Origin of the sequence: Streptomyces sp. NPDC098101 (genome assembly GCF_044760185.1) — a bacterium.
GTDB lineage: Bacteria > Actinomycetota > Actinomycetes > Streptomycetales > Streptomycetaceae > Streptomyces.
This window is the reverse complement of sequence record NZ_JBIWAS010000002.1, coordinates 726,163-780,682: the sequence shown is the minus strand read 5'-3', so window position 1 is coordinate 780,682 and position 54,520 is coordinate 726,163. Positions and strand designations below refer to the sequence as shown.

At 74.7% G+C, this 54,520-nt stretch carries 53 protein-coding genes and 1 other RNA gene (1 of these 54 cut by a window edge); 29 read left to right on the top strand and 25 right to left on the bottom strand.

Annotated features, from left to right (window positions below; genetic code table 11):
• Positions 1-635, top strand: partial view of an ABC transporter permease gene (locus ACIQVI_RS10595; protein ID WP_121831432.1) — the 3' portion only. Its footprint begins 235 nt before the window's first position; only the last 635 of its 870 coding nucleotides appear in the window; the start codon falls outside the window, past its left edge; its stop codon occupies positions 633-635.
• Between the two features lie 22 nt (positions 636-657).
• Here ACIQVI_RS10595 and ACIQVI_RS10590 read toward each other — a convergent pair whose 3' ends face one another.
• Entirely contained in the window at positions 658-3,984 is a 3,327-nt protein-coding gene (locus tag ACIQVI_RS10590; RefSeq protein ID WP_403593660.1) for a BTAD domain-containing putative transcriptional regulator, read from the bottom strand.
• 145 nt (positions 3,985-4,129) lie between these two features.
• Between ACIQVI_RS10590 and ACIQVI_RS10585 the strand changes: the two genes are divergently transcribed.
• Entirely contained in the window at positions 4,130-4,924 is a 795-nt protein-coding gene (locus ACIQVI_RS10585; RefSeq protein ID WP_403593657.1) for a site-2 protease family protein, read from the top strand.
• A gap of 7 nt (positions 4,925-4,931) precedes the next feature.
• Here the strand turns inward: ACIQVI_RS10585 and ACIQVI_RS10580 are convergent, their stop codons facing one another.
• Both ACIQVI_RS10580 and npdG read right to left on the bottom strand, forming a co-directional pair.
• Positions 4,932-5,177: a hypothetical protein gene (locus ACIQVI_RS10580; protein WP_351970461.1), complete on the bottom strand. Its 246-nt coding sequence runs from the start codon at positions 5,175-5,177 to the stop codon at positions 4,932-4,934.
• 47 nt (positions 5,178-5,224) lie between these two features.
• The gene (npdG, locus tag ACIQVI_RS10575; protein ID WP_403593654.1) at positions 5,225-5,947 is read right to left on the bottom strand and encodes an NADPH-dependent F420 reductase; all 723 of its coding nucleotides are present in this window, start codon (positions 5,945-5,947) and stop codon (positions 5,225-5,227) included.
• Between the two features lie 105 nt (positions 5,948-6,052).
• Here npdG and ACIQVI_RS10570 point away from each other — a divergent pair, with 105 nt between their 5' ends.
• Positions 6,053-6,655: a hypothetical protein gene (locus ACIQVI_RS10570; RefSeq protein WP_403593651.1), complete on the top strand. Its 603-nt coding sequence runs from the start codon at positions 6,053-6,055 to the stop codon at positions 6,653-6,655.
• Between the two features lie 141 nt (positions 6,656-6,796).
• The gene (locus tag ACIQVI_RS10565) at positions 6,797-8,110 is read left to right on the top strand and encodes an MFS transporter (RefSeq protein ID WP_351970458.1); all 1,314 of its coding nucleotides are present in this window, start codon (positions 6,797-6,799) and stop codon (positions 8,108-8,110) included.
• A gap of 50 nt (positions 8,111-8,160) precedes the next feature.
• Here ACIQVI_RS10565 and ACIQVI_RS10560 read toward each other — a convergent pair whose 3' ends face one another.
• Positions 8,161-8,394: a hypothetical protein gene (locus ACIQVI_RS10560; protein WP_121832841.1), complete on the bottom strand. Its 234-nt coding sequence runs from the start codon at positions 8,392-8,394 to the stop codon at positions 8,161-8,163.
• 59 nt (positions 8,395-8,453) lie between these two features.
• Between ACIQVI_RS10560 and map the strand changes: the two genes are divergently transcribed.
• Together map and ACIQVI_RS10550 are read left to right on the top strand one after the other, a co-directional pair.
• A complete protein-coding gene (gene map / locus ACIQVI_RS10555) occupies positions 8,454-9,311 on the top strand; it encodes a type I methionyl aminopeptidase (protein ID WP_121832840.1) in 858 nt (285 codons plus the stop codon).
• 126 nt (positions 9,312-9,437) lie between these two features.
• The gene (locus ACIQVI_RS10550) at positions 9,438-10,088 is read left to right on the top strand and encodes a biliverdin-producing heme oxygenase (RefSeq protein ID WP_351970457.1); all 651 of its coding nucleotides are present in this window, start codon (positions 9,438-9,440) and stop codon (positions 10,086-10,088) included.
• A 31-nt stretch (positions 10,089-10,119) separates the two neighbouring features.
• Here the strand turns inward: ACIQVI_RS10550 and ACIQVI_RS10545 are convergent, their stop codons facing one another.
• From ACIQVI_RS10545 to ACIQVI_RS10535, 3 genes are all read right to left on the bottom strand, one after another.
• Positions 10,120-10,788, bottom strand: coding sequence for a PhzF family phenazine biosynthesis protein (locus tag ACIQVI_RS10545; protein ID WP_403593646.1), 669 nt, complete (start codon positions 10,786-10,788; stop codon positions 10,120-10,122).
• Positions 10,789-10,871: 83 nt separating this feature from the next.
• Positions 10,872-12,758: an HtaA domain-containing protein gene (locus tag ACIQVI_RS10540; RefSeq protein ID WP_403593644.1), complete on the bottom strand. Its 1,887-nt coding sequence runs from the start codon at positions 12,756-12,758 to the stop codon at positions 10,872-10,874.
• A 134-nt stretch (positions 12,759-12,892) separates the two neighbouring features.
• Entirely contained in the window at positions 12,893-14,350 is a 1,458-nt protein-coding gene (locus tag ACIQVI_RS10535) for an HtaA domain-containing protein (RefSeq protein WP_351970454.1), read from the bottom strand.
• Between the two features lie 145 nt (positions 14,351-14,495).
• Between ACIQVI_RS10535 and ACIQVI_RS10530 the strand changes: the two genes are divergently transcribed.
• The 7 genes from ACIQVI_RS10530 (at position 14,496) to ACIQVI_RS10500 (ending at position 21,930) form a co-directional block, all read left to right on the top strand.
• A complete protein-coding gene (locus tag ACIQVI_RS10530) occupies positions 14,496-15,497 on the top strand; it encodes an ABC transporter substrate-binding protein (protein ID WP_351970453.1) in 1,002 nt (333 codons plus the stop codon).
• Entirely contained in the window at positions 15,494-16,591 is a 1,098-nt protein-coding gene (locus ACIQVI_RS10525) for a FecCD family ABC transporter permease (protein WP_403593640.1), read from the top strand. The genes ACIQVI_RS10530 and ACIQVI_RS10525 overlap by 4 nt, the downstream gene beginning before the upstream one ends.
• Entirely contained in the window at positions 16,588-17,469 is an 882-nt protein-coding gene (locus ACIQVI_RS10520; RefSeq protein WP_403593638.1) for a heme ABC transporter ATP-binding protein, read from the top strand. The genes ACIQVI_RS10525 and ACIQVI_RS10520 overlap by 4 nt, the downstream gene beginning before the upstream one ends.
• 156 nt (positions 17,470-17,625) lie before the next feature.
• Positions 17,626-18,783: an iron uptake system protein EfeO gene (gene efeO / locus ACIQVI_RS10515; protein WP_403593635.1), complete on the top strand. Its 1,158-nt coding sequence runs from the start codon at positions 17,626-17,628 to the stop codon at positions 18,781-18,783.
• Positions 18,784-18,796: 13 nt separating this feature from the next.
• On the top strand, positions 18,797-20,035 hold the full coding sequence (gene efeB / locus ACIQVI_RS10510) for an iron uptake transporter deferrochelatase/peroxidase subunit (protein ID WP_403593632.1): 1,239 nt from the start codon (positions 18,797-18,799) through the stop codon (positions 20,033-20,035).
• Positions 20,036-20,054: 19 nt separating this feature from the next.
• Entirely contained in the window at positions 20,055-20,936 is an 882-nt protein-coding gene (gene efeU / locus ACIQVI_RS10505; protein ID WP_403593629.1) for an iron uptake transporter permease EfeU, read from the top strand.
• Complete coding sequence (locus ACIQVI_RS10500) at positions 20,893-21,930, top strand: hypothetical protein (RefSeq protein ID WP_403593626.1); 1,038 nt, start codon at positions 20,893-20,895, stop codon at positions 21,928-21,930. The genes efeU and ACIQVI_RS10500 overlap by 44 nt, the downstream gene beginning before the upstream one ends.
• A 48-nt stretch (positions 21,931-21,978) precedes the next feature.
• On the opposite strand, the gene ACIQVI_RS10495 is transcribed toward ACIQVI_RS10500, so the two are convergent.
• On the bottom strand, positions 21,979-22,758 hold the full coding sequence (locus ACIQVI_RS10495) for a bifunctional DNA primase/polymerase (RefSeq protein WP_351973915.1): 780 nt from the start codon (positions 22,756-22,758) through the stop codon (positions 21,979-21,981).
• A gap of 104 nt (positions 22,759-22,862) precedes the next feature.
• The gene (locus ACIQVI_RS10490; protein WP_351973914.1) at positions 22,863-23,528 is read right to left on the bottom strand and encodes a TetR/AcrR family transcriptional regulator; all 666 of its coding nucleotides are present in this window, start codon (positions 23,526-23,528) and stop codon (positions 22,863-22,865) included.
• A gap of 155 nt (positions 23,529-23,683) precedes the next feature.
• Between ACIQVI_RS10490 and ddaH the strand changes: the two genes are divergently transcribed.
• Positions 23,684-24,514, top strand: a complete 831-nt coding sequence (ddaH, locus tag ACIQVI_RS10485; RefSeq protein WP_403593621.1) for a dimethylargininase — start codon at positions 23,684-23,686, stop codon at positions 24,512-24,514.
• A 79-nt stretch (positions 24,515-24,593) separates the two neighbouring features.
• Here the strand turns inward: ddaH and ACIQVI_RS10480 are convergent, their stop codons facing one another.
• Positions 24,594-25,586, bottom strand: a complete 993-nt coding sequence (locus tag ACIQVI_RS10480) for a small ribosomal subunit Rsm22 family protein (RefSeq protein WP_403593618.1) — start codon at positions 25,584-25,586, stop codon at positions 24,594-24,596.
• A 9-nt stretch (positions 25,587-25,595) separates the two neighbouring features.
• Complete coding sequence (locus tag ACIQVI_RS10475; protein ID WP_403594515.1) at positions 25,596-27,029, bottom strand: Bcr/CflA family multidrug efflux MFS transporter; 1,434 nt, start codon at positions 27,027-27,029, stop codon at positions 25,596-25,598.
• An 83-nt stretch (positions 27,030-27,112) separates the two neighbouring features.
• Between ACIQVI_RS10475 and ACIQVI_RS10470 the strand changes: the two genes are divergently transcribed.
• Positions 27,113-28,099, top strand: a complete 987-nt coding sequence (locus ACIQVI_RS10470) for a Gfo/Idh/MocA family protein (protein WP_403593615.1) — start codon at positions 27,113-27,115, stop codon at positions 28,097-28,099.
• A gap of 15 nt (positions 28,100-28,114) precedes the next feature.
• On the opposite strand, the gene ACIQVI_RS10465 is transcribed toward ACIQVI_RS10470, so the two are convergent.
• Positions 28,115-29,746 (bottom strand): alkaline phosphatase D family protein, encoded by a 1,632-nt coding sequence (locus tag ACIQVI_RS10465; RefSeq protein WP_403593612.1) that lies wholly within the window; start codon positions 29,744-29,746, stop codon positions 28,115-28,117.
• A gap of 135 nt (positions 29,747-29,881) precedes the next feature.
• Between ACIQVI_RS10465 and ACIQVI_RS10460 the strand changes: the two genes are divergently transcribed.
• On the top strand, positions 29,882-30,625 hold the full coding sequence (locus ACIQVI_RS10460; RefSeq protein ID WP_351973783.1) for an SDR family oxidoreductase: 744 nt from the start codon (positions 29,882-29,884) through the stop codon (positions 30,623-30,625).
• 129 nt (positions 30,626-30,754) lie between these two features.
• On the opposite strand, the gene ACIQVI_RS10455 is transcribed toward ACIQVI_RS10460, so the two are convergent.
• From ACIQVI_RS10455 to rnpB, 4 genes are all read right to left on the bottom strand, one after another.
• On the bottom strand, positions 30,755-31,078 hold the full coding sequence (locus tag ACIQVI_RS10455; RefSeq protein ID WP_351973782.1) for a nuclear transport factor 2 family protein: 324 nt from the start codon (positions 31,076-31,078) through the stop codon (positions 30,755-30,757).
• Between the two features lie 62 nt (positions 31,079-31,140).
• Positions 31,141-32,154, bottom strand: a complete 1,014-nt coding sequence (locus ACIQVI_RS10450; protein ID WP_403593608.1) for a hypothetical protein — start codon at positions 32,152-32,154, stop codon at positions 31,141-31,143.
• 166 nt (positions 32,155-32,320) lie between these two features.
• A complete protein-coding gene (locus tag ACIQVI_RS10445; RefSeq protein ID WP_351974224.1) occupies positions 32,321-32,506 on the bottom strand; it encodes an antitoxin in 186 nt (61 codons plus the stop codon).
• A gap of 139 nt (positions 32,507-32,645) precedes the next feature.
• Positions 32,646-33,052, bottom strand: an RNA gene (gene rnpB, locus ACIQVI_RS10440) — RNase P RNA component class A.
• Positions 33,053-33,130: 78 nt separating this feature from the next.
• Between rnpB and ACIQVI_RS10435 the strand changes: the two genes are divergently transcribed.
• The gene (locus ACIQVI_RS10435) at positions 33,131-33,898 is read left to right on the top strand and encodes a MerR family transcriptional regulator (RefSeq protein WP_403593605.1); all 768 of its coding nucleotides are present in this window, start codon (positions 33,131-33,133) and stop codon (positions 33,896-33,898) included.
• A gap of 109 nt (positions 33,899-34,007) precedes the next feature.
• Positions 34,008-34,847, top strand: a complete 840-nt coding sequence (locus ACIQVI_RS10430; RefSeq protein ID WP_403593602.1) for a hypothetical protein — start codon at positions 34,008-34,010, stop codon at positions 34,845-34,847.
• Here ACIQVI_RS10430 and ACIQVI_RS10425 read toward each other — a convergent pair.
• Entirely contained in the window at positions 34,792-36,234 is a 1,443-nt protein-coding gene (locus tag ACIQVI_RS10425; RefSeq protein WP_403593599.1) for an RNB domain-containing ribonuclease, read from the bottom strand. The genes ACIQVI_RS10430 and ACIQVI_RS10425 overlap by 56 nt on opposite strands.
• Before the next feature lie 389 nt (positions 36,235-36,623).
• Here ACIQVI_RS10425 and yaaA point away from each other — a divergent pair, with 389 nt between their 5' ends.
• Together yaaA and eda are read left to right on the top strand one after the other, a co-directional pair.
• Positions 36,624-37,391, top strand: a complete 768-nt coding sequence (gene yaaA, locus ACIQVI_RS10420; RefSeq protein ID WP_351969214.1) for a peroxide stress protein YaaA — start codon at positions 36,624-36,626, stop codon at positions 37,389-37,391.
• Between the two features lie 63 nt (positions 37,392-37,454).
• Positions 37,455-38,096 carry a bifunctional 4-hydroxy-2-oxoglutarate aldolase/2-dehydro-3-deoxy-phosphogluconate aldolase gene (gene eda / locus ACIQVI_RS10415; protein ID WP_403593596.1) on the top strand — a complete coding sequence of 214 codons (642 nt, stop codon included), beginning with the start codon at positions 37,455-37,457 and terminating at the stop codon, positions 38,094-38,096.
• Here eda and ACIQVI_RS10410 read toward each other — a convergent pair.
• Genes ACIQVI_RS10410 through ACIQVI_RS10395 form a run of 4 tightly spaced genes read right to left on the bottom strand, consistent with a single transcriptional unit; the run spans position 38,083 to position 41,990 of the window.
• Positions 38,083-38,913: a GNAT family N-acetyltransferase gene (locus tag ACIQVI_RS10410; protein ID WP_403593593.1), complete on the bottom strand. Its 831-nt coding sequence runs from the start codon at positions 38,911-38,913 to the stop codon at positions 38,083-38,085. The two genes, eda and ACIQVI_RS10410, sit on opposite strands and share 14 nt — an antisense overlap.
• 55 nt (positions 38,914-38,968) lie before the next feature.
• Positions 38,969-40,429, bottom strand: coding sequence for a bifunctional RNase H/acid phosphatase (locus ACIQVI_RS10405; RefSeq protein ID WP_403593590.1), 1,461 nt, complete (start codon positions 40,427-40,429; stop codon positions 38,969-38,971).
• Positions 40,429-41,172, bottom strand: coding sequence for a C4-type zinc ribbon domain-containing protein (locus tag ACIQVI_RS10400; RefSeq protein ID WP_351969239.1), 744 nt, complete (start codon positions 41,170-41,172; stop codon positions 40,429-40,431). Before ACIQVI_RS10400 ends, ACIQVI_RS10405 begins: the two co-directional genes overlap by 1 nt.
• Entirely contained in the window at positions 41,169-41,990 is an 822-nt protein-coding gene (locus ACIQVI_RS10395; RefSeq protein WP_403593587.1) for a Nif3-like dinuclear metal center hexameric protein, read from the bottom strand. The genes ACIQVI_RS10400 and ACIQVI_RS10395 overlap by 4 nt, the downstream gene beginning before the upstream one ends.
• Positions 41,991-42,335: 345 nt before the next feature.
• On the opposite strand from ACIQVI_RS10395, the gene ACIQVI_RS10390 reads away from it, so the two are divergent.
• The gene (locus tag ACIQVI_RS10390; RefSeq protein WP_403593584.1) at positions 42,336-43,490 is read left to right on the top strand and encodes a hypothetical protein; all 1,155 of its coding nucleotides are present in this window, start codon (positions 42,336-42,338) and stop codon (positions 43,488-43,490) included.
• Positions 43,491-43,735: 245 nt separating this feature from the next.
• On the opposite strand, the gene ACIQVI_RS10385 is transcribed toward ACIQVI_RS10390, so the two are convergent.
• A complete protein-coding gene (locus ACIQVI_RS10385) occupies positions 43,736-44,590 on the bottom strand; it encodes a MaoC/PaaZ C-terminal domain-containing protein (protein WP_403593581.1) in 855 nt (284 codons plus the stop codon).
• 266 nt (positions 44,591-44,856) lie between these two features.
• Between ACIQVI_RS10385 and ACIQVI_RS10380 the strand changes: the two genes are divergently transcribed.
• The 3 genes from ACIQVI_RS10380 to ACIQVI_RS10370 all read left to right on the top strand — a co-directional run bounded on the left by ACIQVI_RS10380 (position 44,857) and on the right by ACIQVI_RS10370 (position 47,769).
• Positions 44,857-45,819, top strand: a complete 963-nt coding sequence (locus tag ACIQVI_RS10380; RefSeq protein WP_403593578.1) for an ATP-binding cassette domain-containing protein — start codon at positions 44,857-44,859, stop codon at positions 45,817-45,819.
• Positions 45,816-46,538 carry an ABC transporter permease gene (locus tag ACIQVI_RS10375; RefSeq protein ID WP_403593575.1) on the top strand — a complete coding sequence of 241 codons (723 nt, stop codon included), beginning with the start codon at positions 45,816-45,818 and terminating at the stop codon, positions 46,536-46,538. Before ACIQVI_RS10380 ends, ACIQVI_RS10375 begins: the two co-directional genes overlap by 4 nt.
• Positions 46,539-46,602: 64 nt before the next feature.
• The gene (locus ACIQVI_RS10370; protein ID WP_403593572.1) at positions 46,603-47,769 is read left to right on the top strand and encodes a sensor histidine kinase; all 1,167 of its coding nucleotides are present in this window, start codon (positions 46,603-46,605) and stop codon (positions 47,767-47,769) included.
• A 70-nt stretch (positions 47,770-47,839) separates the two neighbouring features.
• Here the strand turns inward: ACIQVI_RS10370 and ACIQVI_RS10365 are convergent, their stop codons facing one another.
• On the bottom strand, positions 47,840-48,670 hold the full coding sequence (locus tag ACIQVI_RS10365) for a glycoside hydrolase domain-containing protein (RefSeq protein WP_403593569.1): 831 nt from the start codon (positions 48,668-48,670) through the stop codon (positions 47,840-47,842).
• Positions 48,671-48,777: 107 nt separating this feature from the next.
• Between ACIQVI_RS10365 and ACIQVI_RS10360 the strand changes: the two genes are divergently transcribed.
• The 3 genes from ACIQVI_RS10360 (at position 48,778) to ACIQVI_RS10350 (ending at position 51,260) form a co-directional block, all read left to right on the top strand.
• On the top strand, positions 48,778-49,410 hold the full coding sequence (locus tag ACIQVI_RS10360) for a response regulator transcription factor (protein ID WP_121833576.1): 633 nt from the start codon (positions 48,778-48,780) through the stop codon (positions 49,408-49,410).
• A gap of 122 nt (positions 49,411-49,532) precedes the next feature.
• Positions 49,533-50,390 carry an alpha/beta fold hydrolase gene (locus ACIQVI_RS10355; RefSeq protein ID WP_403593567.1) on the top strand — a complete coding sequence of 286 codons (858 nt, stop codon included), beginning with the start codon at positions 49,533-49,535 and terminating at the stop codon, positions 50,388-50,390.
• A gap of 9 nt (positions 50,391-50,399) precedes the next feature.
• The gene (locus ACIQVI_RS10350; RefSeq protein ID WP_403593564.1) at positions 50,400-51,260 is read left to right on the top strand and encodes a helix-turn-helix domain-containing protein; all 861 of its coding nucleotides are present in this window, start codon (positions 50,400-50,402) and stop codon (positions 51,258-51,260) included.
• A 19-nt stretch (positions 51,261-51,279) separates the two neighbouring features.
• Here ACIQVI_RS10350 and ACIQVI_RS10345 read toward each other — a convergent pair whose 3' ends face one another.
• A complete protein-coding gene (locus ACIQVI_RS10345) occupies positions 51,280-52,728 on the bottom strand; it encodes an MFS transporter (RefSeq protein WP_403593561.1) in 1,449 nt (482 codons plus the stop codon).
• Between the two features lie 119 nt (positions 52,729-52,847).
• On the opposite strand from ACIQVI_RS10345, the gene ACIQVI_RS10340 reads away from it, so the two are divergent.
• Together ACIQVI_RS10340 and ACIQVI_RS10335 are read left to right on the top strand one after the other, a co-directional pair.
• The gene (locus tag ACIQVI_RS10340) at positions 52,848-53,429 is read left to right on the top strand and encodes a hypothetical protein (protein ID WP_403593558.1); all 582 of its coding nucleotides are present in this window, start codon (positions 52,848-52,850) and stop codon (positions 53,427-53,429) included.
• Positions 53,430-53,510: 81 nt separating this feature from the next.
• Positions 53,511-53,915, top strand: coding sequence for a DUF4259 domain-containing protein (locus tag ACIQVI_RS10335; protein WP_403593555.1), 405 nt, complete (start codon positions 53,511-53,513; stop codon positions 53,913-53,915).
• Between the two features lie 70 nt (positions 53,916-53,985).
• Here ACIQVI_RS10335 and ACIQVI_RS10330 read toward each other — a convergent pair.
• The coding region (locus ACIQVI_RS10330; protein WP_403593552.1) for an FG-GAP repeat domain-containing protein at positions 53,986-54,520 on the bottom strand (535 nt) is incomplete at its 5' end.

Genomic DNA, 54,520 nt, shown 5'->3' with positions numbered 1-54,520 from the left:
TCGGCGGCGCGATCGCCGGCAAGGGCAACAACGACGCGTACGTGAACTACGTGACGCCCGGCCTGATGGCGATGATGGGCATGAACATCGCCATGGCCGTCGGCACCGGGATGAACGAGGACTTCAAGAAGGGGGTCATGGACCGGTTCCGGACGATGCCGATCGCCCGGTCCTCCGTCCTGATCGCCAAGATCGTCGTCGAGGTCGGCCGGATGCTGATCGCCACCGCGATCCTGCTCGGCATGGGCTTCCTGCTCGGCATGGAGATCAAGACCTCGGTCCTCGACCTCTTCGCCGCGATCGGCCTGTCGATGGTCTTCGGCGCCTCGCTGATGTGGATCTTCATCCTGCTCGGCCTCACCATGAAGACGAGCCAGGCCGTCCAGGGCGTCGCGATGCTGGTCCTGATGCCGCTCCAGTTCGGCTCCTCGATCTTCGCCCCGCCGACCTCGATGCCGGGCTGGCTGGAGACCTTCACCGACTACAACCCGCTCTCGAACCTCGCCGACGCCGCGCGGAACCTCGTCAACGGCGGTCCGGTCGCCCACTCGGTGTGGATGACCCTCGGCTGGTCGGTGCTGATCACGGTCGTCACGGCGCCGATCGCGGTCGCCAAGTTCCGCAAGAAGACCTGAGTCGCGGACACCCCCGGGGGGTTCAGGACTCGGCGCGCTCTCTGATCGCGTCGGCGGCGCGACCGAGCAGGGCGGCGGCCTCTTCGAAGGAGAGGCCGTCGCCCTCGGCGCGTGCCGCCGCGAACTCCTCGTCGCCGAGCACGGACCGGGCGAGGGCGGTGGCCCGCTCCAGTTGTTCCCGCTCGGTCGGCGGCGGCCGGTGCTCCGGCGGGAGCAGCCCGTCCCTGGCGCCGAGCAGCACGGCGGCGGTCCGCGCCTCCGGTCCGCCGGTTCCGGCCAGGGCCCAGGCGGCGACGATCAGGTGGACCGCCGGCATCTGCGGGCCGATCATCAGCGACAGCGGGCTCAGGGAGTACGCGTACGCCTTCGCGGCGAGGGCGAACCCGGAGGCGTACCGGCCGTCGAGGACGTCCAGCCAGCCCAGGCCGCCGAGGGCGAAGCCCTCGAAGAGGGCGAGGGCCTCCGAGTCGAACTCCCGCAGCAGCGCCCGGAGGTGCTCGCGGGCCTCGGCGGTGCGTCCGCCGCGGCCGAGCACCGTCGCGAGGATCATGCGGGCGCCGAGCCGGGGTTCGTGCCCCAGGCCGTGGTCGCCGTCCAGGATCTCGCGCAGGATCGCCTCGCCCTCGGCGAACCGTCCCATCTCGACGAGGACGCCGGCGTACCGGGCGCGCAGGAGCAGCACCTGCGCCTGGGCGCCGATCCGTTCGGCACAGCCGATGGCGGCGGTGAAGTCCGCGGCCGCCTCCGCGAACTCCAGGCGCCGTTCCCGGGCCTCGGCCCGGGAGGAGAACGCCTCGGCCGCGCCCCAGGCGTCACCGAGCCGGACGAAGGTCTCCAGGCTCTCGTCGGCGTCGGCGATCGCCTCGGCGGCCCGGTCGCTCCGGTTGGCGAGCATGTTGGCGCGCAGCTGGAGCACGTTGGCGAGGTCCCAGTCGTAGCCGTAGCGGCGGCAGGCGTCGACGGTGGTGTCGAGCCGCTCGCCGAGCCGGCCGGCCTCGCCGATGAGGAGGACCGCGAAGACGGCGAAGGTGCCGGGCAGCCGGCAGGACTGGGGCAGGCCGGGGTCGTATTCGGCGGTCATCTCGCGCAGCCGCCGCACGCCCTCGGGGGTGGTCCAGCGGCCGGTCTCGTGGCTCATGTTGATCAGTTCGACGAGCCGCACTCCGCGCCGGGCCTCCCAACGCTGTTCCTCGGAGAGCGGCGGCGGCGCGGCCGTGCACGGCTCGTGGAGGGGGACGACGGGGGCGGCGGGCGGCGCGAACGGGTCGGGGCCGAGGGCCGCGGTGGCCTCGGCCCAGTGCAGGGCGTCGGTGCGCAGGTCGCGCATCTGCCAGTACCAGAGCAGGGAGTGGACGAGGACGAGGGCCTCGTCCTCGTCGCGGGCGTCGACGGCCCGGCGCAGGGCGGTGCGGAGGTTGCCGTACTCGGTCCCGAAGCGGGCGATGGCGGCGAGCTGCCCGGACCCGCGCAGCTCCGGATCCGTACGCCGGGCCAACTCCCGGTAGTACACCAGATGCCGGCGCTCCACCCCCGCCCGCTCCCCCGCCTCCGCAAGCCGCTCCCGCGCATACTCCGCCACCGTCTCAAGCAGCCGGTACCGCATCCCCCCGTCCACCGGACCCGCCACCACCAACGACTTGTCCACCAACGCCCCAAGCACGTCCAGCACATCCGGACCCGCCCCGTCCGCACACACCGCCTCCGCCGCCGCCAGATCACACCCACCCGCGAACACCGCAAGCCGCCGCAACACCACCCGCTCCGGCTCATCGAGCAGCTCCCACGACCAGTCCACCACCGCCCGCAACGTCTGCTGACGCGGCAACACCGTCCGCGCCCCCGCCGTCAACAAACGAAAACGATCGTCCAGCCGCTCCGCCACCTGCCGCACCGACAACATCCGCAACCGCGCCGCCGCCAACTCGATCGCCAACGGCAACCCGTCCAACCGCCGGCACACCTCCTCCGCCGCCACCGGATCCTCCCCCACCGAAAACCCCGGCCGCGCCGCCGCACCCCGCTCCCCCAACAACCGCAACGCCACCCCCACCGGCAACGGACCCAACGGCCGCACCACCTCCCCCGGCACCCCCAACGGCTCCCGACTCGTGGCCAGGACCCGCAGCTCCGGGCAGCGGGCGAGGAGGGCCTCGGCCAGTTCGGCGGCGGCGCCGATCACGTGCTCGCAGTTGTCGAGGACCAGCAGCATCCGGCGTCCGGCGCAGTGCTCCACGATCCGGGCGAGGAGGTCGTTCCCGGTGCGCAGTTCCTCGGCCCCCGCGCCGCGCAGGACGGTCTCGCGGGCGCCGACGGCCGCGAGGACGGCCTCGGGCACGGCCTCCGGGCTGGTGACGGGGGCGAGTTCGGCGACCCAGACGCCGTCGGGCCAGGCCTCGGCGCCGCGCTCGGCGGCCTCCTGCGAGAGGCGGGTCTTCCCGGCGCCGCCGGGGCCGAGCAGGGTGACGAGCCGGGCCGCCCGCAGGTCCTCCCGGAGGGCGGCGATCTCCTCGTCGCGGCCGACGAAGCTGGTGAGCCGCGCGCGCAGGTTCCCGGGGACGGGGGCGGGGGCGGGGGCGGGGACGGGCTCCGGTTCCGCCGCCGTCGGCGCCGTCGCCGTCGTCGGCACCTCCCCGGCGAGCAGTTCCGCGTGGAGGGCGCGCAGGGCCGGGGACGGGTCGGTGCCGAGGCGTTCGGCGAGGACGCGGCGGACCGACTCGTACGCCGCCAGGGCCTCGGCGGCCCGGCCCGTGTCGCGCAGGGCGCGGATCCGCAGGGCCTGGAGGGGTTCGTCCAGCGGGTGGGCCTCGCAGAGGGCGGTCAGTTCGGGGAGGGCGGCGGGGGCCTCGCCGAGGGCGAGGGCGGCGTCGAGCCGGGCGCGGCGGGCGTCGAGGCGGCGGGCCTCCCGGCGGGCGGCCTCGGCGGCCCGGTCCGGGAGGTCGGCGAGGGCCGGGCCGCGCCAGAGCCCGAGGGCCTCGTCCAGCAGGACGGCAGCCCGCCCCGCGTCCCCGGCCGCGAGGACGGCGGACCCCTCGGCGGCGAGCCGTTCGAAGCGGTACAGGTCGACGTCCTCGGGCCGGGCGTCGAGCCGGTAGCCGCCCTCGGCGGAGACCACCCGCTCCCGGCCGAGGGCCCTGCGCAGCCGCCCGACCAGGGCCTGGAGCGCGGCGACCGCGTCGGCGGGCGGCTCGTCGCCGTACCAGATCTCGTCCACGAGTTCCCGTACGGGCACGGGGCGGCCCGCCCGCAGGACGAGGACGGTGAGCAGCGCGCGGACCCGGGGGCCGCCGACGGTCACGTCGGTGCCGTCGGACGCGTGGACGAGGGTGGGGCCGAGAACGGAGTAGCGCACGGGCCCATTCTCCGCGAGCGCCCGCCCCCCGCTCCCGGCGGGGAGCCGTCCGGGCCGGGCCTCCCTGTTCTCGGCCCGGAACCGGGCCGGGCCCCGGTACGTTTCCCGCACACCAGCCTTCCCCTGTCCCCTGGGAGCCCCCGCGATGACCACGGCCACCACCCGGAGCCACGAACGGCGGATCAGCCCCGTCTTCCTGGCGATCCTCGCCGTCATGGCCGTCACCGGCTGGGCGGTGTGGACGGACTTCGCCGCCCTGCCCGGGCTCGCGGTCTTCCTCTTCGTGACCTCGGCGTGGGTGGTGTCGCTCTGTCTGCACGAGTACGCGCACGCCAGGACCGCCCTGCACGGCGGGGACATCACGGTGGGCGCGAAGGGCTATCTGACCCTGAACCCGCTGAAGTACACGCACGCGGTGCTGAGCGTCGTGCTCCCGGTGCTCTTCGTGATCATGGGCGGGATCGGCCTGCCGGGCGGCGCGGTCTTCATCGAGCAGGGGCGGATCAAGGGCCGCTGGAAGCACAGCCTGATCTCGGCGGCGGGCCCGCTGGCGAACGTGCTCTTCGCGCTCGTGTGCACGGCCCCGTTCTGGCTGGACGCGCTGGACGGCGTGCCGCCGGCCTTCCGGTACGCGCTCGCGTTCCTGGCGTTCCTCCAGGTGACGGCGGCGCTCCTGAACATGCTGCCGGTGCCGGGGCTCGACGGCTACGGGGTGGTGGAGCCCTGGCTGTCGTACCGGGTGAAGCGGCGGATCGAGCCGTACGCGCCGTACGGCTTCTTCGTCGTGATCGCGCTGCTGTTCGTCCCGGCGGTCAACGGCGCCTTCTTCGACGCGATCGACGCGCTCATGCGGACCCTGGGCGTGCCGGAGCTGAGCCGGTACTGCGGTTCGCAGCTGTTCCGGTTCTGGGAGGGGACCCCGGAGTTCTGCGGGGTCTAGCCCCGGCTCAGCCCTGGGCGGAGGCGGCGGCCTTCTCGACCTTGGCGCGGCGGAGGTAGTACCAGGCCATGTTGGAGGAGAGGCCGGCCAGGAGGACCCAGACGATGCCGAGGAAGCTGCCCTGGACGAAGGAGACGACGGCCGCGGCGACGGCCAGGGCGCAGACCACGAGGGCGTAGAGGGCGAGGCGGGGCATGGGGGTCGGCTCCTGTCCGGTACGGATGGGTCTCGGTGCCCGTCCAGTGTCCCCCATGCCCGGAAGCGTCCGTTCTCCGGCTCGCCTCCCCGGCCCGGGCGGCCTCAGACGCCGGTGATCCGGAGGCCCGCGTGGGCCTTGTAGCGGCGGTTGACCGAGATCAGGTTGGCGACGAGCGACTCGACCTGGTGGGCGTTGCGCAGCCGGCCGGCGAAGACGCCCCTCATGCCGGCGATGCGGCCGGCGAGGGCCTGGACGATCTCCACGTCGGCGCGCTCCTCGCCGAGGACCATCACGTCGATGTCGATCTCGTCGACGGAGGCGTCCTGGAGGAGGACGGCGGAGAGGTGGTGGAAGGCGGCGGTGACCCGGGAGTCCGGGAGGAGCGCGGCGGCCTGCTCGGCGGCGGAGCCCTCCTCGGGCTTCAGGGCGTAGGCGCCCTTCTTGTCGAAGCCGAGCGGGTTGACGCAGTCCACGACGAGCTTGCCGGCCAGCTCCTCGCGCAGCGACTCCAGCGTCTTGGCGTGGCCGTCCCAGGGCACGGCGACGATCACGACGTCGCTGCGGCGGGCGGTCTCGGCGTTGTCGGCGCCCTCGACGCCGTGGCCGAGCTCCGCGGCCGCCTCCCGGGCGCGGTCGGCGGCGCGGGAGCCGATGATCACCTTCTGGCCGGCCAGGGCGAACCGGTAGGCGAGGCCGCGGCCCTGCTCGCCGGTGCCGCCGAGGACGCCGACGACGAGTCCGGAGACGTCGGGGAGGTCCCAGGGGTCCTTGGCGGCCTTGGGGGCCTTGGCGGTGGGGTCCTGGGGTGCGCTGGAGGAAGTCATGGCCCCGACATTACCGACCGGTCGGACCGCCGGGGCGTTCCCCGTACGGGTGATCCCTTCGCGTTCGGCCGCGCGCGGGCCCGGCGTCGTACAGGATGCGTCCGCATGGATGCCGTACGGGTCGCGTTGCTGCGGGAAGTGCTCGCCGGGACGGAGTGGCCGGGGGCGGCCCGCCGGTTCGCGAAGGCGCTCCGGGGCTCGGTGGTCCCGCACGGCGGCGGGCTGCTCCTGGTGGGCACGGAGGAGTACGAGCCCTGGCACCTGGCGGCGCACCTGGTCGACGAGTCCGCCTGGTCGGGGCTGCCCGAGCTGGCGCCGACGCTGGTGCGGCACCGGGTGCGGCCGGGCGCCCCGGCGCACCTGGCGGTGGGTCTGGGGCGCCTGGAGGCGGCGGGGCGGGGGGCGACGCTCCTGATGGTGGCGCCGGAGCGGCCGGAGGCGGGGCTGCTCCAGCGGGTGCACGACGCCCGGCGGGCGGGGGCGACGGTGCTGACGCTCGACGGGGGCGATCCGGAGGTGCGGGGGCTCGCGCACGAGGCGCTCGCGGTGACGGAGGGGGCGGGGGTGGACCTGGACACGGTGCAGCACCTGGTGAGCGCGGCGGCCGGGGAGAACAGCCTGCCGTCGCCGCGCGGGAGCCGCCGCTTCCGGGACCGCCTCTCGGACCTGGCGGACCGGCTGACGGCCCCGCCGCCGAAGCGCTGGTAGGAAGCCGCGCCTCCGGGGCGGTGACCCGTACGGCCGGGGCGGTGGCCCGTACGGCCGGGGCTGCCCCGGCCCCGGTCCTCCGGCGGGGCTCACCGATAATCAGGTTGCCTTCAGCACCTTTCGGACGGAGCATGTCCCCTCGTGTCCCCCGCGCTCTCCAAGCTCGCCGCCGTTCTGCCCGATCTGGCGCCCTGGCGCGCCTCCCGCGACTTCCGGCTCCTGTGGGTGCAGGGGCTCGTGACGTTCTTCAGCAGCGCGATGGCGATGATCGCGCTGCCGCTCCAGATCAAGGAGCTGACGAACTCGCCGCTCGCGGTCGGGGCGATGGGCGCGGTCGAGCTGGTGCCGCTCGTGGTCTTCGGCCTGTACGGCGGGGCGCTCGCGGACGCGGTCGACCGGCGGCGGGTGATCCTGTGGACCGAGGCGGGCCTCGGCACGCTCGCCGTGGTCCTGCTGGTCAACGCGCTGCTGCCGGAGCCGATGCTCTGGCCGCTGTACGTGGTCGCGGCCTGCGTCTCGGCGCTGGCGGGGCTCCAGCGGCCCGCGCTCGACTCGCTGTTCGCCCGGATCGTGCCGCACGAGCACCAGACGGCGGCGGCCGCGCTGAACTCGCTGCGGTGGCAGATGGGCGCCATCGCGGGTCCCTCGATCGCGGGTCTGGTCGTGGCCTTCGCCGGGCACGCGCCCGCGTACGGGGTGACGGCCTGCGGCTTCGCGGTCTCGGTCCTGATGTGCCGGCGCCTCTCGCCCGCGCCGCCCGCGCACGACGCGGAGAAGCCGTCGCTGCGGGGCATCGCGGAGGGCGCGCGGTACGCCTGGTCGCGGCCGGTGCTGCTCGGCACGTACGCGGTGGACCTGGCGGCGATGTTCTTCGCCTTCCCGAACACGATCTTCCCGTTCCTCGCGGACGAGCTGGACGCGGACTGGTCGCTGGGCCTGATGTACGCGGCGGGCTCGGTGGGCTCGCTGGTCCTCGGCCTGACCAGCGGCTGGACCTCGAAGGTGCGGCGGCACGGGCTGCTGGTGGCCGGGGGCGCGACGGCCTGGGGCCTGGCGATCGCGGCGGCCGGCTGGTTCGGGAACGTGTGGCTGGTGCTGCTCTGCCTGGCCTTCGCGGGCGCGGGCGACATGCTGAGCGGTCTGGGCCGCTCGACCATCTGGAACCAGACGATCCCGGAGGAGCTGCGCGGCCGGCTCGCCGGCATCGAGGTGCTCTCGTACAGCGTCGGTCCGCAGCTGGGCCAGGTGCGGGCGGGCGTGATGGCGGGCTGGACCGGCACCCGGACGGCGATCTGGACGGGCGGCGTGGCCTGCGTGGCCTCGGTGGGCCTGCTCTGCCTGGCGCTGCCGAAGCTCCTGACGTACGACTCCGAGACCGACGCGGACTCGCTGCGGCGCCGGGCGCAGCAGGAGGCGGCCGGGAAGGCCCGCGCGGAGGCCGCCGACACCGCCTGAGCGGTACCGGCGGCGTGCGCCCGTCCGGGGTCACCCCTCGCGGGGCCCGGTCATTCGGGGGACTCGTCCTTCTTCCCGCCGGCGTCGTGCCAGCGCGGGTCGGTCTCCCACTCCAGGTTCCGCTCGCGGGCGGTCTCCATGGCGTGGGAGGCCTCCTCACGGGTGGTGTACGGGCCGAAACGGTTCTTCGAGGGGCATTCGGGGCCTTCCTCGACCTTCTTGTGCTCCAGGCAGTAGTACCACTCGCCCGGTTTGCCCGCGGTGCGCTTCTTGAACAGGGCCATCGTCGGCTCCTTCCTCCGAGGATCATGGTGCCCCAGACCCGGTCGTTACACTCGCTGGCATGTCTGGCCAGTCGCTTCTCGTACCGGGGGAGCTCTCCCCCCACCGCTCCGTTCCGGGTTCCATCCGCCGCCCCGAGTACGTCGGGAAGCCCGCACCGACCCCGTACACCGGGCCCGAGGTGCAGGATTCCGACACGATCGAGCGGATGCGGATCGCCGGCCGCATCGCCGCGCAGGCGATGGAGGAGGCCGCCAAGCACATCGCCCCCGGCGTCACCACCGACGAGCTCGACCGGGTCGCGCACGAGTTCATGTGCGACCACGGCGCCTACCCCTCCACCCTCGGCTACCGCGGCTTCCCGAAGTCGCTGTGCGCCTCGGTCAACGAGGTCATCTGTCACGGCATCCCGGACTCCACGGTGCTGCGGGACGGCGACATCGTGAACCTGGACGTCACGGCGTACATCAACGGCGTCCACGGCGACAACAACGCCACCTACCTCTGCGGCGACGTCGACGAGGAGTCCCGGCTGCTCGTGGAGCGGACCCGGGAGGCCCTGAACCGGGCGATCAAGGCGGTGAAGCCGGGCCGCCGGATCAACATCGTCGGGCGGGTCATCGAGTCGTACGCCAAGCGCTTCGGCTACGGGGTCGTGCGCGACTTCACCGGGCACGGCATCAACTCGTCGTTCCACTCCGGCCTGATCGTGCCGCACTACGACTCCCCGCACCACACGACCGAGATCAAGACCGGCATGACCTTCACCATCGAGCCGATGCTGACGCTCGGGACCCACGACTACGACATGTGGGACGACGGCTGGACCGTGGTGACCAAGGACCGCAAGCGGACGGCCCAGTTCGAGCACACGCTCGTGGTGACGGAGACCGGGGCGGAGATCCTGACCCTGCCCTGACGTTGCCCCGCCCCGGGAAGTGGGTAGCTTTTTTACCGACAGGACGTCGGGAACCAGTTGACTTAGGTAAGCCTAACTTGGCAGGATCGTCACTGGTTCCCGTCCCATCGGTCCCGGAGGCACGCCTTGGACACGCCCTTCTCGACGCTCATCCGCACGGCATCGCACGAGCAGCACACCGAAGCGGAGACGTCGTCCTTCATGGGTGACCTCCTGGGCGGGCGCCTCGGCGTCGACGCCTACGCGCGCTACACCGAGCAGCTCTGGTTCGTCTACCGGGCCCTGGAGGAGGGCGCGGAGGCGCTGCGCGAGGACCCGGTCGCCGGGCCGTTCATACAGCGCGAGCTCTTCCGCACGGACGCCCTGGAGCAGGACCTCGCCCATCTGCGGGGCCCGGACTGGCGCGACGGCCTCTCGCCGCTCCCCGCCACGGTGGCCTACGCCGAGCGGGTCGCCGAGTGCGCCCGCGACTGGCCCGCCGGCTACGTGGCCCACCACTACACGCGCTACCTGGGCGACCTGTCGGGCGGCCAGATCATCCGCGACAAGGCGGAGCGCACCTGGGGCTTCGCGCGCAAGGGCGACGGCGTCCGCTTCTACGTCTTCGAGGAGATCTCCAACCCGGCCGCGTTCAAGCGGGAGTACCGGGAGCTGCTCGACGGGGTGAACGCCGACGACCTGGAGAAGCAGCGGATCGTCGACGAGTGCAAGCGCGCCTTCGCCTTCAACAGCGCGGTCTTCCACCAGCTCGGGAGCGAGTTTCCGCTGAGCGCGTGACGTTGCGCGGGCTGTGTCCGCCCGGGAGGGGTCAGCGCGTGAGCGTGCCCTCCAGGCGGACCCGTCCGCCGAGTTCCACGATGCCGTCGGGGCCGGGGGCGGTGAGCAGCTGCGAACCCCGGCCCTGCGTGATGTTCAGGGCCCGTCCCAGCTCCGCCGTGAGCAGCAGCGCCGCCGCGCCGGTCGCCTCGTCCTCGTCGATGCCGTCGCCGCGCCCCGGGAAGGCCCGCGCCCTGATCCGCCCGGCGGCCTCCTCCTCCCAGGCCCAGGCGTAGACCCACTCCCCCGGTTCCGGGACCTCCAGCGCCTCCACCTCGGCGGCGGAGCCGTACCGGCGCAGGGTGCGGGGCGGGGCCCACTCCGCGCGCGCCTCGATCCAGGTGAACTCCCCGTCGCCGCGCACCCAGACCTCGCCGGCCGGCGGGTGGACGACCTCCAGGTCGAGCAGCCAGGCCGCGCCGACGAGCGGGTGCCCGGCGAACGGCAGGCGCAGGCCGGGCGTGTAGATGTCGACGAGCCCGCGCTCCGGGTCGTCCACGAACACCGTCTCGCTGAAGCCGAGCTCCTTGGCGAGCGCCTGCCGCGAGGACTCGTCGGGGTGGGTACGGGCGTCCCGTACGACCCCGAGGGGGTTGCCGTACCGGCCGTCGCCCGCACAGAAGACCCGCAGGACGTCGATGTCAGTGGCGGTCGTGTTCATGGCGGAATTCAACCACTCGTCCGCAAGGGGGCAGGGCCGCACCCGGATTCCGGGTGCGGCCCTGCCTGGTGGGGGGTGGCGGATCAGGAGGCCGTGCCGCGGCGCCGGGCCGCGACGACGACGGCCGCGCCGGCCGCGACGGTCAGGGCGGAGGCCCCGGCGAGGAGGCCGGTCGGGACGTCCGAACCGGTGGTGGCGAGGGATCCGGAGCCGCCGATCGAGCCGGCCCCTCCGGCGGTCCCGCCGCCGGCCGTGCCGCCGCCCGCCGTGCCGCCGCCGACGGTGCCGCCACCGCCGACCGTGCCACCGCCGCCGACGGTGCCGCCGCCCGTGGTGGACGAGCCGCCGTCACCGCCGGTGGAGCCGGTCGAGCCGGTGCCGCCGGAGCCGGAGGTGCCGCCGGTGGCCGGGGGCAGCGTGGCGTTCTGGTCGAGCGAGAACGAGACGGTCACCGGGTCCATCGCGGTGCCCGCCGGGTAGCCGCCCTGGCCGCCGGGGGCGGAGAAGCTGGCGGAGCCCGCCTCGGTCAGCTCGGCCGGGACGTCCGCGAGGGTGACGACCCCGCCCTTCGCCGCCCAGTCGGCCTTCGACAGGTCCAGGTCGACGAGCTCGACGTCGTCCTTGGTGCCGGTGGCGGAGGTGACGTCGGCGGTCAGGGTGCCGGCGGTGCCGGCCGCCTTCACCTTGAGGTCGGAGACGGTCCACTGGATGCCGTGCGCCTCGCAGACGAAGGCGAGCCTGCCGGAGAAGGCCGCCTCGGCCTTGCGGGCCTCGGCGTCGAGGTCGGCCTTGACGAAGCCGAAGTCGTAGGCCGCGCCGTTCTTCTTCGCACCGTCGGAGGCGGTGACGGTGCCGCCGCAGATCTCGCCGACGTACCGCTGCCAGCTCTCCTTCACGCCCCAGGTGAGCTTGCCGTTGACGACCTTGCCGGGACCCGCGGTCGGCGGGGCCGTGGTGGTGTCGGTCGGGGCCGGGCTGGTGGGCTCGGTGGTGGTCGGCGCCGGGCTGGTGGGCTCGGTCGTCGTCGGGGCCGGGGTCGTGGGCTCGGTCGTGGTCGGGGCCGGGGTCGTGGGCTCCGTGGTGGTCGGGTCCGGGGTCGGCTCGGTCGTCGTCGGCGCCGGAGTCGTCGGCTCGGTGGTCGTCGGCGTCGGCTCCGGAGTGGTCGGGTCCGGAGTCGGCTCCGTCGTCGTCGGGGCCGGGGTCGTGGGCTCCGTCGTCGTCGGCGTCGGCTCCGGAGTGGTCGGGTCCGGAGTCGGCTCGGTCGTGGACGGCGTCGGCTCCGGGGTCGGCGGCGTGGTGGGCGGGGTCGGCGGCGGAGTCGTCGGCCTGCTGCCCGCCTTCACCGTGAGGGTGGCCGCGTCGAGCGCGTCGCCCTCCTTGTAGAAGCCCGCGAACGCCTCCGCGCCCTCCTTCGTCAGCTTCGCCGGGATGTCCTTGAAGACCATGGCGCCGCCGGCGCCCTGACCGGGCCGGACGCCGGTCATGTCGAGGGCGGCGAAGGGGATGTCGGAGCGGGTGCTGAAGGAGCCGTCCTTCTCCTTGGTGACGACGTCGGCGGTGATCTCGCCGGTCGGGTCGGCCGCGCCCTTCGTCGACAGCCGGACGTCCGAGATGCGGATGTCCAGGGCGCCCTGGTGGGCCTCGAAGTGGACGCCGCCCTTGAAGGCGGTGGCGGTGCCGTGGGTCGCCGTGTCGTACGTGCCGACGCCGTCGACGAACGTGAACACGCCGTTGTTCGCGGCCTGCCGGGCGCCGTCCTCGACCGTGATCTTCCCGTGCGCGAAGGGCTGGGCCAGGTACGAGCGGAAGGACTGCTTGATGCCCCAGTCCAGGGTGCCGTCGATCAGCGGCAGCGGCGGCGCGCCCTCGGCCGCGGCGGGCAGGGCGAGGGCGACGGCGCCCGTTCCCAGGGCGGCGGCCGTGGCGACGGCGGCGGCCAGGGTGACGGAACGGCGCATGGATATGGCCATGACGGATTCTCCTAGGGGTGCGCGGGCACGGGGGTGCGCGCGGAAGGGGGCCGCGCGGGGGCTGCGCGGCGGCGTTTCGGGAGCGCCGGGACGGCGGCGCGGGGCGGTGGTTCAGGGGAGGTTCAGGAGGGGGTTCAGGAGGTGGGGGCGTCCGTGCGGCGGCGGCGTACGGCGGCGAGGACCGCGAGCGCGGCGACCACGAGGACGCCCGCGCCGATCGCGAGGTACGTGCCGGTGGAGGGGCCGGAGGACGAGGCGGCGGCGGTGGCCGGGGCGGTCGTGGCCGGCTTCGCCGGGGCGGTGGTGGCGGGGGCCGTGGCCGGCGGGGTGGCCGCCGCGTCGCTGCCGAGGTCCGGGAGCGCGGGCAGCTTCGCCTTCTCGTCGACGGTGACGGCGAGCGAGACGGGGTCCATCGCGGTCCCTGCCTTGTACATCCCGCCGAAGGCCTTGGCGCCGCCCTCGGTGAGGGTGGCGGGGGCCTCGGTGACGGCGGCGAGGCCGTTCTCCGGGACGAGGCGCGGGGCGGCGAAGGTCACCAGCGGGACCGCCTTCTCGGTCCTGCCGGAGGTGGTGACGTCGGCGGCGAGGGTGCCCTTGCCGTCCTTCACGCGGACGGTCACCTTGCCGAGGGTGAGGTCGAGGTGGGTGCCGGTGAAGCGGACGCTGCCCGCGAAGGCGGCGTCGAGGACGCCGGCCTTCGGGTCGTACGTGCCCTTGCCGCCGGTGAAGCGGAAGAGCGCGCCGCCGTCCTGGGCTCCGTCGGCGAGGGTCCACTTGCCCTGGGCGATGGCGCCGGTGACGTACTCGCGGAAGGTGCGGCGGACGCCCCAGTCGACGGCGGCGGCCCGGAAGGAACCGGCGGCCTGCCCCGGCTTCTTCGAAGGCTCCGGGGACTTCGGGGGAGCCGGGGAGGGCGCGGCGGAGGTGGGTGCGGCGGTCGGCGCGGCGGTCGGCGTCTTCTGCCGGGGCGCGCGGACGTCGACGGAGAGGGAGACGGGGTCGAGCCGGGTGCCGGCCGGGTAGTAGCCGGCGAAGGCGGTGGCGCCCTGCGCGGTGAGGGTGGCGGGCACCCCGGCGAGGGCCACGGGGCTGCCGCCGCCGCGCATGTCGATGCCGCCGAGGTGCAGGGTCGCGAGCGGCACCTGCGAGGAGACGTTCGTGCGGCCGCTGCCCTTGGCCTTGCTGGCCATGTCGGCGTAGAGGGTGCCCTGTCCGCCCTGGATGCGGATCCGGGGGCGGCTGATGGTGAGGTCCAGCTCATTGGTGCCGTCCGCCTTGCGGTGGCCGGTGAAGCGGACTCCGCCGGAGAAGGCGGCCTCGAAGGCGCCGGTCTCCGGGTCGTACGAGCCGCGCGCGGAGTGGAAGCGGAACTGGCTGCCGCCGACCGTGGCGGCTCCGCCGGTGAGGCCCCAGCTTCCCTGCGCGATGGGCCCGGTGACGTAGCTCTGGAAGGAGGACTTGATGCCCCAGTCGAGCCGCCCGCCCTGCACCGTGCGGCTCTCCGCGTGTGCGGCGGGGGCCGGTACGAGGGCGGCGAGCAGCGCCGCGAACAGGGTCACGGCGAGCGCGCGGGCGGGTCTGGACAGCAGCATGGAACCCCTCCGAGGGCTAGCAACGTAGGTAAGGCTAACCTAAGGTATGTCGAGCTCCGGACGGAATCCCCCTGCCCCCGGGGACCCCGGGACCCGACCCGGCAGTACGAGCAGGACAAGCGGAACGAAGACAGGACGGTGTCCGGTGCGCAGAACTCGCCTCGCGGGAGCACTGACGGCAGTGCTCACCCTCGCCCTCGTGGCGACCGGCTGCGGAAGCGGGGACGGAGGGGGCGGCGCCCCCGCCGCGAAGCCGGCGGCCGCCCCCGACCGGGTCGAGCCGCTCGCCGCCCCGGCCGCGCCCCGCCTGCCCGTCACGGTCGACTCGGCCGACGGCCGGAAGGTCGCCGTCGCCTCCACCGAGCGGATCGTCCCGCTCAGCGGCTCCCTCAGCGAGATCGTCTTCACCCTCGGCCTCGGCGACCGGGTCGTCGCCCGGGACATCACCGCCACCTTCGAACAGGCGGAGAAGCTCCCGGTGGTGACCCGCGCCCACGACGTCTCCGCCGAGAGCGTCCTCTCCCTGAAGCCCACCCTCGTCATCGCCGAGGGCACCACGGGACCGGCCGAGGCGATCGAGCAGATCCGCGACGCGGGCGTGCCCCTCGTCGTCGTGAAGCCGGCCAAGTCCCTCGCCGACGTCGGCACCCGCATCGACGCGGTCGCCGCCGCCCTCGGCGTGCCCGACTCCGGCACCGCCCTGCGCACCCGTACCCAGGAGCGGATCGACGCCGTGCGGAAGGGGATCCCGGGCCACGCGGAGAAGCCCCGGGTGGCCTTCCTCTACGTGCGCGGCTCGGCCGCCGTCTATCTGCTCGGCGGCGCCGAGTCCGGCGCCTCCTCCCTGCTCGAAGCGGCCGGCGCGGTCGACGCGGGCAAGGAGTCGGGCCTGGTCAAGGACTTCACCCCGATCACCAGCGAGGCCCTGGCGAAGGCCGCGCCCGACGCGATCCTCGTCATGAGCAAGGGCCTGGAGTCGGTCGGCGGCGTCGACGGCCTGGTGAAGATCCCCGGCGTCGCCGAGACCCCGGCCGGCGTCGACCGCCGGGTGGTCACCGTCGACGACGGCGTCCTCCTCAACTACGGGCCGCGCACCGACCTGGTGCTCGACTCCCTGGTCGACCAGCTGTACGGGAAGAAGAAGTGACCGCGCTCCAGGAGACCCCCGCGGTGTCCAAGCCGTCCGGCGCGGCCCCGGCCGCGCGGCCCGCCCGGCGCGGCCGGGCCACCGTCCTCACCCTCTCCCTGGTCGGCGCCCTGCTGCTCCTCGCGCTCCTGTCCGCCGGGATCGGGGCGTACGAGATCCCGCTCGGGGACGTCCTCGCCTCGCTCCAGCACCGGGCCGGGCTCGGCGGGCACGCGCTCGACCGCACGGCCGAGAGCGTCCTGTGGAACATCCGGCTGCCCCGGGTCGTCCTCGCCGTCCTGGTCGGCGCCTCCCTGGGGTGCGCGGGCGCCCTGATGCAGGGCGTGTTCGGCAATCCGCTCGCCGAGCCCGGCGTCATCGGCATCTCCTCGGGCGCGGCCGTCGGCGCGGTCGGCGCCATCGCGCTCGGCCTCTCCCTCTTCGGCAACTGGACGGTGACGGTCTGCGCGTTCGTCGGCGGCCTGGTGACCGTGCTGGTCGTGTACGCCATGTCCCGGTCGGGCGGGCGTACGGAAGTGGTGACGCTGATCCTCACCGGCATCGCGGTGACCGCGTTCGCGGGCGCGCTCATCGGCCTCTTCATCTTCTTCGCCGACAACGCGCAGATCAGCCAGATCACGTTCTGGCAGCTCGGCTCGCTCGCCCAGGCCACCTGGCCGAAGGTCCTCGCCGTCCTGCCGTGCGCGCTGGTCGGTCTGCTCGTCGCCCCCTTCTACGCCCGCCGGCTGGACCTGCTCGCGCTCGGCGAGCGGCCCGCGCGCCACCTGGGCGTGGACGTGGAGCGGATGCGGATCGCCCTGATCCTGGTGGTGGCGCTGCTCACGGCGGCGGCGGTCGCGGTGTCCGGCATCGTCACCTTCGTCGGCCTGGTGATCCCGCACGTCCTGCGCATGGTGAACGGGCCGGGCCACCGCTTCCTGGTCCCCGGCAGCGCGCTGGGCGGCGCGGTCGCCCTGACGGCCGGAGACCTGGCGGCCCGGACGGTCGCGGCCCCGGCCGAACTCCCCCTGGGTGTCCTCACCGCCCTCATCGGCAGCCCCTTCTTCTTCTGGCTGCTGCGCAGGACCCGTCGCAAGCAAGGTGGTTGGGCATGACGTCCGTACTGTTCCGGGGGCGCCTCCCGCGCCGGCACCCGCGCGAGCTGCCCGTCCCCGCCGCGCCCGGCACCCTGGTCGCCGAGGCTTCCGGGGTACGGATCGAGCGGGGGCGGCGGGCCGTGCTCGACGGCGTCGGGATCGGGGTGCGGGCCGGGGAGGTCCTCGCCCTGGTGGGCCCGAACGGCGCCGGGAAGTCGACGCTGCTCGCCGCCCTCACCGCCGATCTCGCCCCGAGCGCCGGGGAGATACGGATCGGGGGGCGGCCCGCGGCCGGCTGGACGGCGGGCGAGCTCGCCCTGCGCCGCTCCGTGCTGCCGCAGGACGCCACGCTGTCCTTCCCGTTCCCCGTCGCCGAGGTGGTGCGGATGGGCAGGGCGCCCTGGGCCGGGACCGTCCGGGAGGACGAGGACGAGGAGGCGGTCGCGGAGGCGATGGCGGCCACCGAGACCGGGGAGTTCGCCGGGCGCCCGTTCTCCGCGCTGTCCGGCGGCGAGCGGGCCCGGGTGGCCCTCGCCCGCGTCCTGGCCCAGCGGACCGGCCTCCTGCTGCTCGACGAGCCGACGGCCGCCCTGGACCTGCGCCACCAGGAACTGGTCCTGCGGGTCTGCCGGGAGCGGGCGGCCGCCGGGGTCGCCGTGGTGGTGGTCCTGCACGACCTGGGTCTCGCCGCCGCCCACGCCGACCGGGTCGGGGTGCTGCACGACGGCCGGATCGCGGTGGAGGGTCCCCCCTCGGAGGTCCTCGGGGAGGAGCTCCTGAGCCGGGTGTACCGGCAGCCGGTGGAGGTGTTCCCGCACCCCCGGACCGGGGTCCCCCTCGTCGTGCCCGTACGGCATCCGGAGACGGGGAACCCGCCCTCCTTGACCCGCCCTTGACCGGTCCGTGAACCGTCCCTGGAACCGCCGTGACCCGGCCGTGTCCGGTGCGCCGGAGATGAGAGGCGGATCACCGGCCGGGCCGTTCTGACCGAGGTAAGCCTCGGCTAAGTTGGCTCCGCCCCGGTCCCGTTCCGCGTCGTTCCTGGAGTGCCCATGCGAGCCGTCCGCCTCTCCGCCGTCACCGCCGCAGCGACCGCGGCGGCCCTGGCCGCCGTCACGGGATGCGCCGAGAAGGGCGGCGGCGACGCCAAGGACGGTGCGGTGACCGTCGTCGCCAAGGACGACTCCTGCACGGTGTCGACGACGGAGTTCCCGGCCGGGCACGTGCGGCTGAACATCGAGAACCGGGGCTCCAAGGTCACCGAGGTCTACGTCCTCTACCCGGACGACCGGATCGTCACCGAGCGCGAGAACATCGGCCCCGGCACCCGGGCCTCGCTGACCGCCGAGATCAAGGCCGGCGACTACGCGATCGCCTGCAAGCCCGGCATGACGGGCGCCGGCATCCGGCAGGCGGTCAGGGTCACCGGCGACGGCGCCACCGGCACGAAGCGCTCCCCCGAGATGGACGCCGCCGTCTCCGCCTACCGCCAGTACGTCCAGGCGCAGGCCGAGCAGACCCTCCCCAGGGCGAAGGTGTTCACCGACGCCGTCCGCGCCGGGGACGTCGAGGGCGCCAAGAAGGCGTACGCCCCCTCCCGCATCGGCTGGGAGCGCACCGAGCCGGTCGCGGAGTCCTTCGGCGACATCGACCCCAAGGTGGACGTCCGCGAGGACGGCCTGGAGGAGGGCCAGGACCCGGTGAAGGACTGGACCGGCTGGCACCGCCTGGAGAAGGCGCTCTGGCAGGACGGGAAGATCACCGCCCGGGAGAAGCAGCTCGCGGACACCCTGGACGAGGACCTCGCGGACTGGGTGAAGCGGGTCGGCCGGGCCGAGATCACCCCGACCTCCATGGCCAACGGTGCCAAGGAGCTCCTGGACGAGGTCGCCACCGGCAAGGTCACCGGCGAGGAGGAGCGCTACTCCCACACCGACCTGGTCGACTTCAAGGCGAACGTCGAGGGCGCGCAGAAGTCCTTCGACCTGCTGAAGCCGGTCGCCGCCAAGAACGACCCGAAGCTGGTCGCCCGGCTCGACGAGCGGTTCGCCGCCCTGAACGCGCTGCTCGACAAGTACCGCCGGGACAAGGGCGGTTACGACTTCACCCCGTACGACAAGGTCGGCAAGGAGCAGCGCAAGGAGCTGTCGGACGGCGTCAACGCGCTGGCCGAGCCGCTCTCGAAGCTCGCCGCCGCCGTCGTCAAGTAGCCGGGGGTCCCGCATGAGTGAGGCCACCCCGCCCTCCCGGCGCGCGGTCATCGGCTGGGGCGGTGCCGGGCTCGCGCTCGGCGCCGCCGCGGCCGGCGGGGCCGCCGCCCTGACCCGGGGCGGCGCGGTCCCGGCGGCCGGGGCGGGCGGGGCCGTGCCCTTCCACGGCCCGCACCAGGCCGGCATCGCCACCCCCGTGCAGGACCGGCTGCACTTCGCCGCCTTCGACGTGACGACGAAGGACCGCGCGGAGCTGGTGCGGCTGTTGCAGGACTGGACGCGGGCCGCCGAGCGGCTGACGGCCGGTGCCGAGGTCGGCGCGGGGGCGTACGGCGGGCTGCCCGAGGCCCCGCCGGACGACACCGGCGAGGCCCTCGGCCTCAAGCCCTCCCGGCTCACCCTCACGATCGGCTTCGGGCCCTCGCTCTTCGACGGGCGCTTCGGCCTGGAGGACCGGCGGCCCGGCGCCCTGGTCGACCTGCCCCGCTTCCCCGGCGACGACCTGGACCCGGCGCGCAGCGGCGGCGACCTGTGCGTCCAGGCCTGCGCGGACGACCCGCAGGTCGCCGTGCACGCCGTCCGCAACCTGGCCAGGATCGGCTTCGGCGGGGTCGCCGTGCGCTGGTCCCAGCTGGGCTTCGGCAAGACGTCCTCGACGACCCCGGACGCGCAGACCCCGCGCAACCTCTTCGGCTTCAAGGACGGCACCCGGAACGTCGCCGGCACCGACACCGCCCGGCTCGACGCGCACGTGTGGGTCTCCGGGAAGGACGCGGAGGGCCCGGCGGCCTGGATGGACGGCGGCTCGTACCTGGTCGCCCGGCGCATCCGGATGAACGTCGAGACCTGGGACCGGACGTCCCTGGCCGAGCAGGAGGACGTCTTCGGCCGCGACAAGCGCGAGGGCGCGCCCGCGGGGAGGGCGAAGGAGCACGACGAGCCGTTCCTGAAGGCGATGAAGCCGGACTCCCACGTCCGGCTCGCCCACCCGGACACCAACCGGGGCGCGACGATGCTGCGCCGGGGATACTCGTTCACCGACGGCACGGACGGCCTCGGGCGGCTGGAGGCGGGGCTGTTCTTCCTCGCGTACCAGCGGGACGTCCGCACCGGCTTCGTCCCGGTGCAGACCTCGCTGGCCCGCACCGACGCGCTCAACGAGTACGTCCGGCACGTGGGTTCGGCGGTCTTCGCGGTTCCTCCGGGCGTCCGCGACCGCGACGACTGGTGGGGCCGGGCCCTGTTCACGTGACACCAGGAGGGGGAAAGCCGTGTTCGGCAACTATCTGATCGGCCTGCGCGAGGGTCTGGAGGCCAGTCTGATCGTCTGCGTCCTCGTCGCGTACCTGGTGAAGACCGGGCGCCGGGACGCGCTGCGGCCGGTGTGGACGGGCGTCGGCGTGGCCGTCGGCGTGTCCCTCGCCTTCGGCGCCGTCCTGGAGTTCGGCTCCCGGGAGCTGACCTTCGAGGCGCAGGAGCTGCTCGGCGGCTCGCTGTCGATCGTCGCGGTGGTCCTGGTGACCTGGATGGTCTTCTGGATGCGGCGGACGGCCCGGCACCTGAAGGACGAGCTGCACGGGAAGCTGGACGCGGCGCTCGTCATGGGCACGGGCGCGCTGGTCGTCACCGCCTTCCTCGCGGTGGGCCGCGAGGGCCTGGAGACGGCGCTGTTCGTGTGGGCGTCGGTGCGGGCCTCGTCGGACGGCACGGCCGCCCCGCTCGCCGGGGTCCTCCTCGGCCTGCTCACGGCGGTCCTCCTGGGGTGGCTGTTCTACCGGGGCGCGGTGCGGATCGACCTGGCGAGGTTCTTCACCTGGACCGGCGGGATGCTGGTCGTGGTGGCGGCGGGCGTCCTCGCGTACGGCGTGCACGACCTCCAGGAGGCGCGCTTCCTCGGCGGCCTCGCGGACAAGGCCTTCGACGTCTCGGCGGCGGTGCCGCCGGACAGCTGGTACGGCACGCTCCTCAAGGGCGTCTTCAACTTCCAGCCGGACCCGACGGTCCTTCAGGTCACGGTGTGGGCGCTGTATCTGGTCCCGGCGCTCGCGCTGTTCCTGGCCCCGATAGGGTCGGGTCCGTCCGCGCGGGTGAAGAAGCAGAAGGCGACCGATGAGCAGGCTGAGGGTGGGGCGAGCGCCGGGACGACCGCGTGAGCGGTGGCCGGCGCGACCGGTGAGGCTGCTCGCGGCGACGGCCGCCGTGACCGCCCTGGCGCTGACGGCGGGCGGCTGCGTGACGGTGCACGGCGAGCTGGCGATCGTGTCGCCGGCGACGGAGGCCGAGGCGGCGAAGGCCCTGGCGGACTTCACGAGCGCCTTCAACCGCGCCGACAAGGCGTACGACCCGGCCCTCGACGCGGACCACGTCACCGGGCCGCTCGGGGCGATCAACCAGGCGGGGCTGCGCGCCCGCGCGGTGAGCAGCCCCGGCGGCAACGCGAAGCACCAGCCGCTGGAGCTGACGGACGCGCGCTTCCTGCTGCCCCGCAAGGCGGGCTGGCCGCGCTGGTTCGTCGCGGACACCGACTCCAACCGGGACGTCGACCAGGGGTCGAAGGACCAGCGCTGGCTGCTGGTCTTCGTGCGCAACGGCCCCCAGGAGCGCTGGGAGGCCGCTTACCTGAGCATCCTCGACGCGGACGAGCTGCCCGCGTTCGCCGAGGAGGAGGGGCACGCGGTGCCCGTCGACACGGACGACGACGCGCTGGCGGTCGCGCCCGGGAAGCTGGGCGCGGAGTACGTCGCGTATCTGCGGGACGGGAAGCCGGGGCCGTTCGCGGCCGGGCCGCACACCAGCGGGTGGCGGGCGCAGCGGGAGAAGGCCGCCGAGCGGCCGGGCCTCGCCACCCAGTACGTGGACCGGACCGCCGACCGGGGGGACTTCGCGCCGCTGGGGCTGCGGACCCGGGACGGGGGCGCGCTCGTCTTCTTCGCGACCCGGTACTTCGAGCGGCAGACGGCGGCGCCGGGCTACCGGCCCAAGGTGCCCCGGGACGTGAAGGCGCTGATGACGGGCGAGGTCAAGAACACGGTCACCCGGGAGTGGGTGTCCAGCCAGTCCGTCCTGGTGAAGCCGGCGGGCACGACCCGGGACGGGGTCGCGATCACGGGCCGGCTCCAGGGCGTGGTGGGCGCGGTGGGCTCGTAACGCTCCGGACCGTCCGGCCTCCGGCCCGTACGGCCCCGGGTCGGCGGGTCAGCGGGTCAGCGGCCAGGCGATCTCGTGGGCCGCGTGCTCGCCGTCGCCGTCCGCGCCGCGCTCGGCCGCGTGGCGGGCGCAGGCGTCCTGGAGGGTCTCCAGGAGGTTCAGCGGGTCGGGCAGCGGGTGCTCGGGGCCGCGGATCCAGGAGACGACCGGATGGGCGTCCTCGTCGCCGGGGAGCCGGGCCGGGGGGACGAGGACGTAGCTGCCGCGGCAGTGCCAGCGGAGCCCCGGGTGCTCGTCCATGGTCTCGGGGTGGCAGTCGAGCTCACAGGGCCACCACTCGTCCTCGTCCTCGGGGGTGCCCCGGGTGGCGGTGAAGAAGAGCATCCGGCCGCCGTCGGGGCCCTCGGCCGGGGACTCGGCGAGCGGGCCGACCTCGACGCCCTCGGCGAGGAGGCGCTCCAGGGCGGCGCGGCCGGCGGCCAGCGGCACGTCGAGGACGTCGTGGACCATGCCGGTGGCGGTGACGAAGTTCGCCCGGGGCTCGTTGCGGGCCCAGCGCTCGATCTGGCCGCGGTCGGTGGTCGACTGGGTCTGCCAGGCGAAGGAGACGGGGTGCCGGGCGGGGGTGGGACAGCCGATCCGCTCGCAGGAACAGCTGTAGCCGACGGGATACGCGGCGGGGGCCAGGGGCAGCCCGGCGGCGGCGACGGCCAGGAGGAGCTTCTCGCGGTCGTTCCCGTCCTCGGCCGCGTCGCGTTTGGGACGCCTGCGCAGCCACTGCGCGAGTCTGCTCTCCGTGCCGCGGTAGCGGCCGATGCCGTCGCCCATCTATCCCCTCACAACCTCGCGCTCGCCCGTTCGGCTCTGCCCATGGTCCCACCATCCTGCGCCCCGGGTGACCGGAGTGCGGAACCGGGGTGGCCGCCGGGCCCTCAGGCCCTCGGCGCGAGGCCCCGCAGGACGTGGTCGACCAGGGAGTCCGCGTAGGCGTGGGTGAGCGGCAGGGTGCGGTGGATCCACCGGTGGTGGAGCGGCCCGACCAGGAGTTCGACGGCGAGGCGGGGATCGGTGCCGGGGTCGACGTCACCGGCCTCCCGGGCCGCCTCGATGCGGCGGACGTAGTACTGGAGCTGGGGTTCGAGCAGCGCTTCGGTGAAGCGGGCGCCGAGGTCGGGGTCGACGATCCCCTCGGCGGCGAGGGCGCGGGTGGGGGCCTCGAAGACGGGGTCGTTCATCTCGTCGACGGTGGCGCGCAGGACCTGCTTCAGGTCGGCGGCGAGGTCGCCGGTGTCGGGGATCTCACTTCCGGCGTCGGCGCCCGCGGCCTGCTGGGCCCGGACCTGGAGGTCGAGGAAGGCGTCGAGGAGGACGGCCGCCTTGGAGGGCCACCAGCGGTAGATGGTCTGCTTGCCGACGCCGGCGCGGGCGGCGATGCCCTCGATGGTGGTCTTCGCGTAGCCGCTCTCGGAGACGAGGGCGAGGGCGGCGTCGAAGATGGCGCGGCGGGAGCGCTCGCTGCGGCGGGAGGCGTCGGGGACGGCCTTGGCGGCGGCCTCGGACGCGGCCTCGGGCAGGGGTGCGGACTTGGGCTCGGGCATGGGGTCAATCTAGCAGCAGACGAGACGTTACGTCTCGCTACGGTGGATGGTCATCGAACCACCCGAACGGTCCACTGCGCGCGGGGCCCCGAGGGCGGACCATGGGGTCCACCGCATCGCGGCCTTTCCGCCCGTCCGCCCGTGAGGAGCCCTTCTTGCGCACCACTCCGCGCTCGCCCTCGCCCCGCCGTTACCTGATGTGCCCACCCGCGCACTTCACGGTGACGTACTCCATCAACCCCTGGATGGACCCCACGAAACCGGTCGACCCCCGGCTCGCCCTCGCCCAGTGGGAGGACCTGCGGGACCGCTACCGCGCACTCGGCCACACCGTGGAGGTCCTGGACCCGGACCCGGCGCTCCCGGACATGGTCTTCGCGGCGAACGGCGCGACCGTCGTCGGGGGCCGGGCCCTCGGCGCGAGGTTCGCCTATCCGGAGCGCGCGGCCGAGGCCGACGCGCACCTGGACTGGTTCCGCCGCCACGGCTGGGCCGAGGAGGACCTGCGGGTCCCGCAGCACGTGAACGAGGGCGAGGGCGACTTCGCCGTCACCGCCTCCTGGATCCTCGCCGGGCGCGGCTTCCGGGCCAGTCCGCTGTCGCACGGCGAGGCGCAGGAGTTCTTCGGGCGGCCGGTGATCGGCCTGGACCTGGTGGACCCGCGCTACTACCACCTGGACACGGCGCTGTGCGTCCTGGACGACGCCGGGGACGAGGTCATGTACTACCCGGCCGCCTTCTCCCCCGGCAGCCGGGCGGTGCTGGCCCGGCTCTTCCCGGACGCCCTGATCGCGACGGAGGAGGACGCGGCGGCCTTCGGGCTCAACGCGGTGAGCGACGGACGGAACGTCCTGCTGCCGCAGGCGGCGGTGGGCCTCTTCGACCCGCTCCGCGAGCGGGGCTTCGAGCCGGTCGGCATGGACCTGAGCGAGCTCCTCAAGGGCGGCGGCAGCGTGAAGTGCTGCACCCAGGAGCTGCGGCCTTAACGCCCGCGCGAAGCGCGCCGCCGCCCTCGCGGGGGCGGCGGCGCGCCGGGCCTCCGGGCCCCGATCCGCCGGACAGGCCCTAGTCGAGGTCCCCGTCCGTCTCCGGCGGCCACGGGTCGCCCCACTCCGCGTCGCGGGCCTGCTTGTAGAGGGGTCCGTGGCGCTTGGTGACGGTGTCGCGGGAGAGGCCCTCGGCGTCGCAGAGGTCGAACTGGACCAGGCCCTTGCGGATCTGCGGCCTGCGGACGATCCGGGCGGCCGCCGGGGCCACCGGGAACCGGGTGGCGGCCACGTACGCGTACTTCTCGTCCTCGTACGGCAGCGAACCGCCCTTCACCTTCCGGTGCAGCGAGGAGCGGCTGACCCGGGCCGCGAAGTGGCACCAGTCCGTGCCGGGCGCGATCGGGCAGGCCCCGCTGTGCGGGCAGGGCGCGGCGACGGTGAACCCGGCGCCGACGAGCAGGGCGCGGGCCGCGATGATCCGCTCGTAGCCGTCGGGGGTGCCCGGCTCGACCACGACGACCGCCTGCGCGGCGCGGGCCGCCTCGGTGACGAGTGAGGCGCGGTCGGCCTCGGTCAGCTCCTTGAGGACGTACGAGACGGTGACCAGGTCCGTGTCGGCGAGGCGCAGCGCGCCGCCGATCCGCTCGCGCCGCCACTCCGCGTCGAGGACGCCGCCGGCCAGCTCGCGGCCGAGCGCGAGGGCGGGCTCGGCCCAGTCGAGGACGGTGGTGCGGGGCGGCCGTCCGCCCCAGGCCTCCGCGACGGCCCAGCTCGCCGCGCCCGTACCGCCGCCGACGTCGGTGTGGGTGCGCGGCTCCCAGTCGGGCGCGGCGTCCCGCAGGGCGCCCAGGGCGCCCCGTACCGCCTCGAAGGTCGCCGGCATCCGGTACGCGGCGTACGCGGTGACGTCGGAGCGGTCGCGGAGCACGGGGGCGTCGGTCGGGGTGGTGCCCCGGTAGTGGGCGATCAGCCGCTCGACGGCCCGGGCGGCCCGCTGGGGCGGCAGGCCGTCGAGGAGCCCGGCGAGGGCGGCGCGCAGGGTGTCGGCGGAGGGGGCGGAGGCGTTCACCACGGCAGTCTAGGCGGCCGGGCCCGGCGCCTTCCCCGCCTGCGCCGCGCCCGCTCCGGGGGCCGCCCGCCACGGGCGGCACAGGCCCAGGAAGCAGGCCAGGGCGAGGACGGCGCAGGTGAGCTGGACGACGGCCATCGGGACGGCCGTGTGCTCGCCCGCGATGCCGACGAGCGGGGAGGCGACGGCGCCGACGAGGAAGGAGGTGGTGCCGAGGAGGGCGGAGGCGGACCCGGCGGCGTGCGGGGTGCGCATCAGGGCCTGGGCGTTGGTGTTCGGCATCGCGAGGCCCATCGCGGACATCAGGACGAAGAGTCCGGCGGCCACGGGCACGAGTCCGGCCTTCCCGAAGACCCCGCTGGTCATGAGGAGCAGCGCGAGGGCGGCGAGGAGGATGACCGCGAGGCCCCAGCCGAGCACCTTGTCGAGGCTGACGCGGCCGACGAGGAGCTTGCCGTTGATCTGGCCGACGGCGACGAGGCCGATGGAGTTGAGGCCGAAGAGCAGGCTGAAGGTCTGCGGCGAGGCGCCGTAGATCTCCTGGACGACGAACGGGGACGCCGAGATGTAGGCGAAGAGGACGGCGAAGGCGAGGCCGCCGGTCAGCATGTAGCCGGTGAAGACCCGGTCCGCGAGGAGTCCCCGCATGGTGCGCAGGGCCTGGCCGACCCCGCCCTCGTGGCGGCGCTCCGGCGGCAGCGTCTCGGCGAGGAAGCGGTGGACGACCAGGGTGAGCAGGACGCCGACGCCGGTGAGGACGTGGAAGACGCCCCGCCAGTCGGTGATCCGCAGGATCTGCCCGCCGATGAGGGGGGCGACGATCGGGGCGACGCCGGAGATCAGCATCAGGGTGGAGAAGAAGCGGGCCATCTCGACGCCGTCGTAGAGGTCGCGGACGACGGCGCGGGCGATGACGATCCCGGCGGCGCCCGCGAGGCCCTGGAGCAGCCGGAAGCCGATGAGGGTCTCGGCGGTGGGCGCGAGGGCGCAGACGGCGGTGGCGAGGACGTACACGATCATGCCGGCGAGCAGCGGGCGGCGGCGGCCCCACTTGTCGCTCATGGGGCCGACGACGAGCTGGCCCAGGGCCATGCCGGCGAGGCAGGCGGTGAGGGTGAGCTGGATGGTGGCGGCGGGCGCGTGCAGCGCGCCGGTGACCTCCGGCAGGGCCGGGAGGTACATGTCCATGGAGAGCGGGGGGAGGGCGGTGAGGCCGCCCAGGACGAGGGTGACGAGCAGACCGGTCCGCCGGGCGGCGGCGACGCCGGGGGCGGCGGGCGCGGGGGCGGCGGGGTCGGCGGTCGCGGCGGGGACACCGGCGGCGGCGAGGGCGCCGGGCGCGTCGGGAGCGACGGGCGTGTCGGAGGCGACGGGCATGTCGGAAGCGACGTGCGCCGTTTCGTTTATGTTCCCCTGTGTTGTTTTCTGACCGCTCTCCGGCATCGACCGCTCCATTTCGTTGAAACCTTGCCTATGCTCTCAGCTCGACCGGCATGGTCGAGACCTCTGCGAGACGGGTGGGGAACATGAGTGGGACGGTGCGCTGGGGGATCCTGGCGACGGGCGGCATCGCGGAGCGGTTCACCACCGACCTGCTGACGCTCGACGACGCCGAGGTGGTGGCGGTGGCCTCCCGCAGCGAGGCGCCCGCGAAGGCCTTCGCGGAGCGGTTCGGGATACCGAGGGCGTACGGGGAGTGGGCCGGGCTCTTCGCCGACGAGGACGTCGACGTGGTGTACGTGGCGACCCCGCACCACGCGCACCGGACGGCGGCCGGCCTCGCCCTGGAGGCGGGCAAGGCGGTGCTCTGTGAGAAGGCCCTCACCCTCAACGCCCGGGAGGCGGCGGAGCTGGTCGCCCTCGCCCGGGACCGGGGCCTCTTCCTGATGGAGGCCATGTGGATGTACTGCAACCCGCTGATCCGGCGGATCGCGGAGCTGGTGCGGGACGGGGCGGTCGGCGAGGTCCGCACGGTCCAGGCGGACTTCGGGCTCGCGGGCCCGTTCGGGGCGGACCACCGGCTGCGGGACCCGAAGACGGGCGGCGGGGCGCTGCTCGACCTGGGGGTGTACCCGGTGGCGTTCGCGCAGCTGCTGCTCGGCGAGCCGGACTCGGTCCAGGCGCACGCGCTGCTCTCCCCCGAGGGCGTCGACCTGAACACGGCGATGCTGCTGGGCTGGTCCGGCACGGGCGCGTCGGCCCTGCTGTCCTGCTCGATCGCCGCGGACACCCCGCTGACGGCCTCGGTGACGGGCTCCCTGGGCCGGATCGACGTGCCGCGCGGCTTCTTCTTCCCCGAGCGGTTCACCCTGCACCGGAACGGCGCCGAGCCGGAGGAGTTCGTCGCGGAGGCCGACCCGCACGGCTTCCGGCACGAGGCCGCCGAGGTGATGCGCTGCCTGCGGGCGGGCGAGCGGGAGTCCCCGCTGGTGCCGCTGGACGGCTCGCTCGCGGTGATGCGGACGCTCGACGCGGTGCGGGACCGCGTCGGCGTCCGCTATCCCGGGGAGTGACTCCCGTACGAACGGTTACGCGGGTACGAGCCCCGGGTTCCCCGCCTCCGTGACGAAGGAGGCGGCGGTGGTGACGGGGGCGCCCGGGGTCGTCACGTACGGGACCGTGCGGAAGTCGGCGCGGGCGCTCTCGCGGTCGAGCGAGACCTTCGTGTAGCCCCGCCGCCCGTTGAAGAACCGCAGGTGCGGATTGGCCTGCGTCAGCTTGTCGTAGTTGGAGGGGCGGTCGGCGCCGTCCTTGCCGCTGGTGATCGAGGTGGTGACGATCTCGGTGCCGACGGTCCGGGAGGACGGGTCGCGGAAGTCGGCCTTGAGGTCGAGGCCGTAGGAGACGTGGACGTCGCCGGTGAGCACCATCAGGTTCTCGACGCCGGCGGCCTCCGCGCCCGCCAGGATCCGCTGCCGTGAGGCCGGGTAGCCGTCCCAGGAGTCCATGGAGAGCTTGAAGTCGGCGGTGGCGCGGTCGCGGCGCTCGGCGAACACGACCTGCTGGGGCAGGACGTTCCAGCGGGCCCGGGAGCGGCGCCAGCCGTCGAGCAGCCAGCGCTCCTGGGTGGCGCCGGTCAGGGTGCGCGAGGGGTCCTCGGACTCGGGCCCCGGGACCTGCCAGCCGTCGCCGTACGCCTGGTCGGAGCGGTACTGCCGGGTGTCGAGGATGTCGAACTGCGCGAGCCGCCCGAAGCCCAGCCGCCGGTACAGCCGCATGTCGGGTCCTTCGGGGAGCTGGGGGCGGCGCAGCGGCTGGTGCTCCCAGTAGGCGCGGTAGGCGGCGGCGCGGCGGAGCAGGAACTCCTCCGGCGGGACGGTGTTCTCGGGGGTGTCGCCCGCGTAGTTGTTCTCGGTCTCGTGGTCGTCCCAGGTGACGACGAAGGGGTGGGCGGCGTGCGCGGCCCGCAGGTCGGGGTCGGTCTTGTAGAGGGCGTAGCGGAGCCGGTAGTCCTCCAGGGTGAGCGTCTCGCGGTTGAAGACGGCCGGCAGGACGCGGTCGGTGTAGCGGCGGGCGCCACCGGCGGAATCGACCGCGTACTCGTACAGGTAGTCGCCGAGGTGGAAGACGACGTCCACGTCCTCCTCGGCGAGGTGGCGGTAGGCGGTGAAGTGGCCGTCGTGGTACGCCTGGCAGGAGACGGCGGCGAGCGAGAGCGCCGTGTTGTGCGCGCCGGCGGCAGGAGCCGTGCGCGTGCGGCCGACCGGGCTGGTCCAGGCGCCGACGCGGAAGCGGTAGAAGTACGCGCGGCCGGGTGCGAGGTGCTCCACCTCGACGTGGACGGTGTGCCGGAACTCGGGGTGGGCGGTGGCGGTCCCGCGCCGCGCGACGCGCCGGAAGCGCTCGTCGTGGGCGAGCTCCCACCGGACGGGGACCCGCCGGTCGGGCAGTCCGCCGCCGGGCTCGAAGGGGCGGGGCGCGAGCCGGGTCCAGAGCAGGACGGAGCCGGGCAGCGGGTCGCCGGAGGCGACGCCCAGGGTGAACGGGTCCTCGGTGACGCGCCGGGCGTCGAGTTCGGCGGCGGCCGCGGCGCCGGCGGCGGGCAGCTGGGTGGCGAAGGCGAGCGCGGCGGCGGCGCCGGTGACGGTGAGGAACCGCCGCCGCCCGAAGTGCCGTGCGGCGTCCCGGAGTTCCTGATGATGCTCATGCGTCCGACTCATGTGCCCCTCCCCTGACGAATGCGATGCGCTCGTCATTCGAGGGGGCCGGGGCGACCGCGTGTTGTCGGGTACAGGACATCCACGTGTCGGACGGATGAGTTCACGGTGCACGCGTCTCGCGTACGCTGCGCGCCCATGAGCATCGCAGTGGTGACGGGAGCGGGTTCGGGCATCGGCCGGAGCGTGGCCCTGGCCCTCGCGGCGGCGGGCTGGTCGGTGGCGCTCGCGGGCCGCCGGGCGGAGGCCCTGGAGGAGACGGCGGCGGCCCTGCCCGGCGGGGACTTCCTGTGCGCCCCGACGGACGTGACGTCGGAGACGGAGGTCGCGGCCCTCTTCTCCTCGGTACGGGACCGCTACGGGCGCGTGGACCTGCTCTTCAACAACGCGGGGACGTTCGCGGGCGGCGGGACCCCGGTCGAGGACCTGGACCCGGCGACCTGGCGGGCGGTCGTCGACGTCAACCTGACGGGCGCGTTCCTGTGCGCGCAGGCGGCCTTCCGGGCCATGAAGGAGCAGGAGCCGCAGGGCGGCCGGATCATCAACAACGGCTCGATCTCGGCCCACGTGCCGCGCCCGCACTCGATCGCGTACACGGCGACGAAGCACGCGATGACGGGCCTGACGAAGTCCCTGTCCCTGGACGGGCGTCCGTACCGGATCGCCTGCGGCCAGCTCGACATCGGCAACGCGGCGACCGACATGACGGCCCGGATGCAGGCCGGCATCCTCCAGGCGGACGGCCGGCTGGCGCCGGAGCCGGTGATGGACGCGGCGGACGTGGCGGCGACGGTGGTGCACATGGCGGGGCTGCCGCTGGAGGCGAACGTGCAGTTCGCGACGGTGATGGCGACGGCGATGCCGTACGTCGGCCGGGGCTGAGGCCCCGGCCGCCGCGCGGCACCGCCCCGCGCCCCAGGGCCTGTCCGGTCTCGAACCGGGCAGGACGCGGCGTCCGGCGAGGTGCCGTGCCGGGCGCCGCGGTCCCGGCCGTGATCCGCCGGACGGGCCCTACGCCTGCCCGGTCTCGAACCGGGCGATCTTCCCGTCCTCGACGGTGAACCGCCAGCGGGTCCGCATCTCGCCCCAGGTGTCGTTGCGGTAGCGGGCGACGAGGTCGCGTCCGTCGGCCTTCTGGGACTCGATCTCCATGTGGCCGCGCGAGGAGAAGACCTCCTTCTCGGTCCAGGCGTCGAGGTCCCGGTCGGTACCGTCGTCGGACATGGTGGCACCGGGCGCGAGGGCCGCCCGGAAGGCCTCCTGGTCGTTGGCGTTGAGGGCCGCGACGAAGGCGCGCACGGCCGGGTCGGAGAGCTGCTCCACGGGAATGGTCATGCCCTACCCGTACACCTCCCGCCCCGCCCTCCCCCCGGAACCGGGCCGCGCGCCCCGGCGTGTCAGCACCCGGGCTGGGCCACCTGGGCGAGCAGGACCCGGCTCTCCCCGGCGGTCAGGGCACGCTCCAGGACCAGCTCGCCGGCCATGCCGGGGAAGAACCGGCCGGCGGGCCAGCTCCGCTCGTACGGGGGCGGGTCGAGGACCACGAGGCGCACGCCGTCCACGACGGGGACGTCGGCGGGGTTCCCCTCGTTCCAGATCCACTCGCCGTCCGCGCCGACCAGGTTGAAGGAGCCGGTGGTGGGCGTCTGGCCGGGCAGGTCCCGGCACATCGCGACGGCCTCGGGCGAGGGCGCCGTGCCCGGCAGGTGCCCGCCGCCGATCAGGGCGTCGGCGAGGAGGGTGTGGAGCTGGAAGTTGTCGCCGATGCCGGAGGCACGCAGGGCGAACCCGGCGCCGGTGGCGCGGTCGATCGCGACGAACGGCTCGTCGTCGAGGACGGCGAGGGCGTAGACGAGGCACTGGAACGGCTCGCCCGACAGCCCGGCGGCGCGCGCCACGGCGTCCCGCAGCCCGGCCCTGCCGGGGACGGTCCGGCGTACGGCCGGGGAGTTGAGCATCGCCACGCACGCCCTCTCGAAGTGCGGGAGCGACTGCCAGGCCAGCACCGGTCCGAAGCCGAACCGCTCGAAGTCGGCCTCCTCCAGGCCCTCGCCCTCGTGGGACGGCAGCTCGCCGCGGCCGGCCTCCTTCCAGGCGGCACAGAAGTCGGCCGCCCGCTCGAACGCGTCCCGCGCGCCTTCGAAGACGGCGGGCGCGCAGGCCAGCGGATCGGCTCCCCGCTCGACGCAGGCGCCGATCAGGACGGCGACCGTGGCACGGGGGCCGGGCGGCACCTCGTCGAGGAAGGCGGCGAGGCGCGGCCCCGCCTCGTGCAGCTCCGCGTCCCCGGCATCGCCCGCCGCGACCGGCAACCGCTCGAAGGCGTCCTCGGCCGCGTCCGGGTCCTGGGCCCGTACGGCCGTCTCGAAGGCTTCCACGACGGCTGGGAACGACCTGTGTCCGAATGTCATCCGCGCACCCTATCGAATACCCGTTCGGACACCGGCGCCCCGGGCGCGCCCCTTCACGGAGACGGCGGGACAGAGGACGGGGCGGAAAAACGATCCGGCCCGGCGGCTGGTGCCGTCGGGCCGTGGTCGACCGGTCGGTCGACCGGGGAGTCGCCGTGCGTCTCCGTCACTGGGGCGGGGGCTCCTGGTCGCGGCCCAGCTGCTGCTTGAGCTTGTCCTGGGCAGTGTCGACCTGGCCGCTGTACTTGCCCTGGGTCTTCTCGTCGGCGAAGTCGCCTGCCTTGTCGACGCCCTTTCCGGCCTGGTCCTCGTGGCCCTTGAGCATCCCCTTGAGCTTGTCCATGACCGACATCGTGGTACTCCTCGAAGTCCGTTCGTCAGCGGGCACCTCCCAGGGTCCCCCTTCGCCGCCCCGGCCGCATCCGCGCGGCCCACGACCTCAAGAGGAAGGCCCCTGACCTGCGGTTTCGCTGGTCGAGGGCCCTGAGGGGCAGACGAGTCGGGCTGTACGCCGGGTTCTGTCCCCCGGGACCTCGCGGTCGTCGGGGTGACGGCCATCCATCTGGGACCGGCGTTGCCGCCGGCCTCGTGCGGTCTACCCGCAGACTCGGGCGAGCAGCCCTCGAACATCCGCGCAGGGACACCGGGGTGTCCCCTCTTGACCTTGCTCCGAGTGGGGTTTACCTAGCCGCCTGAGTCGCCTCAGGCGCTGGTGGTCTCTTACACCACCGTTTCACCCTTACCGAGGTCCGTACGGATACGGTCCCCGGCGGTCTGTTTTCTGTGGCACTGTCCCGCGGGTCACCCCGGGTGGCCGTTAGCCACCACCCTGCTCTGTGGAGCCCGGACGTTCCTCGGGGAGGTCCGAAGACCCCCACGCGGCCGCCCGCCCGGCTCGTCTGCCGTGCCGACCATGCTACCCGCCGCACCGGCCCGTGCTTGACCCTGCCGCAGCGTCAGGGTTTCTACTGGGCCCATGCGTATCGGCGAGATCGCCGCCCTGGTCGGGGTCACCCCCCGGGCCGTGCGGCACTACCACCAGTCCGGGCTGCTGCCCGAGCCCGCGCGGCGGGCCAACGGGTACCGGGAGTACGGCGTACGGGACGCCGTCCTGCTCGCCCGGATCCGGCGGCTCACCGAGCTGGGGCTCGGCCTCGACGAGGTGCGGGACGTGCTCGCGGGCGACGAGGGGCGCGGCCTCGTGGAGGTCCTGGAGGAGCTGGCCGACGACCTCGCCCGGCAGGAGGCCGTCCTGCGGGAGCGGCGGAAGCGGCTCGCCGTCCTCCTGGACGACGCCCGCGCCGGACGGCTGCCCGCCGACGGGCCCGTCTCCCCGGAGTTCGCCGACCTGCTCGCGGGCCTGGGCGAGCTGCCCGCCTCCCCCATGGCCGTGAAGGACCGGCAGGTCCTCGCCCTGCTCGACGCCGTCGTCCCCGAGGAGGACCGGGCGCGCCTGATGGAGACCCTGCGCGGCACGGCCCCGTCCGCGCACGAGGTGTACGCGCTCTTCGACGCCCTGGAGGACGCCGCGCCGGACGACCCCCGCGTGGGCGAGGCCGCCCGGGTGCTCGCGGGCTCCCTGCCGGACATGCCGGGGGTCGGGCTGCCGGAGCGCGGCGCGGACGGGCGCGCCTCCGGCGCCCTCCTCGCCGACGCCGTCTTCGCGGACCTCTCCCCCGCCCAGGAGGCGGCGGTACGGCTCGCGGTGCGGCTGGTCGGGGAGCGGCGGGAGGGGAACTCGTGATCCCACGTGGGGGAGAACCCCGTGACGTACACGAGCCCGCTCCGGGACCGGCAGGAGGAAACCCCGTGATGTCCCTACGTCCGCCCCGCGACCGGCAGGAGCGAACCCCGTGACGCCCGTGCGCCCCCTCCGGCTCCTCGCCTACGCCGTCCTCCCCCTCGAAGTCGTCCTCGTCGGCTGCCTCATCGGCGGCGTGCGGATACCCTCCGTCGTCCTGGGCGTCGCCGAGGTCCTCGTGGCGGGGCTCCTCCTCGCCGAAGGGCTCGTCTACCTGCGGCTGCGGCGGCGCGGGCTGTCGCGGCGGGACGCCGTGGCGGAGCTGGTGCCCGAGCCCGTGCTGCGGCTCGTCGGGCACGAGCTGCGGCTCCTCGCGAGCCTGGGGCGGTGGGTCGCGCGCCGGCCGCACGGGACCGCGGGCGCGGGCGGGGTCTTCCCGCACGCCCGCGACCAGGCCGCGCTGATGTACGGCTTCGCGTTCGTGTGCGCGGTCGAGACGGTCGGCATGTCGTTCCTGCTCGCCCGCTGGCCCGTCGTCCACGGGATCGTCCTCGTCCTGGACGTCTACACCCTGCTCTTCGTCCTCGGTCTGCACGCCGCCTCCGCGACCCGCCCGCACGTCCTCGCCGGGGACGTGCTGCGGCTGCGGCAGGCCGCCCACGTCGACCTGCGGATCCCGCTCGACCGGATCGCGTCCGTACGGCGGGAGACGCTGTTCTCGCACGAGAAGGCGGACGGCGAGCTGAACCTCGCCGTCGGCGCGCAGACCTCCGTCACCGTCGAGCTGACCGCACCGGTCGACGCGCCCCGGCTGCTCGGCGCGCCCCGGCCCGTACGGGTCGTCAGGGTCCACGCCGATGACCCTCGGGCCCTGCACGAGGCGGTGCGCGAAGCGCTCACGCGGGCGCGAACAGCACCTTCGCCCGACCCGGGTCCGCCTCCGCGAGTCTGACCCGCAGCCACTCCCCCAGCGGCAGCGCCGACTCGCCGCCCGCGATCCGGGCGACCACCGCCGGGTCCTCCAGGTGGACGGTGCCGGTGGACGGCTCGCGCTCCTTGACGTCGATCACGTACGCGTCGAAGAGCTCCCCGATCCGGTCCTTCAGGAGCGCCGCCTCGACGATGTCGACGCTCTCGCGCTCGACGGCGTTGGCCCGGCGCGAGCCCGCGGCCATCTCGTCGGGGAGCGCGGGCAGCGCGGCCCGCACCCACTCGGGCGGCTCGTCCCCGGCCACCGCCGCCACGCACAGCTCGCTCGCGTACCGGTCGACGAGGCGGCGCAGCGGGGCGGTGCAGTGGGTGTACTCGTCGGCGACGGCGGCGTGCACGGCCGGGACGGGGACGTGGCCGTCGGTGAAGACGGTGTACCCGGCGCCGCGCAGGAGGGTGGTGCACTCCTGGAGGAAGGCGGCGTGGCGCGGGTTCGAGGGGTCGGCGGAGCGGACGACGTCCGCGTACGGGACGTGGTGCGGCCAGTCGACGCCGAGGGCCTGCGCGGAGCGGCGCAGCCGGGCGACGGCGCCGTCGGGCGCGGTGGGGAGGGTGCGCAGGATGCCGGTGCCGGCGGCGGTCATCAGGTCGGCGGCGGCCATGCCGGTGAGCAGGGAGATCTGCGCGTTCCAGCTCTCGGAGGGGAACGGGGCCCGGTAGACCAGGTCGTAGCCGTGGTCCTTCTCCACGATCTCCTGCTCGGGGACGTCGAGGGAGATCCCGCCGCGCTCGATCTCGATGGCCTCGCGCAGGCGCCCGATCTCGCGGAGCAGGGCGACGGGCTCCTCGGCGGTGCCGGAGTCGATCTGCCGCTGCACGCCCGCGTAGTCGAGCTTGGCGCGGCTGCGGACGAGGGCGCGGCGGACGTCGGTGGCGACCCTGCGCCCCTCGGCGTCGAGGTCGATCCGCCACAGCACGGCGGGCCGGACCTCGCCGGGGAGGAGGCTGGCGGCGCCCTCGGAGAGGACGGCCGGGTGGAGGGGGACCTTGCCGTCGGGGAAGTAGAGGGTGAGGACCCGCCGGTGGGCCTCGGCGTCGAGCGCGGAGCCGGGCGCGACGAAGGCGGCGACGTCGGCGATGGCGTAGTGGACGCGGTAGCCGCCGTCGGCCCTGCGGGCCAGGTGGAGGGCCTGGTCGAGGTCGGTGGAGGCGGGCGGGTCGACGGTGACGAACGGCAGGTCGGTGGCGTCGTGCGCGGGGAGCCGGGGCGCCTTCGCCGCGGCCTCGGCCTCGGCGAGCACGGCGGGCGGGAAGTCCCCGGGGACCGCGAGCTCGGTCCGGAGTGCGCGCAGGGCGGCCCGCAGGGGAGCCTCGGCTGCGCCGGTCACGTGAAGGGGGCGGCGGGGCATGGACCGAGCGTAGGGGGCGGGGGCGGGTCCGTCATGTCGACGGCGGGCACGTCATGACAGCGGCGGGTCCGTCACGTCAGCGGCAGGCACGTCGTGTCGGCGGCGGGCCCGGGGTCGGCGGGGGCTTCGGCGGGGCGATGCTCCCGGGGCGGTGGCGCTTCGGCGGGTCGGCGCTCCCGGGCCGGCGGTGCTTCGGCGAGGAGGCGTCTCCTGGATCGGCAGCGCTTCGGCGGGTCGGCGCTCCCGGATCGGCGGCGCTTCGGCGGGGTGGCTCCCCGAATCGGCGGCGCGCCTCCCCGGGTCGGCGGCGCTCCGCGCCTCGGGCGCGCTTTGTAGGCTGGGCGGCCGGGGCCGCACCCCCACCCCCGTCCGTACGAAGGAGAACCACCGTGCTCGTGCTGCTGCCGCCCTCCGAAGGCAAGGCTCCGTCGGGGAGCGGGGCGCCCCTCAAGCCGGAGTCGCTGTCCCTGCCGGGGCTCGCGGAGGCGCGGGCGGCGGTCCTGGACGAGCTGGTCGAGCTGTGCGTCGCCGACGAGGAGAAGGCCCGCGAGGTGCTCGGCCTGAGCGAGGGGCTGCGCGGCGAGGTCGCGAAGAACGCCGAGCTGCGGACGGCCGGCGCGCGCCCGGCCGGGGAGGTCTACACGGGCGTCCTGTACGACGCGCTCGGCCTGGCGACCCTGGACGCGGCGGCCCGGGAGCGGGCCGGGGACGCGCTCCTGGTCTTCTCCGGCCTGTGGGGCGCGGTGAAGGTGACCGACCGCATCCCGTCGTACCGCTGCTCGATGGGGGTCAAGCTGCCGGGCCTCGGCGCGCTCGGCGCGTACTGGCGGGGCGCGATGGCCTCCGTACTGCCTGGGGCGGCCGGGGACGGGCTCGTCCTGGACCTGCGCTCGTCGGCGTACGCGACGGCGTGGCGGCCGAAGGGCGAGGTGGCGGCGCGGACGGCGACGGTACGGGTGCTGCACGCGCCGACCCGGAAGGTGGTCAGCCACTTCAACAAGGCGACGAAGGGCCGGATCGTACGGAGCCTGCTGGAGGCGGGCGCGGACCCGGCCACTCCGGCGGAGCTGGTGGAGGCGCTGCGGGACCTGCGGTACGTGGTGGAGGAGGGCGGGAAGGCGGGGGCGCTGGACGTCCTGGTGGACGAGATCCACTGACCCTTCGTTGCGCCCTCCGCAACGCTCGTTGCGACTGGCGCTCACGCTCGTCAGGATGAGGCCATGACGAGCGTGTTCGACCTTGCCCCGGAAGCCCCCGTCGTCCCCGTGGTGGTGATCGAGGACGCGGCCGACGCGGTCCCGCTGGCCCGTGCCCTGGTGGCGGGCGGGCTGCCGCTGATCGAGGTCACGCTGCGGACCCCGGCCGCGCTCGACGCCGTGCGGGCGATCGCGGACGAGGTGCCGGAGGCGGTCGTCGGCGTCGGGACCGTCGTCTCGGCGGCCGGGGTCGCGGACGCGGTCGGCGCCGGGGCCCGGTTCCTGGTCAGCCCCGGCTGGACCGAGCGGCTCCTCGGCGCGATGCGGGATTCGGGCGTGCCCTTCCTGCCGGGGGTCTCGACGGTCTCGGAGGTCGTGGCGCTGCTCGAACGGGGCGTGGACGCGATGAAGTTCTTCCCGGCGGAGGCGGCGGGCGGCGTCCCGTACCTGAAGTCCCTCGCGGGCCCGCTCCCGCAGGCCCGCTTCTGCCCGACCGGCGGCGTCTCGCCCGCCTCCGCCCCCGCCTACCTCGCCCTGCCGAACGTTGGCTGCGTCGGCGGCACGTGGATGCTGCCGCCCGACGCCCTCGCGTCCCGCGACTGGTCCCGCGTCGAGTCCCTCGCGCGCGAGGCGTCGGCCCTGCGGGTCCCGGTCAGCGGCCGGTGAACCCCACCGTGAGGTGCTCGGCCACCGGCCGGTAGCCGAGCCGCCGGTACAGGGCGTTGCTGGTGGGGTTGGCCAGGTCCGCGAAGAGCAGGACCTGCGCGGCCCCGGCGGCCAGGGCGGCGCGGCTGGCGGCGGTGGTCGCCCCGGCGGCGTGTCCGCGTCCGCGCGCGGCGGGCGGGGTGTAGACGAGGTGGACGCGGGACCGGCCCTCGGCCACGGGCGAGAAGCAGGCCATGGAGACGGGCCGCCCGCCGTCCTCCTCCCAGAGGATCAGCCGGCCGTCGGAGATCCGCTCCGTGACGGGTCCCGTGTAGTCCTCCCCCGGCTCCTCGCCGATGTCCCGGACGAACTCCCGTGCCCAGGCGGCGACGAGCGGGATGTCGGCCGCGGTGGCGACACGGGCGCGCCCGGCGGGGGCGGGGTCCGGCGGCGTGAGCGTCCCGAGCCGGAAGAGCCGCATCCGGACGGTGGCGGTCCAGGGGCGGCCGGTGGCCTCCGCGAACGCCTCGACGGCCGCCGTCTCGCCCCGTACGACCGTCACCCCTTCGTCCCCGAAGAGGTCCGGCTTCCCAAAGAGGTCCGGCGGGGAGGCGAGGGCGCGGGCCGCCTCCGGCGTCACCGTCCCGAGGACCGGCTCCCCCGGCACGGCCACCGCGAGCACTCCGGTGACCCGTCCGTCGGGTTCGGTCCACCAGCCGAGCCGCCCGGCGGTGTCCACGAGCGTGAGCACGCCGGTGTTGCGGGCGGGCTCGGCGGCCAGCAGGGCGCCGGCGGCCGCGCGGAAGGCGGCCGGGTCCTCGGTGAAGTGCCACGTCATGGACGGTGATGGTGGTACGGGGGCGGGGCCCCGCGCCACCCGTTTCCCGTGCTCGCTAGCGGAGGTGCGAGGTGTCGTTGAGGAGGCGTACGGAGGCGTTGCCGTCGGCGTAGTAGGCGACGGCCGAGATCGAGGCGGCCGACAGCTCCATGCGGAACAGGGACTCCGGCGGGGCGCCGAGGGCGAGCCGGACCAGGGTCTTGATGGGCGTGACGTGGGTGACGAGGAGGACGGTGCGGCCCGCGTGGGCGGCGGTCAGCCGGTCCCGGGTCGCGGCGACGCGCCGGGCGACGGTCGCGAAGCTCTCGCCGCCGCCGGTCGGCGCGGCCTTCGGGGAGGCCAGCCAGGCGTCGAGGTCCTCGGGGTACCGCTCGCGGACCTCGCCGAAGGTCAGCCCCTCCCAGGCGCCGAAGTCGGTCTCCCGCAGGCCCTGTTCGATCCGCACGTCGAGCCCGAGGCGGGCCGCGACGGCGGCGGCGGTCTGGCGGCAGCGGGTCAGGGGCGAGCTGACGATCTCCTGGATCGTGCCCCGGGCGGCGAGCGCGGCGGCCACGGCCTCGGCCTGCCGCAGTCCGGCCGCCGACAGCTCGGGATCGCTCCCCCCGCTCCCGGAGAACCGCTTCTCGGGCGTGAGCGCGGTCTCCCCGTGCCGCAGCAGCACGAAGGTGGCGGGCGCGCCCATGTCGGGCCCGGACCAGCCCTGCGCCTGTACGGGGGCGGGCGCGGGCGCGTCGGCCCCCGGGGCGCCGGTGGCGATGGTCCCGGGCTCGTGGTCCGTCGACGCCAGGACGCCCGCCTCGGCCTCGAAGTCGCCCGAGGCGACCGGGGTGGAGGAGGTCGCGGTGGCGTCCTCGGCGGCGAACAGGCCGTCGTCCGGGCCGCCGTTCGGGCCGTCGTTCGTGGTGGGCCGGGCGCCCGTACCCGTGCGCGTACCGGCGTCGGAGGTCCCGGCGGCCGGGGAGCCGGACAGGGCCGCCCTCGCCCGCGCCGCTCCCGCCCGTGCGTCGCCGGGCGGGCCCGACGGGGGCGGGGCGGCGGCGTTGCGGGCGGCGGAGGCGTCCAGGGACGCCGTGGAGCCGGACGGCTCCCACTGGCGGCCGAGCCGCCCCGCGTCCATCGCCTCGTTCGCGAGCCGGTCCGCGTGCTTGTTCCGTTCGCGCGGGATCCACTCGTAGCGGACGCGGCCCGCCGGGAAGACCCGGCCCGCCTCGGCCGCGAGCGGCTTCATGTCCGGGTGCTTGATCTTCCAGCGGCCGGACATCTGCTCGACGACCAGCTTGGAGTCCATGCGGACGTGGACGGTGGCGTCCGGGAAGAGCTCCCGGGCCGTCTTGAGGCCCGCGACCAGGCCCTTGTACTCGGCGACGTTGTTCGTCGCCACACCGATGTACTCGGCGGCCTCGGCGAGCGTCTCGCCCGTCACCGCGTCCAGGACCACGGCCCCGTACCCGGCGGGCCCCGGGTTGCCCCGGGAACCCCCGTCCGCCTCGACGACGAGCTCGCGCGCGGAGGTCATTACAGACCGGACTCCGAGGTGCGGACGAGGATCCGGCGGCAGTTCTCGCACCGGACGACCGCGTCCCGGGCGGCGGCGCGGACCTCGTTGAGCTCGGTGATGTTGAGCTCGATGTGGCAGCCCTCGCACTTGCGCTGGTAGAGCCGGGCCGCGCCCACGCCGCCCTGCTGCTCGCGCAGCTTCTCGTACAGCTTGAGCAGGTCGGCCGGGACGGAGCCCGCGACGAGCTCGCGCTCCTTGGTGACGGAGGCGGCCTCGGCGTCCAGCTCGGCCTGGGCGGCGTCGCGGCGGGCGGTGGCGTCGTCGGTCTTGGCCTGGACGGCGGAGACCCGCTCGGTCAGCTCGGTCAGGCGCTCCTGGACCGACTCGCGGCGCTCCATGACCTCCAGGACGATCTCCTCCAGGTCGCCCTGGCGCTTGGCGAGGGAGACGATCTCGCGCTGGAGGTTCTCCAGGTCCTTCGGGGAGGAGACGGCGCCGGAGTCGAGGCGCTGCTGGTCGCGCGCGGCGCGCTGGCGGACCTGGTCGACGTCCTGCTCGGCCTTGGTCTGCTCGCGGCCGCAGTCGCTCTCCTCGGTCTGCGCGGCGACGAGCAGGTCGCGCAGCTGGGTGAGGTCCTTGGTGAGCGCCTCGATCTCGGCGTGCTCGGGCAGCGAGCGGCGCTTGTGGGCGAGCTGCTGGAGGCGTACGTCCAGGGCCTGGACGTCGAGGAGGCGGATCTGGTCGGCGGGCGCGGCGTTCAGTTGGGGGCTCCAGGAGAAGAGGTGTGGTGGGAGGACCAGGGGTCGGTGACCGTCTTCGAGACGTGGACGCGGAGGTCCCAGCCGTGACGGTCGGAGATCGCGTCGAGCTGCGCGGCGGCCTGCTCGCACCAGGGCCATTCGGTGGCCCAGTGGGCGGCGTCGACCAGGCCCAGCGGGGTCCGCTGGGTGGCCTCGGACACGGGGTGGTGGCGCAGGTCGGAGGTGAGGAAGGCGTCGACGCCCGCGGCGCGCACGGCGTCGAAGAGGCTGTCGCCCGAGCCGCCGCTGACGGCGACCCGGCGCACGGTCATGGCGGGGTCTCCGGCGACCCGGATGCCCTGTGCGGTGGCGGGCAGCCGCGCGGCGGCGCGGGCGGCGAACTCCGCGAGGGTCTCGGGGCGGTCGAGCTCGCAGATCCGGCCGAGTCCGTTCTCGGGGACGAGCGGGCCGGTGACGCGCAGGTCGAGGGCGCCGGCGAGGGCGTCGGAGACGCCGGGGTCGGCGGTGTCGGCGTTGGTGTGCGCGACGTGGAGGGCGATGTCGTTCTTGATGAGGTCGTGCACGACGCGGCCCTTGAAGTGGCCGGCCGCGACCGTCGTCGTACCGCGCAGGTAGAGCGGGTGGTGGGCGACGATCAGGTCGGCGCCGAGGGAGACGGCCTCGTCGACGATCTCCTGGACGGGGTCGACGGCGAAGAGGACGCGGTCGACCCGGGCGTCGGGATCGCCGCAGACGGTGCCGACGGCGTCCCACTGCTCGGCCCGGTCGGGCGGCCAGAGGGCGTCGAGTTCGGCGATGACTTCAGACAGACGGGGCACGGGGGAAAGGCTACCTGTCCCGCGTGCTCCGCCGCCCTGGCCTGTGGACAACCCCGCTCGGGCCCCGGCCGGACGCCCCGTCCCGCCCTGTGGACAACCCCGTCCGGGCCCGGCCCCCGTGGACGACCCGGGCCCTGGTCGCGTCCCGTTCGCACCCCTGCCACCGGAGCCCCCGGCTCCACTTAGGCTCCCCTTACCCCCGGTCACCGCCGGTCACTCCAGCACACCCGCCCTCTCCCGCTCAGCAGAAACGCCGGACGGCCACCCTTATGTGTGAAGTGAGCGGGCTCGTGTTGTTCGGCTGGAAGTGCGAAAACTAGCTTCGTCGCCGGAGGTGACGAGTCGATGACAGCGTGTGCCATCGAGACGACGGCCGAGGACGACGACCGCGAAGGGAAGTACGGCGGGAGCACCGGCCGCCCGACGGGGTTCACGACCACGGCGAACGGCGCGTACGCGGCCGGGCTCGCGGGCGCCGGTGACGCCCTGTACGTGGAGAGGTGGACCCTCGACGGCCCGGAGCCGTACGCCGTGCCGCTCCCGCTCGACCAGCCGGAGGAGCCGCACACCCAGCTGCTCCCCCTCGCGGACGGCCGGGTCCTCGTCTGCCGCCGCGTGGACGGGCGGCGGCGCTCCTTCTCGCTGCTCTACCCCACCGGCCCGGCCACCGGGGAGCTCCGGCTCGGCTCGGTGGACGCGCCCGGCTCCGAGGACCTCGTGCTGCTCCCGCCCTCGCCGGACGGCATCTGCGCGTACGCGATGTGCGTCGGCCCCGACACCACGACGCTGTGGCTGGTGGCGGGCGGGGCCTTCGGTCCCGAGCGGGTGGCGGAGGTCCGGGGCCGCTGCTCGGGCGGGGTGTGGCTCGACCGCACGGGCCGGATGCTCGCCCTGGACCGGCGGCTCGGCGACGGGCCGGTGAAGGCGGTCGCCGTCGACCTGGAGCGGGGCGGGGAGGTGACGCCGCTGCTCCAGATCACCGAGGAGAGCGACGACCGGCTGCTGCTCGCGGACCCGGACAGCGGGCTGCTCCTGATCCGTTCGGACGCGCCGTCGCCGGGCCACGACCGGCTCGGCTGGGGCGTCCTCGGAAGCCTGCTCCCGGTGCGCTTCCCCGACTGCCTGCGGCTGGACGACGCGGCGGTGACGCCGTTCGCCGTGCAGCCGGGGCAGGTGCTCATGCCGGAGAGCTGCGCGGTGGCGCTGCGGATCGACGCGGCGGCCGGGAGCTGGGTGGGGACCTGGCGGCCCTCGTCCCGCCGGATGGACCAGCTGGCGGCCCCGCAGGGGTGGCTGGCGGGCACGGGCCTGTGGACGCCGGAGGGCGTGCTGCGGCTGCCGTACGCGACGCCCGGGACGCCGTGCGGGCTCGCGTCCCTGGAGCCGCCGCCCGAGCCGGATCCCGCGCCGGAGCCGGTGACGGTCCCCGAGGAGCCCCGGGTGTGCCGTCCCGTACCGCTCCAGCAGGCTCCCCTCACCGACGGGCGGCCCGCTGACTAGACTTCCGGGCCGCACGGAAAGAACGATTTCTACGGGGTGAGTCACGGCATGTCGGAAGCAAGCACGGAGGGTACGGAGTCGCACGGCTCCGGGCGGCATCGTGGTGAGGCCTCGCCGGCGGAGGACTCCTCGTCCTCCCCGCACGGCCGCCACCGCCGCGAACCCGACGCGCAGTGACCGGGCGCGCGGGATGATCCGGAGGGCCCCGGGGGAAACCCCGGGGCCCTCCGGCGTCCCCGGCCGCCCTACGCGTGCTCCACGAACGTGTCGGCGAGGACGGGGGCGTCGTCGCGCTCCACCGCCGTGACCGTCGCCTGGACGCCGCCCTCCACGGTCCACATCCGGATGCGCAGGGTCTCGCCGGGGAAGACGATCCCGGCGAAGCGGGTGCGGTACGCGCGGACGCGGGCGACGTCCCCGTCGAGCAGGGTGTCCACGACGGCCTTGAGGGTCATCCCGTAGGTGCAGAGGCCGTGCAGGATGGGCCGGTCGAAACCGGCGAGGGCCGCGAACTCCGGGTCGGCGTGCAGCGGGTTCCAGTCGCCGGAGAGGCGGTAGAGCAGGGCCTGTTCCTCGCGTACGGGCCGCTCCACGGTCCGGTCGGGCGCCCGGTCGGGCGGGGCGAGCCGGTCGGAGGGGCCTCGGTCGCCGCCCCAGCCGCCCTCGCCGCGCACGAAGATCTGGGCGTCGCTCGTCCACAGCGGCCCGTCGGCGTCGGCGGTCTCGGAGCGCAGGACGAGGACGGCGGCCTTGCCCTTGTCGTGGACGGCGGCGACGCGGGAGGTGGAGACGGCGCGCCCGCCGGTGGGCAGGGGGCGGTGGAGGGTGATCGACTGGGCGCCGTGCAGGACGGCCATGAGGTCGACGTCGACACCGGGGGCGGAGAGGCCGTCCACGATCCCCATGCCGCCGCCCGCGACGGTGGCGAAGCTGGGCAGGACGTGGAGCCGGGACTCCAGGGTGTAGCGGAGTTCGGCGGGGTCGGTGGCGGGCGTGCCCGCGCCGAGGCCGAGGTGGTAGAGCTGGACGTCCTTGTGGTCCCAGGCGATCTCGGTGCTGCGGGGTTCGGCGGCGACGGCCTTGGCTGCGTCGATGGGCATCGGGCTGCTGCTCCTCACGCGGTCGCCCGGAGCGCGGCGGCCCCGAAGCGCGGTCGCCCCGGAGCACGGTCGCCCCGGAGCACGGTCGCTCTGGAACGTGTTCCAGTTCGGTGGCCCTCCTGTATAGCCGAGGCGACCGGGCTTGGGAACCCTCGCCGACGGCACGTCAGAACCCCTACGGGATCGACCCCCAGGACATTTGTCACGGTCGGACGCGTACATAACGGCCTACCGGGACCCCCTTCACTCTCCGTAACGTCGTGGTCATGAAGCAGCGGGAGCAGGAGAAGCAGAATCCGGACGGCGGGGACGCGATCGTCTTCCGGGGAGTGACCAGGGCGTACGGAGCCGTCCGCGCCGCCGACGGGCTGGACCTGGCCGTCCGCCGGGGCGAGACCGTGGCCCTGCTCGGGCGCAACGGCGCGGGGAAGTCCACGGCCATCGGCCTGCTCCTCGGCCTCGACGAGCCCGACGACGGCCGGGTCGAGCTCTTCGGCGGGCCCCCGGGCCGTGCCGTCGCGGCCGGCCGGGTCGGGGCGATGCTCCAGGAGGGCCGCCCGGTCAGCCGGGTGACGGTCCGTGAGCTGGTCGGCTTCGTCGCCCGGACCTATCCGGCCCCGATGCCGGTCGCGGAGGCCCTGGCGCTCGCCGGTCTGACCGCTCTGGCCGGCCGCCGTGTGGACCGGCTCTCCGGCGGCCAGGTCCAGCGGGTCCGGTTCGCCGTGGCCCTCGCCGGGAACCCGGAGCTGATCGTCCTGGACGAGCCGACGGCCGCCCTCGACGTCGAGGCCCGGCAGGAGTTCTGGGACGCGATGCGCGGCTACGCCCGCCGGGGCAACACCGTCCTGTTCTCCACCCACTACCTGGAGGAGGCCGACGCGTACGCGGACCGGATCGTCGTCCTCGACTCCGGCCGGGTCGCCGCCGACGGCACGAGCGCGCAGCTCAAGCGGGCGGCCGGCGGCAGCCTGGTCTCCTTCGACCTGGGCGGCGGCCCGGCGGGCCCGCTCGACTCGCTGCCCGGCGTGACCTCGTACGAGATACGGGGCGACCGCGTCCGGCTCCGCACCACCGACTCGGACGCGACGGTCCGGGCCCTGGCGGAGCGGGACGCGATCCGGGGCCTGGAGGTCGCCCAGGCCTCCCTGAACGACACCTTCCTCGCCCTCACCCGCAAGCCGCTCACGGCCGCCGGGCCCGCGACCGCACCCCTGGAGACGACCCGATGATCACCGCGTACGTACGCCTCGAAGTGCGCCGCACCCTGCGCGACACCGGATTCGCGATCTCGACGATCGGCATCCCGGTGATGATGTACCTCCTCTTCACCAACCTCGGCGGCGCGAACGACAGCGCGTACCGGACGGCCGCGATGGTCGGCATGGCGGCGTACGGGGCGCTGGGCGCCGCGCTCTCGCTCGGGACCGGGGTCGCCGAGGACAAGTCCACCGGCTGGCTGCGGCAGTTGAGGATCACCCCGATGACGCCCCGGCAGGTGGTGACGGGCCGGGCCCTGACCGGCTCGGTGGTCGTCCTGCCCGCCATCGCGGGGGTGCTGCTCGCGGGCGGCCTGGCCAACGGGGTGCGGATGGCGGCCTGGCAGTGGGCGGCCGTCGCCGTCACGCTGTGGCTCGGCTCGCTCCCCTTCACCCTGCTCGGCATAGGGAACGGCTACCGGCTCACGGCCCAGACCACCGGCGCCGTCAACGTCGCCTGCAACCTGGGGCTCGCGGTCGCGGGCGGCCTGTGGTTCCCGGTCGCCCTCTTCCCCGACTGGCTGAGGACGCTCTCCGGGTACACCCCGACGAACCGCTTCGCGGAGCTGGGCGTGGCCGTGACGGACGGGCGGGCCCCGGGGGCGGTGGCCCTGGTGGTGCTCGCCGGATGGGCGGCGCTGTTCGGCGCGTACGCGGCGGTCTCGTACCGTCGTTCGGCACGGACCGCGTGACGGACGCGGAGGCACGAGAGGACACGGGACGGTCATGGAGTTCTGGCGGCGGCGGAGGGAGAGGATGCGCGAGCGGGGGCCGAGCGGGCTCAGTCTGCTCCCCTGGCTGCTCATGGGCCTGGGCGCGCTCTCGCACCTGCTCGGGGGCGAGGCCCCGAACCCGTGGATCGGCGGCCTGGGCCTGCTCGTCTTCAACACCCTGTACATCGCGGTCGTCCTGCGCGCCTTCGCCCCGCGCGCCCGGGAGACGCCGCTGACCCGGTGGCTCCTCGGCGGGCTCGCGGCGCTCACCTTCGGGCTCGCGATCGGCTACGGCCGGGAGTGGCTGCTGCTCTTCCCGCTCCTGGGCCTGGCGGTCGGGGCGGTGGTGCGGCGCGGAAGGATGCTGTTCCGCGTCACCTTCCCGCTGGTCGCCGGGGCGGGGGCGGTGACGTTCTGGCGGGACGGCTGGGACTCGTTCGGGGTGGTGTACGGGACGTTCGTCTCGGTGATGGTGACGGCGGCGATCCTCGCCCTGAACGACACGGTCCGGGAGTTGCGGGAGACCCGGGAGGAGTTGGCGCGGACGGCGGTGGAGAAGGAGCGGCTGCGCTTCTCGCGCGACCTCCACGACCTCCTGGGCCACACGCTCTCGGTGGTCGTGGTGAAGTCGGAGGCCGCCCGGCGGCTCGCCCCGCACGACCTGGACGCGGCCCTGGCGCAGGTCGCGGACATCGAGTCGGTGGGCCGGCAGGCGCTGACCGAGATCCGGGAGGCGGTGACCGGCTACCGGGAGGGCAGTCTGGCGGCCGAGCTGGACCGGGCGCGCGACGCGCTCTCCTCGGCGGGCGTCGAGCCGGTCGTGCGCCGCTCGGGCCCGCTCCTGGAACCGGCGGCGGAGGCGCTGTTCGGCTGGGTGGTGCGGGAGTCCGTGACGAACGCGGTGCGGCACAGCGGGGCGTCCCGCTGCGTCGTGGAGATATCCGGTACGGACGGCCGGGCCCGTCTGACGGTCACCGACGACGGACGGGGCGGCGGGCCGGGCGCCGGGCACGGTCCGGGGGCCGCCGCGCCGGTCGCGGACGGCCCCGGCAGCGGACTGCGCGGCCTGCGCGAGCGGCTGGCGGCGGCGGGCGGCACCCTGGAGGCGGGGCCGGTCCCGGGCGGCGGGTTCCGGGTCGTCGCGGAACTTCCCGTGGAACCCGCCGCGCCGGGTCCGGACGCCGGGGACGTACGGACCGACCGCTGCTGACGAACCGGACGGCCGGGGCCGGGCTCTCGGGCAGACCGGTCAGCCGGGTCCGGACCGTCGGGCGAACCGGTCAGCCGACGATGGCGACGGGGGCGTCCCAGGCGTTGCGGTCGACGTTGATGGTGTGACCGCCGCGGGTCTCCTTGCTGTTGGCCTTGTACTGGTGGCCGCGGCTGTGGTTCGTGTACAGCTTCGGGTCCCAGGGCCAGTCCTTGGTGGTGGTCTCCTGGCCGTTCCACAGGGCGTACCAGAGGTTGCCCGGCAGGTCCGTGCGGTCCTTGGCGGTGGCGATCGCCTTGGCGCTGGAGCTGCTGAAGCCGTAGAGCCCGGCGCGGTAGGTCTTGGCGCGCAGGGTCTTGGTGAAGGAGCGCACGTAGGTGAGGGTGGCGTCGTTGCACGCCTTGTCGGCGATGTCGTACGACTCCATGTTGAGGTAGATCGGGCTGCCGGGCTTCATGCCGAGAGCCGCTGCCTTGGCGACCGCGTCGTTGGCGTTGGCGGCCCCGACCGAGGCGGCGTTGGCCGCGGTGAACCGCTCCTTGTTCAGGCTCTTCTGGCAGGGCGGCTGGGCGCCGACGTACAGGGGGATGACCCGCCAGCCGAGCTTGTCGACCGACTTCACCCAGGGCTTGGTGAGGTTGGGCTGGGCGCAGCCGCGGTTCTTGCCGCCGATGTAGACGGCGACGCCGCCGTAGTAGGCGTCCTTCTTCCAGGCCGTCATCGCGGCGAGCGAGGGGGCGGTGCAGGCGTCGAACGCCCGGCCGGTGTAGGTCTTCTGCGCGGGCCACGCGGGGGCGGCCATCGAGGTCTGGGCCGCGATTCCGGCACCGGCGACGACGGTGACGCCGGTCGCCGCCAGGGCGATGTAGCGGCCTTTTCTGGACAGCCGGTGCTTCGGCATTTCCCCACCCCATACGTATGCGTTCCACGGTTTCCGGCCCCGTCCCCCCGGGGCGCGCCCACCATAACCCGGCCTCCGCGCGGCCTACCCTGGTGCCCGTGACCGAGATGCCGAGGGACCACCGCCCGGGAAAGTCCGTGAGAGTCCTGCTCGCCGAGGACCAGGGGATGATGCGTGGGGCGCTGGCCCTGCTGCTCGGCATGGAGCCGGACATCGAGGTGGTCGCGCAGGTCGGGCGCGGGGACGAGATCGTGGACGCGGCGCTCGTGGCGCGGCCGGACGTGGCGCTGCTCGACATCGAGCTGCCGGGGCGTTCGGGCCTGGACGCGGCGGCGGACCTGCGGGACGAGGTGCCGGACTGCCGGGTGCTCATCCTGACGACGTTCGGCCGGCCGGGCTATCTGCGGCGGGCGATGGAGGCGGGGGCGGCCGGGTTCCTGGTGAAGGACGGGCCGGTGGAGGAGCTGGCCGAGGCGGTCCGCAAGGCCCTGCGGGGCGAGACGGTCGTCGACCCGGCGCTCGCGGCGGCGGCCCTCGGCGCGGGCCCGAACCCCCTGACGGCCCGCGAACGGGACGCGCTCGCGGCCTCGGTGGACGGCGCGACGGTCGCGGACATCGCGGCCGCCCTGCACCTCTCGGAGTCCACGGTCCGCAACTACCTGTCGTCCGCGATCGGCAAGACGGGCACCCGCAACCGCATGGAGGCGGTGAGGGCGGCCCGGCAGCAGGGCTGGCTCTGAACCGCGCGGCGCACGTGCAGGACCGGCGGTCCCGCGCGGAACCCGTACGCGACCGGTGATCGTCGGCCCCGCGCGGACATACGTACAAGACCGGCGGGCGGCGGGCCGCGCATCCTGCCCGCATGAGCGAACTCACGGGTGAACACGACACGGGGCGTACCCAAGGACCGCGCGCCCACGGACTGCACGTGGTCCAGGACGGATCGCGGCAGGCGCCCCCACTGCTGCTGATCCACGGATCGGGGGCCTCGGGCGCCCTGTGGGCCCCCGTGGTCCCCGCGCTCGCCCGCCGCCGCCACGTCATCCGGGTCGACCTGCCAGGCTGCGGCCAGTCCCCGCCCGTGCCGTCGTACGACGTGCCCGCGCAGGCGGCCCGGGTGGCGGCGGTCCTGGACGGCCTCGGGCTGCGCGGCGTCGCCGTGGCCGGGCACTCCAGCGGCGGTTACGTCGCGACCGCGCTCGCCGAGCGGCGCCCCGACCTGGTGGGGTCGCTCGCGCTGATCGGCTCGGGCCCGGCCCCCGACGCGCTGCTCCCGCAGCCGCTGTTCCTCCGGGCCCTGCTGGCCCCGCCCCTCGGCCCGCTCCTGTGGGCGATACGTTCGGACGCGATGATCCGCAGGGGGATCGGCGCGACGGCCGCCCGCCCGGTGGAGATCCCGGACGCCGTGGTCGCCGACCTGCGGCACGGCACGTACCGCACGACCAGGGCGGTCCTGCGGTGCGGCACCGCCTACATCGCCGAACGGAGCGTGCCCGAGCGCCTCGCCGCCCTCGGGGTGCCCCTGCTGGTGGTCTTCGGCGGCGCCGACCCCCGCTGGGAGCCGTCGTCGGCGCACCGGTACGGGGCGGTGCCGGGCGCGCGGGTCGAGACGCTGCCCGGCGTCGGGCACCTGGCCATGCTCGAAGAGCCCGCCGCGACCGCCGCGCTGCTGCTGGGCTTCACGGCGCCGGACGGCGACACCCCGCCCGTACGGTCCTAGGCTGGTCCCATGCGGCCGACGGAAGCACCGCTCGACTGGACGCGCGTGGACGTCGTGGTCCCGCGCGCCCCGCTCCGGACGCCGGGGGTCGGCATGGCCGGTTTCCGCCAGGGCGTCTCCGCGCCCGTGGACATCGCGATGGTCGCGCACCCCGCCGTCACCCTGCTCGTCGACCTGAGCGGGGAGGGCGGGCTCGTCCACCGCACGCGGGACCGGCGCGGGAGCGGCAGTGTCGTCGTCGGGCTCCTCCCCGACGGCTTCCGGGCGGGCGGGCGGGCCGGCGAGTGCCTCCAGATCCGGCTGGAACCGGTCGTGGCGGCTTCGGTGTTCGGGGCGGCGGCCGGAGCGGACGGGGCGGTGGTGTCCCTCGCCGACGTCTGGGGCCGTGACGCCGGGCGGTTCGAGGAGGGGCTGCGCGCCGCCGGGTCGTGGGACGAACGGTTCGCGCTGGCGGCGGACGTCCTCGGCCGGAGGCTCGGTTCCGGTCACCGGGTCGATCCGGAGGTCGCCCACGCCTGGCGGCGGACGTTCGGCCGCCGGGGGCGGGTGCGGGTCGACGGCCTCGCGGACGAGGTCGGCTGGAGCCGCAAGCGCCTGTCGGCCCGCTTCGGCGCCCAGCTCGGGGTGACGCCCAAGCGGGCCGCCCGGCTGGTGCGGTTCGACCGCGCCGCCCGTCTCCTCGCGGCGGGGCACGCCGCCGCCGACGTGGCCGCCGCGAGCGGGTACGCCGACCAGTCCCACCTGCACCGCGAGGTACGGGAGTTCACCGGCCTCACGCCCTCGGCGGTGGCCGCCGCGCCGTGGCTCGCGATCGACGACGTCGCCTGGCCGGCGTCGTCACCCGCCCGGCGCCCGGCGGACCGCGCCTGATCCACGAAAGCCGCCCCCCCTAGGGGTGCTCGGCGTCCCGGCGCCCGGACCTCGGCAGCCACAGCAGCATCAGGAGGGTCGCGCCGAGCAGGATCGACGCCGAGACGCGGAAGGCGGCCGCGTAGCCGGAGGTGAGGGCCGCCGGGTCGGGGGTGCCGTGGAGCGGGCCCGTGACGGCGGCGGCGACGGTGGAGAGGGTCGCGAGGCCGAGGGCGCCGCCCATCGTGCGGGAGGTGTTGACGAGGCCCGAGACGAGACCGGCCTCGCCGGGGGCGGCGCTGGAGGTGGCGAGGGTGGCCAGCGGGGTGGTGGCCAGGCCGATGCCGCCCATCATGAGGATGCCGGGGCCCAGGATCGTCGTCAGGAAGGTGCCGTCGACGCCCATCGTGGACTGCCAGGCGAAGCCGGAGGCGGCGACGAGGGCGCCGACGACGGCGAGGGTGCGGGCGCCGAGGGCGGGCATCAGGCGGGGCGCGAGCTTGGAGCCCAGGACGACGGCGAGGGAGCTGGGGACGAGCGCGAGGCCGGCTTGGAGCGGGGTGTAGCCGAGGACGTTCTGCGCGTACACCGTCATGAAGAACCACATGCCGAAGGAGCTCGAACCGAACAGCAGGATCGCGGTGTTGGCCGCCGACACGGTCCGGGTGCGGAAGATCTTCAGCGGCATCAGCGGGGCCGCCGTGCGGGCCTCGACCGCGACGAACGCGGCGAGCAGGACGAGCGCGCCGAGGAGCGTCAGGAGGGTCTTCGGGTCGCCCCAGCCCGCCTCCTCGGTCTGGACGATGCCGTACGCGAGGGTGGCGAGCCCGCCGGTGACGAGGATCGCGCCCGGCAGGTCGAGGCGGTTGCCGGTGCCGGGGCGGCTCTCGCGGAGCCACAGGAGCGCTCCGGCGAGGACGAGGACGCCGATGGGGACGTTGATGAGGAGGACCCAGCGCCAGGACAGCAGGTCGACGAGGAGCCCGCCGACGAAGCCGCCCGCCGCGCCGCCGGCCGCGCCGACCGCCGTCCAGGTGCCGATGGCCCGGCTCCGGGCGGGCCCGGGGGCGACCGCGCCGGTGACCAGGGTCAGGGTGGCGGGCGACAGGACGGCCGCGCCGAGCCCCTGCACGGCGCGCCCGGCGACGAGCTGCCAGCCCTCCTGCGCGAGCCCGCCCGCGACGGAGCCGACGGTGAAGACCACGAGCCCGAGCAGGAACATCGCCTTGCGCCCGTAGAGGTCGGCGGCCCGCCCGCCGAGCAGCATGAACCCGGCGAAGGCGATCGAGTACGCGTTGAGGACCCACTGCAGACCGAGCGCCGAGAGCCCGAGGTCGGCCCGCAGCGACGGCAGCGCCACGTTCACCACGGACACGTCGAGCACCACGAGGAACTGCCCCGCGCAGGCGACCAGAACGACCGCCCAGGCCCGGGGCGCGGGGACGGGAGGGGCGGAGGACGTGCTGGTGACGGCGTCGGTCTGCGGCATGACGGTCATGGTCGCAGACGGCCTCGGCCCCGTACATACGCCTCTGTGCATACGTCTCGGGCACCCGGCCCCCGTGTGGCAGCATCGTCGCGGGGATCGGGCCGTACACGGGAGGGAACATGGGCGCGAGCTGGTCGGCACTCTTGATCGCGGTGGTCGGCGTGGCGGGAACGCTGGGGGCCGCGCTCCTGACACAGGTCCGCGCGGACCGCATGAAGCGCATGGAGCTGCGGGCCGCCGCCGACCAGCGGCGCGAGGAGCGCGACCACGCCGAGGAACTGCTCCGGGCGGAGCGGGCCCTGCAGGGGCAGCGCGAGAGCCTGGAGCGCCGGCGCGCCTGCTACATCACGCTGAACACCGCCGCGCGCCAGTACCTGACGGAGATGACCAACCACCTCCACGCGCTGGCGCGCGGCGAGGACGTCGCCGCGTCCCTGGAGAACCTGGAGGCGGCCAGGGTGGCCTACCGGGAGAGCTACGCGGAGTCCCAGATGATCGTCCCCGACGTCGTCTCGCGCTCCTCCAGCGCGGCCAAGACGCGTTTGAACGCGGCCTACGGAAAGCTCAGGAGGTACGCGGCCGATCCCGCCGCCCACGCGGCCGAACTGGGGACGATGGAGGCCGAACTCCACCAGGACGTCTGGCCCTACGTGGGGGCGTTGAAGAAGGCGATGCGCGCCGACCTGGGCGTCGAGGACTGAACGGACCGCCCGTTGTCAGTGCCGCCTGCCACGATCACCGGGAACTCGGAGACACGGACGACGGCAGAGAGCGAGCACGCCATGGGCACCTGGGACATCGGCCCCTTCGACAACGACACCGCCGCCGACTTCTCCTACCGGGTGGACGGAGCCCCGGCGGAGAAGAAGGCGGAGGTGCTGCGCGGGACCTTCCGCGAGGTGACCGGCACCGGCGGTGAGTACCTGGACGCGGACCTGGCGGTGGAGGCGATCGCCTCGGCGGCCCTGCTCGCGGCCCAGTGCCCCGGCGGCGAGCCGGTCACCACCTCGTACGGCCCGAAGGAGCCGCTGCCCGTCCTCCCGGCCGAGCTCCGCCCGGAGGCCGTGGCGGCCCTGGACCGCGTCCTCACCGAGCCGTCCGAGCTGCTGGAGCTGTGGGAGGAGTCGGACGGGGAGGAGTGGAAGGCGGGGGTACGGGGGTTGCGGGCGGTGCTGGCGGGGGCGTGACCTGCCAGGTGCCTTCCGGGGTCCTTGGCTCCGGCTGACGCCGCCGGAGCCAAGGGGAGAAGGAACCTCGTCAGAGGGTGATCATCAGGGTGCCGCCGTCGAAGTAGGTGCCCATGTTCTTGCGCACCGAGACCTCACCGTTGCCGATCACGTGGACGTACAGGTCGGCCTTGCCGTCGCCGGTGGTGTCTCCGAAGCGGAGACGGCCCATGTCGGCGCCGGTGACGAAGCGGCCCCAGCCGGTGCTCCACTGCGTCCCGCCGTCGAAGTAGGTGCCCATGTTCTTGCGCACCGCCACGTTGCCGTCCGTACCGTGGACGATCAGATCGGCCTTGCCGTCACCGGTCATGTCCGCGAAGTACAGGCGACCCATGTCGGTACCGGTGACGAAGCGGCCCCAACCGGTCGACCAGTGGGTGCCGCCGTCGAAGTAGGTGCCCATGTTCTTGCGCACCGCCACGTTGCCGTCCGTACCGTGGACGATCAGATCGGCCTTGCCGTCACCAGTGATGTCCGCGAAGTACAGGCGACCCATGTCGGTACCGGTGACGAAGCGGCCCCAACCGGTCGACCAGTGGGTGCCGCCGTCGAAGTAGGTGCCCATG

Bases quoted from the DNA above. Each gene is read 5' to 3' on its own strand.
- ACIQVI_RS10570 (WP_403593651.1), top strand. From the start codon at position 6,053: ATGGATGCCGTACGGGTCGCGTTGCTGCGGGAAGTGCTCGCCGGGACG.
- ACIQVI_RS10335 (WP_403593555.1), top strand. From the start codon at position 53,511: ATGGGCACCTGGGACATCGGCCCCTTCGACAACGACACCGCCGCCGAC.
- ACIQVI_RS10410 (WP_403593593.1), bottom strand. From the start codon at position 38,913: ATGACGTGGCACTTCACCGAGGACCCGGCCGCCTTCCGCGCGGCCGCC.
- ACIQVI_RS10350 (WP_403593564.1), top strand. From the start codon at position 50,400: ATGCGGCCGACGGAAGCACCGCTCGACTGGACGCGCGTGGACGTCGTG.
- ACIQVI_RS10450 (WP_403593608.1), bottom strand. From the start codon at position 32,154: ATGACATTCGGACACAGGTCGTTCCCAGCCGTCGTGGAAGCCTTCGAG.
- efeO (WP_403593635.1), top strand. From the start codon at position 17,626: ATGCGAGCCGTCCGCCTCTCCGCCGTCACCGCCGCAGCGACCGCGGCG.
- map (WP_121832840.1), top strand. From the start codon at position 8,454: ATGTCTGGCCAGTCGCTTCTCGTACCGGGGGAGCTCTCCCCCCACCGC.
- npdG (WP_403593654.1), bottom strand. From the start codon at position 5,947: ATGACTTCCTCCAGCGCACCCCAGGACCCCACCGCCAAGGCCCCCAAG.
- ACIQVI_RS10355 (WP_403593567.1), top strand. From the start codon at position 49,533: ATGAGCGAACTCACGGGTGAACACGACACGGGGCGTACCCAAGGACCG.
- ACIQVI_RS10540 (WP_403593644.1), bottom strand. From the start codon at position 12,758: ATGGCCATATCCATGCGCCGTTCCGTCACCCTGGCCGCCGCCGTCGCC.
- ACIQVI_RS10580 (WP_351970461.1), bottom strand. From the start codon at position 5,177: ATGGGGGACACTGGACGGGCACCGAGACCCATCCGTACCGGACAGGAG.
- ACIQVI_RS10585 (WP_403593657.1), top strand. From the start codon at position 4,130: ATGACCACGGCCACCACCCGGAGCCACGAACGGCGGATCAGCCCCGTC.
- ACIQVI_RS10445 (WP_351974224.1), bottom strand. From the start codon at position 32,506: ATGTCGGTCATGGACAAGCTCAAGGGGATGCTCAAGGGCCACGAGGAC.
- ACIQVI_RS10490 (WP_351973914.1), bottom strand. From the start codon at position 23,528: ATGCCCGAGCCCAAGTCCGCACCCCTGCCCGAGGCCGCGTCCGAGGCC.
- ACIQVI_RS10360 (WP_121833576.1), top strand. From the start codon at position 48,778: ATGCCGAGGGACCACCGCCCGGGAAAGTCCGTGAGAGTCCTGCTCGCC.
- ACIQVI_RS10560 (WP_121832841.1), bottom strand. From the start codon at position 8,394: ATGGCCCTGTTCAAGAAGCGCACCGCGGGCAAACCGGGCGAGTGGTAC.
- ACIQVI_RS10500 (WP_403593626.1), top strand. From the start codon at position 20,893: ATGAGCAGGCTGAGGGTGGGGCGAGCGCCGGGACGACCGCGTGAGCGG.
- ACIQVI_RS10495 (WP_351973915.1), bottom strand. From the start codon at position 22,758: ATGGGCGACGGCATCGGCCGCTACCGCGGCACGGAGAGCAGACTCGCG.
- ACIQVI_RS10425 (WP_403593599.1), bottom strand. From the start codon at position 36,234: ATGCCCCGCCGCCCCCTTCACGTGACCGGCGCAGCCGAGGCTCCCCTG.
- ACIQVI_RS10455 (WP_351973782.1), bottom strand. From the start codon at position 31,078: ATGACCATTCCCGTGGAGCAGCTCTCCGACCCGGCCGTGCGCGCCTTC.
- ACIQVI_RS10435 (WP_403593605.1), top strand. From the start codon at position 33,131: ATGCGTATCGGCGAGATCGCCGCCCTGGTCGGGGTCACCCCCCGGGCC.
- ACIQVI_RS10340 (WP_403593558.1), top strand. From the start codon at position 52,848: ATGGGCGCGAGCTGGTCGGCACTCTTGATCGCGGTGGTCGGCGTGGCG.
- ACIQVI_RS10470 (WP_403593615.1), top strand. From the start codon at position 27,113: ATGAGTGGGACGGTGCGCTGGGGGATCCTGGCGACGGGCGGCATCGCG.
- ACIQVI_RS10520 (WP_403593638.1), top strand. From the start codon at position 16,588: ATGACGTCCGTACTGTTCCGGGGGCGCCTCCCGCGCCGGCACCCGCGC.
- eda (WP_403593596.1), top strand. From the start codon at position 37,455: ATGACGAGCGTGTTCGACCTTGCCCCGGAAGCCCCCGTCGTCCCCGTG.
- ACIQVI_RS10390 (WP_403593584.1), top strand. From the start codon at position 42,336: ATGACAGCGTGTGCCATCGAGACGACGGCCGAGGACGACGACCGCGAA.
- ACIQVI_RS10405 (WP_403593590.1), bottom strand. From the start codon at position 40,429: ATGACCTCCGCGCGCGAGCTCGTCGTCGAGGCGGACGGGGGTTCCCGG.
- ACIQVI_RS10380 (WP_403593578.1), top strand. From the start codon at position 44,857: ATGAAGCAGCGGGAGCAGGAGAAGCAGAATCCGGACGGCGGGGACGCG.
- ACIQVI_RS10385 (WP_403593581.1), bottom strand. From the start codon at position 44,590: ATGCCCATCGACGCAGCCAAGGCCGTCGCCGCCGAACCCCGCAGCACC.
- ACIQVI_RS10460 (WP_351973783.1), top strand. From the start codon at position 29,882: ATGAGCATCGCAGTGGTGACGGGAGCGGGTTCGGGCATCGGCCGGAGC.
- ACIQVI_RS10345 (WP_403593561.1), bottom strand. From the start codon at position 52,728: ATGCCGCAGACCGACGCCGTCACCAGCACGTCCTCCGCCCCTCCCGTC.
- ACIQVI_RS10375 (WP_403593575.1), top strand. From the start codon at position 45,816: ATGATCACCGCGTACGTACGCCTCGAAGTGCGCCGCACCCTGCGCGAC.
- ACIQVI_RS10465 (WP_403593612.1), bottom strand. From the start codon at position 29,746: ATGAGTCGGACGCATGAGCATCATCAGGAACTCCGGGACGCCGCACGG.
- ACIQVI_RS10475 (WP_403594515.1), bottom strand. From the start codon at position 27,029: ATGCCGGAGAGCGGTCAGAAAACAACACAGGGGAACATAAACGAAACG.
- ACIQVI_RS10365 (WP_403593569.1), bottom strand. From the start codon at position 48,670: ATGCCGAAGCACCGGCTGTCCAGAAAAGGCCGCTACATCGCCCTGGCG.
- ACIQVI_RS10545 (WP_403593646.1), bottom strand. From the start codon at position 10,788: ATGAACACGACCGCCACTGACATCGACGTCCTGCGGGTCTTCTGTGCG.
- ACIQVI_RS10370 (WP_403593572.1), top strand. From the start codon at position 46,603: ATGCGCGAGCGGGGGCCGAGCGGGCTCAGTCTGCTCCCCTGGCTGCTC.
- efeB (WP_403593632.1), top strand. From the start codon at position 18,797: ATGAGTGAGGCCACCCCGCCCTCCCGGCGCGCGGTCATCGGCTGGGGC.
- ACIQVI_RS10535 (WP_351970454.1), bottom strand. From the start codon at position 14,350: ATGCTGCTGTCCAGACCCGCCCGCGCGCTCGCCGTGACCCTGTTCGCG.